Here is a 53,066-nt window from a genome sequence, read left to right on the forward strand (position 1 = left end):
GACCGTGAGGGTGCCGCCCCCGCCGGAGCCGTTGTTGCTTCCCGAGCAGCCGGCGAGGACCAGCGCCGCGGCCGCGAAGGCGGCGGAGACGGCGAGCAGGCGCCGACCGCCGTAGTGTGCGGATGTCATATCCGATTACCTCTTCCTGGTGTGGGATGCGGGGCCGTCGAGCACGCGTGCGCGATCGCCATCCGCGTGACAACTTTCCTAGCACGGAATGGCGCCCCAGCGCGCATTCGGGAGCGAAACCGTCCCTCATCCGTTACCCGTGCGCAACAAATCGTTGCTCATTCGCGCATCGAGGTGCGAAATCAGCGGTCGGACGGCGAGTTTGCGCTATCGGTGGAATCCGGCCGTCGGACGGTTCACTCGCCGCGCAAGCGGCGCCGCTCGGACTCGATAGCGACCATGGCGAGCGAGATCTGACGGCGGAGCTCCGGATCCTCGGTGCGGCCGAGCCGCGACGTCAGCTCGGCCTTCTCGCGGAGAAGGTCGCGGTCGATGAGGCCATCGACGATGGAGCGGGCATACCGGCCCGGCTCGCCCTCCTGCGGCAGCGCCGCCACGGCGAGGGCGTTGACGGTCGGAGCGTAGGCCTGCGGCACCTCGGCCACGATGCGGTCCACCCAGCCGGGCTGATTCATCGTGTCGAGCCGGCTGGCGATCGCGTCGCGTACCACCGCATGCGTCGGATTCGTGAACGGCACCTGCACGGCACGCGCGGCACGATCGGCTCCGACCTCGCCCGGCAGCTGCAGCAGGACCATGAGGCTCTCGCGCTCGGTGCGCTGGGTGGGGTCGGTGAGGTCGGCCTGCGGGAGCCGTTGCGGGCGCTCACCGGGCTGGAAGCCGCCGGAGTCCGGTCGCGCACGGCCGTCGTCCCGGGAGGCGTACCCTGCGGAGCTCCGCTGGTCGCCTGGGCCGGCGTTGCGCTGGTCGCCTGGGCCGGAGCTGCGCCCCGCCGGGCCGGAGCTGCGCTGCTCCCCGTGACTGGAGCCGCGCTGCGAACCCGTGGTGCGCTGCGCTGCGCGCACGGCGCGGGTCGCATCCTGCAGTTCGGCCCCGGAGAGCCGCGCCAGCTCGCGCGTGTAGCCGCTCTGCGCTGCGGGGTCGCGGATGTTAGCCACGATCGGGGCACCGGCGCGCACCGCCGCCGCGCGGCCCTCCACCGAGTCGAGATCGAAACGCTCGACCACCTGGCGGATCATGAACTCGTACATCGGCTTGCGGGCGTCGATCATCCGGCGCACCGCGTCGTCGCCCTTGGTCAACCGCAGGTCGCACGGGTCGAGACCGTCGGGACCGACCGCGACGTACGTCTGGGCCGAGAACCGCTGCTCCTCCTTGAACGCGCGGGTGGCCGCCTTCTGCCCGGCCGCATCCGGATCGAAGGTGAAGATCACGGAGCCCTGGCTGTTGTCATCGCCCATAACACGGCGGATCACCTTGATGTGGTCGACGCCGAAGGAGGTGCCGCACGTCGCGACCGCGGTGGTGACGCCCGCCAGATGGCAGGCCATGACGTCCGTGTAGCCCTCGACGACGACGACCTGGTCCTTCTGGGAGATGTCGCGCTTGGCGAGGTCGAGCCCGTAGAGCACCTGCGCCTTCTTGTACACCGGGGTCTCGGGCGTATTGAGGTACTTCGGGCCTTTGTCGTCCTCGAGCAGGCGTCGCGCCCCGAACCCGATGGTCTGGCCCGTGACGTCGCGGATGGGCCAGATCAGCCGGCCGCGGAACCGGTCGTAGACACCACGGTCGCCCTGGGTCACGAGGCCCGCGGCGAGCAGCTCGTCCTGGGTGTACCCCTTGCCGCGCAGGTGCTTGGTGAGCTCATCCCAGCTCTTCGGGGCGAAGCCGACGCCGAAGTGGGCCGCCGAGGCGGAGTCGAACCCGCGCTCGCCGAGGAAACGACGGCCCGGGTCTGCATCCGGCGCGGACAACCGGTCGCGGAAGAACTCCTCCGCGGCCGCGTTCGCGGCGAGGATCCGCGCCCTGTTGCCCGAGCCCTCCGAGGGGCCTCCCCCGCCCTCCTCGTAGTGGAGCTGGTACCCGATCCGACCGGCCAGGCGCTCGACGGCATCCGTGAAGGAGACGTGGTCCATCTTGAGCAGGAACTCGTAGACGTCGCCGCCCTCGCCGCAGCCGAAGCAGTGGTAGCGGCCGACGCCCGGACGCACGTAGAAGCTCGGGCTCTTCTCGTCGTGGAAAGGGCACAGACCCTTGAGCGCGCCGACGCCGCCGGTCTTCAGGCTGACGTAGTCGCCGATGACGTCGCCGATGTTCGTGCGGGCTTTGACCTCTTCGATGTCGCTTTGTCGAATCCGGCCGGCCATGCTCTCGATTCTAGTGAGCCGCACCGACTCTCGACGGCGGCCGCCAGAACCTGTGGATGAGGCGCTCGCCGGAGGCTGCCTGTGGACGGAGGGTGTGCGGTCACTCCGTCACTGGCCCACTCCCCGGCGCTCCCCGGTCACCTCGGTCACCTCGGTCACTCTCCGGGCGGCCGCCTCCGACGGGTGTTCTGGGCGATCTCGATGATGGCGCAGAACACTTCGATCCCGACGCGGAGGAGCAGGACGGCCAGCATGGCGCCGACCAGCGTGATGAGGACGCCGAAGAGGAACACGAACGCGCCGATCGGCGCATGGGTGGCGATCGCGGACGTCAGCGCGTTGGCGAAGCCGACGATGACGCCCAGCGCGATCAGGACGAGTCCCACGACGTACACCGGGCCGGCGAGCTTGCGCGTGACGTAGTTCGTGAAGGTGAAATCGAACAGCGAGGAGAAGAAGCGCGAATCGTCGAGCCGGTCGGCGAGGTCGGTCACCGTCCGGCCATGGGGCACCTGATGCGGTCCGGGCACCTCGGCGGCGGTGCCTCCCGCGGCCGCGCCGGTGGCGGGATCTGCGGCTGCGCCCTCTGTGATGGCTGTCCCGACGCCGACCGGGGTCTCGGCGACGAGGGTCTCGGCGGCGGGTGTGGCGGCGGCTGGGGTCTCGGCGGCGGGTGTGTCGGTGGCTGGGGTTTCGTCGGCGACGGTCTCAGCGGCGGCGGTCTCGTCGGCGACGGTCTCAGCGGCGGCGGTCTCGTCGGCGACGGTCTCAGCGGCGGCGGTCTCGGCGGCGGGGGTCTCGTCGGCGGCGGCGAGGGGCACAGTGGCTGCCGCTGCTCCGTCGGCTTCGTGGTCCTTCGTGGTGTCCACAGTGGTCTCCCCGGTGGTGTCGGATGTGGCGGCTGCAGGCTCGGCTGGCCCGGCCGCTGCCGGTCGGGTGACCGATCCTGCCCGATCGAGGGCCGCGTCAGGCGACTCGGGCTTCGCGCGGACGACGCGAGCACGTGCGGGTGCCGATCCGGCCGGAGGGCTCCGCCGCGCGAGCGGTTCACGCGCGGAGAGCGCCGCATCCATGATGTCCGGGGCTTCGCCCTCGGGTGCGATCGGGGCGGTCTTGGCGGTCGTTCGGCGGGTGCGGGCCGCGGGCCCCTGTGCCGCGGGGCGCTTCGCCGCAGCAGGCTTCGCTGCAGCGGGCTTCGCCCCAGCGGGCTTCGCCCCGGCCGTCTCAGCCGACTTTCCCCCGGCTGTCTCAGCCGACTTCGCCCCGGCCGTCTCAGCCGACTTTGCCCCGGCCGACTCAGCCGGCTTTGCACCGGCTGTCTTCGGCGCGGCCGGCTCTGCCGCATCCTGCTTCGTCGTCGCCGACTTCGCTCGGCTCGAGGGGCGCTTCGCCGGCGCATCCGCATCCGCTGCCCCGGCGGAGGCGCGCGGCGTGCGCCGTACGGCCCCGGGGCCGGCCGGTGCCGCGCTCGACGGTTCGCCCGCTGCGGGGCTTCCGTCGTCCGACGGTGGTTCTGCGGTGCTCATCCGTTTCCTCCTGAAGGCCTGACCCCAAGCATTCTGCACAGGGCTGCGGTATTCAACCCCGGCCGTGCGCATCCCCGTTTCGTGTCGCTCAATGCTGGACGAGCCGCTCGTACCAACTCAGCGCGGACTGGTCGGTGAGACTGGCGACCTGGTCGACCACGACGCGCCTGCGCTCGCCGTCGGTGGATGCCGCTCGCCAGTCCTCGGCGAATCCCGGGTCGAGCTCCGCCGGCCCCCGCTGGTAGAGCAGGTCGGCGAGGGTGGTGAGGATCTGGCGCTGCTGGGCGTAGATCGGCTGCCGTGTGTTCCGCGACATCACGAATGTCGCCACGATGCCCTTCAGCACCGCGATCTCGGCCTGGATGCCCGGCGGCACCACGACATCGGCGCCGAAGCGGATGAGATCGGTGCGCCCGGCGGACTCCTTCGTCGCGTGGACGGCCGCGTGCGCGAACCGTCCGATCAGCTGGCTCGTGAGGTTCTTCAGCCGCGCCTGGGACCGGCGCGAGCCATCCCATCCGTCGAGCCAGATGTCCATGCTGTCGAGCCGGTCGAACGCCTCGATCAGCTCGTGGTGGGTGACCTCGCCGCCGATCCACTCGTGCATCGACTGGACGAGATCCTCGTGGTCGACCCGGCTGCCGAGGGCAGCCACGTCGATGTAGCCGTTGACCACCGCGTCCTCGAAGTCGTGCACGGAGTAGGCGATGTCGTCGGAGAGGTCCATCACCTGGGCCTCGATGCAGCGCTGGCGGTCGGGCGCGCCTGCGCGCATCCACTCGAAGACGGCGCGGTCGTCGGCGTAGAACCCGAACTTGGCGCGCCCGCTCGGATCGGCGACCGACGAGGATGCGGGCCACGGATACTTGCAGCTGGCGTCGAGGCTCGCCCGGGTGAGATTGAGGCCGTAGGGGCGCCCGTCGTTGCCGAAGACTTTCGGCTCCAGCCGGCTGAGCAGTCGGAGTGTCTGCGCGTTGCCCTCGAAGCCGCCGATCTCCGCCGCCCAGGCATTGAGCGCCCGTTCGCCGTTGTGGCCGAAGGGAGGGTGCCCGATGTCGTGCGCGAGACAGGCGGTGTCGACGATGTCCGGGTCCAGGCCCAGACTGTTCGCGAGCTCGCGGCCGACCTGCGCCACCTCCAGCGAGTGCGTCAGGCGGTTGCGCGCGAAGTCGAGGCCGGCCGTCGGGCTGAGCACCTGCGTCTTCGCGGCGAGCCGGCGGAGGGCGCTCGAGTGCAGCAGGCGCGCGCGGTCGCGAGCGAAGTCGCTCCGGCGGCTGGAGTGGTGCTCGGGCATCCACCGTTCCCGGTCGTGCTCGGTGTACCCGGATGCGCCCTCGCGGGACTCATCGCGCGATCGTGCGCCGGAGCGCGGTGCCGCCAGCTCATCCACCACTGTTGTGCACCTCCGCGTCGGCGACCTCTGCGCGCGCCGCGCCGTCGAGATCGCGGCTCGCCAGCCACCCATCGGGAAGGGCGGGGCGCTTCGGCGACCCGGCGCGACCGCGCTGGCCCTCCGCGGCCTCGCCGGGGTACTCCTGGTCGGCGTCCAGGGTCGCGAGCAGCTCGTCCATATGCTCCAGCGTGTCGACGGTCGCGAGGCTCGCACGCAGGTCGCCGCCGACCGGGTAGCCCTTGAAGTACCACGCGACGTGCTTCCGGATGTCGCGGCAGCCGCGCTCCTCGCTCTCGAAGAACTCGGCCAACAGCTCCGCGTGGCGGCGGAACGCCTGCGCGACCTGGCCGAGTGTCGGGCGCGCCTGCGCCGCCTCCGCCTCCGAAGCGCTGAGCTCGCCGGCGCGTGCGCGAAAGGCCGCGGCCAGGTCTCCGAACAACCATGGACGGCCGAGGCAGCCCCGGCCGACGACCACGCCGTCGCACCCGGTCTCGTCGACCATCCGGAGGGCGTCGGCGGCCGACCAGATGTCGCCGTTGCCCAGCACCGGCGTCGAGGTCACGGTCTCTTTGAGCTTGGCGATCGCCGGCCAATCCGCCTGCCCCGAGTAGAACTCGGCAGCCGTCCGGGCATGCAGAGCCATGGAGGCGACACCCGCGCCCTCCGCGATGCGGCCGGCCTCGAGATAGGTGAGATGGTCGCTGTCGATGCCTTTGCGCATCTTGATGGTCAGCGGGATGTCGCCCGCCGCATCCACTGCGCCTTCGACGATCTCGCGGAACAGCCCCAGCTTCCAGGGCAGCGCGGCCCCGCCGCCCTTGCGAGTGACCTTCGGCACCGGACAGCCGAAGTTGAGGTCGATGTGGTCGGCGCGATCCTCTGCCACCAGCATCGTGACGGCTTCACGGACGGTCTTCGGATCGACCCCGTACAGCTGGATGGAGCGCGGCGTCTCCGACTCGTGGTGCGTGATCAGGCGCAGCGACTCGGGCGTCCGCTCGACCAGCGCTCGGGACGTGATCATCTCGCTGACGTAGAGCCCGGCGCCGAACTCACGGCACAGCCGGCGGAACGCCGTGTTGGTGATCCCGGCCATCGGAGCGAGGACCACAGGCACGTCGAGCCGCAGCGGACCGATGGTCAGCTGGGGCGCGTGGCTTATCGTTGCAGTGGTAGACATCTCACTCGATTCTCCCAGAAGGCGTGCTGAGCTATGACCGAGAGACCGGAATCTGTGGAAGACTCCCCCGGCGTCGAAGCTGTGGACACCGGCCGGGAGCGTGTGCTCGCCGATGCCACAGCTCGCGGTGTGGACATCCGGATCATCGAACGGCCGGCCGCCCGGAGCCTCGCCGAGGCGGCGGCACAGCTCGGCATCCAGCCCTCCGACATCGTGAAGACGCTCGTCGTGAAGCGCAGCGACGACACCTTCCTCTTCGCGCTCGTGCCCGGCGGACGCAAGATCGCCTGGCCGAAGCTGCGCTCCGTGCTCCAGGTGAACAAGCTGCAGCTGCCCGACGCCTCGGTCGCGCTCGCGGCGACCGGCTACGAACGCGGCACGATCACCCCGTTCGGGAGCACCACCGCGTGGCCGGTCGTCGCCGACGCCACGATCCTCGGCCGGACCGTCTCGATTGGGGCCGGCGAGCACGGCTACTCCCTCTTCGTCGACGCGGACGCGCTCACAGCCGCCTTCGGCGCCACCGTCGCCGACATCACCGACCCCGAGTAGCCCATCCACTGGTCCCAACATGCCGTAAAGGCGCGGCGGCTTACGGCGTGTCGGGACCAGCAGTTTCCCGCCTGTGGAGAACGCACGACGCCCGCGCGCTGGATGATGCAGAGTGGCGTCATGAAGCAGCCGGGACCGCTCCCACCGATCCTCCGATCTCCCGCGTTCTCCGTCCGCGTCGCGGTGCAGGCCGGGGTGCCGGTCCAGCGTCTTCGCCGCACAGACCTCGACGCGCCATTTCACGGCGCCCGGCTGGTGCACGCGTCCAGCGGAGCCGATCTGCTTGCACGCTGCGCCGCGTACCGGACAGTGATGACTCCGGGCAGTTTCTTCAGCCACACCACCGCGGCATCGATTTACGGTCTCCCCGTGCCACGACGTCACTCGGAGAACGATCGGCTTCATGTCTCGGCAGTGCTGCCTGTCCGAGCGCCGAAAGGGCGAGGTGTGCGTGGACACGCGCTTTCGAGCCGGCCCTCAGTGCGACTGGTTCGCGGGATGCGGGTGCCGGAGCCCGCGGAGGTATGGTGCCAACTCGCTTCTCTCCTGACACTGGATGAACTGGTCATCGTCGGCGATGCCCTGGTGCGTCGGATAGATCCGTATTGCGAAGTGTCCGAGCTGATTCGGGCGGCCAGTGAGATCTCCGCTCGACCAGGGGCCCGTAGGATCCGCGAAGCGATCCGTTTGGTGCGGGCTCGGACGGATTCGCCGATGGAGACGGTGCTCCGCCTGGCCATCGTGCGCGCCGGCCTGCCTGAGCCTCAGGTGAACCACCCCATCGCCGACGGCTCCGGGAGGATCGTCGCCTCGGGTGATCTCGTGTTTCCCGCGGCGCGGCTGGTCGTCGAGTACGACGGGGACCATCACCGCACGGACGCGGTGCAGTATCAGACGGACATCGATCGTGTGTATCGGATCGAGTCTCTCGGGTGGACGGTCGTCCGCATCAGCAAGATGCACATGCGTGACGGCGCGAACGAGGCGCTCGCACGTATCCGGCAGGCTCTGAAAACGAATGGTCCCAACATGCCGTAACGCTCGGCGCTGACACGGCGTGTTGGGACCAATAGTTACGGGAGGGCGCAGGTGTCGCCGTCGCAGACGGCGCCGGCGGCGCCGAGCGGGACGAGCGGGAGGCGCGCGGCCGGCTGCGGCGCCGGAGGTGCCGCAGCGGCGGGCGCAGGCGCGGCCGGCGCAGCCGGCGCGCCCGGCGCGCCCGGCGTCACGCGGTCACCGCGGCGCGCTCGGACCAGACCTGCTCGAGGACCTGCGCGAACGTCTGCGCGTCCTGCGCACCCGAGACGCCGTACCGGCCGTCGATCACGAAGAAGGGGACGCCGTTGATGCCGAACTCGGTAGCAGTGGCCTGGTCGGCGCGCACGTCCGCCAGATACTGCCCGGACTCGAGGGCCGCCAGCGCCTCGGCGCGGTCCAGCCCGACCTCGGCTGCCAGGTCCGCCAAGTCGGCGACGCGGCCGACATGACGCCCCTCGATGAAGTAGGCGCGGAACAGACGCTCCGCCAACTCCAGCTGCGCACCCCGTGCCTTCGCGAAGTGCAGCAGCTCGTGCGCCTTCACGGTGTTGGTGTGCCGCAGGCTGTCGAAGTCGTAGTCCAGTCCGACGGACGAGGCGATTCCGGTGACGCGCTCGAGCATCTGCTCGACCTGCGACGCCGGCAGGCCCTTGTGGCCCGCGAGGAAGTCGACCTCGCTGCCCTCGAAATCGACCGGAGTGTCGGGTGAGAGCTCGAACGAGTGGTACTCGACCTCCACGCCGCGGCCGTCGCCGGCGCCGGCGAAGAGGCCGCTTCCCGCCTCGAACTTGCGCTTTCCGATGTAGCACCACGGGCACGCGATGTCGGACCAGATGTCGATCTTGATGGGTTCGCTCACGTCAGGCGCAACATCCTGAAGCGGTCCGGCTATTCCGCGACCGGCGCATCCACTGCGCCCCCGAACCGGCGATTGCGGCGCAGGTAGAGGTCCACCGCCTCCCAGAGGTCCGTCCTGCTGAAGTCGGGCCAGAGCGTGTCCAGGAACACCATCTCGGCGTAGGCGCTCTGCCAGAGCAGGAAATTGCTGGTCCGCTGTTCGCCCGAGCTTCGCACGAAGAGGTCCACATCCGGCATGTCCGGGAGGTAGAGGTGGCGCTGGATGGTCTTCTCACTCACCGCGGACGGCCGCAGCCGGCCGGCGGCCACCTCCTCGGCGATCGCCCGAACGGCGTCGGCCACCTCGGTGCGACCGCCGTAGTTCACGCACATCGTCAGGGTGAGGACGTCGTTCCCGGCCGTCAGCTGCTCGGCGTACTGCAGCTCCTTGATGACCGACGACCAGAGCCGCGGCCGCCGTCCGGCCCAGCGCACCCGCACGCCCCACTCGTTGAGCTGGTCGCGGCGCCGGTGCAGCACCTCCCGGTTGAAGCCCATCAGGAACCGGACCTCATCGGGCGACCGCTTCCAGTTCTCGGTGGAGAACGCGTAGACGCTCAGATGCTTGATGCCGGCCTGGATGGCGCCGGCCACCACATCCAGAAGCGACGCCTCCCCTGCACGGTGTCCTTCGATGCGGGTGAGGCCGCGGCGGTTCGCCCACCGGCCGTTCCCGTCCATCACGATCGCCACGTGCGAGGGAACACCGCCCGCGGGGAATGCGGGTGGATGGACGCCGGTCCAGTCGAGCGGGCGGTACTCCACCGCATCCTTGTGCGTGTAGGGCTTCGGACTCATCCACTCGCCTTCTGCTCATGCGTGTCGTGCTCGCGCGTGTCGTGCTCGCGCGTGTCGTCTTCGGGCGTGTCGTGCTCACGCCGGGTGGGCGCGTCGCGCTGTTCGTTCCGCTCCGGCGGAATGTGCTGCAGGGAGCGCAGCCCACGCTCCAGATGCCACTGGGTGTATGCGGCGACCACTCCGTTGGCACGGCTGCGGGTGGTGTCCGATGCCGCATCCGCAGCATCCCAGTCGCCGGACAGCAGCGCCCCGAGCAGCGCGATGGTGGGAGCATCCACCTTGGGGGCACCCGGGGGCGCACAGTTGTCGCACACCACGCCGCCCAGCTGGACGACCACCGCCGTGTGCGGACCGGGCGCGCCGCAGCGCGAGCAGTCCTGGAAGCTCGGCGCCCAGCCGGCGAGCGACAGCGCCCGCAGGAGGTAGGAGTCGAGCGTGAGGCCGGCACCGTGCTCCCGGCGCGAGAGGGAGCGCAAGGCACCCACGAGCAGGAGGTACTGCTGGAGGGATGCTTCGGCGTCGGTCAGCCGGTCGGCTGCCTCCACCATGGCGTTCGCTGCCGTGTAGCTGGCGTAATCGTCCGCGATGAGGGCTCCATAGGCTCCCAGCGTCTCGGCCTGGGTGACGATGTCGAGGCTGCGCCCCTCGTAGAGCTGCACGTCGGCGACCATGAACGGCTCCAGCCGCGAACCGAACCGGGACGCGGTGCGCCGCACACCCTTCGCGACCGCCCGGATCTTGCCGTGCTGACGGCTCAGCATCGTGACGATGCGGTCGGCTTCCCCCAGCTTGTGGGTGCGGAGCACGACGGCTTCATCACGGTAGACAGGCACACTCCAGTATCGCGCGGCGGGCTGACAGTACGGCGGAGGCGGTGGTCCGGCGCGCGGACGGTCGCGTGAAACGACTGGTCCCGACATGCCGTGTGGCGGGCGGGCGCTGCGGCGTGTCGGGACCAGCAGATCGCGAGAAGCCGAGCGGCTCCGCCGCGCGTGATACATATGACGGATGAGCACGCCCGCCCTCGCCATCGGCGCCCTGTCGATCCCACTGTGGGGCGACCTGATCGCCGTCGGGGTCGGCAGCCTCCAGGGAGCCATGTTCGCGGCGGGATTCCGCGACCGCCGGCTCGATCTGCTCGGCGTCGCGATCATCGGTGTGGCCACGGGCGTCGGCGGCGGCCTCCTCCGCGACCTGCTGCTGAACGTCACGCCGCTGGCACTCCAGTCCAACTGGTACCTGCCGATCACCGTCGTGGCTGCGCTGCTCGGGATGCTGCTGATCCGGCTGTTCCGGCGGCTGGATCCGCTGATCACCCTCCTGGATGCGCTCACGATCGGCCTGTTCGGAGCGATCGGCGCGAGCAAGGCGCTGGCCCTCGGCCTGCCGGAGGTACCCGCGGTGTTCGTGGGGGTGGTCTCCGCGGTGGGCGGATCCATCCTCCGCGACATGCTGCTCAACCTCCCGATCGCGCTCATGCACGTCGGCTCGCTGTACGCCGTCGCGGCCGGCGCGGGCACCATCGTCCTCGTCGTGATGATCGACTTCGGTGCGCCGCTGACCGCCGCGGCGATCGTGTGCGTCCTGGTGACCCTGGTGATCAGGCTGCTCGCCGTGCGCTTCGGCTGGAGCCTGCCGGAGCAGCGGGAGCTGGGACGCATCCCGCGTCCGCGCTGGCCTCGCCTGATCCGTGCGCCGGGCCGGACCGCGGATCGCGCTGCCGAACGGACCGCGGACCGTACCGACACCGGCGCGCTCCCCCGCTATCGCATCGACAAGGGCGAGTAGGGCCGTCGGAAACGGAGGACTTCCGTCCCGGATGACGCGGAAACGCGGGGAACGGAGGCGATCGCGTCCCGTTCGGGACACGATCACCTCCGTTTGCTACGCGGAGACGCGAGACCGGAGCGCGAGACGCGAGAGCGGAGGGCGGAGTGCGGGAGAGCGGCGTCAGGCCGTCAGCGGGAGCCTCAGGCGCTGACCAGCTGGTCGGCCGAACGGCCGGCCGCGGCGCGCACGGCGCGGTTCACCGCCGAGACGACCGCCTTGAACGATGCCGTCGTGGTGTCCGCATCGATGCCGACGCCCCAGCGGCGCTGGCCGTCCACATCCAGCTCGACGTAGGCGGCGGCCAGTGCCGACTCGCTCGCCGACAGCGTGTGCTGCGAGTAGTCGTACAGGTGGGCCTCGACGCCGTGCTGCTTCAGGATGTCGAAGAGCGCGGCGATCGGACCGTTGCCCTCTCCGGTGGCCTTGGAGACGGTGTCGCCGTCGCGCAGCGTCACGGTGAGGACCACGTGGTCGCCCGTCTCGTTCGTGGTCGACGTGCTGCCCAGCTCGAACCGGCCCCACTTCGCCTCCGGGTCGGAGGTCGGAGCGGGCAGGTACTCGTCCTGGAAGATCTCCCAGATCTGGTCGCTGGTGACCTCGCCGCCTTCGGCGTCCGTCTTCGCCTGGACGACCCCGGAGAACTCGATCTGCAGCTTGCGCGGCAGATCGAGCGAGTGGTCGGTCTTCAGCAGGTAGGCGACGCCGCCCTTGCCCGACTGCGAGTTGACCCGGATGACCGCCTCGTAGCTGCGGCCCAGGTCCTTCGGGTCGACCGGCAGATAGGGCACGGCCCAGACCAGGTCGTCGACCGGCACGCCCTGCTCCGCAGCCCGCGCCTGCATGGACTCGAAGCCCTTCTTGATGGCGTCCTGGTGGGATCCGCTGAACGCCGTGAAGACCAGGTCTCCGCCCCAGGGGCTGCGCTCGCCGACGGGCAGCTGGTTGCAGTGCTCCACCGTGCGCTTGATCTGGTCGATGTCGCTGAAGTCGATCTGCGGGTCGATCCCCTGCGTGAACAGGTTGACGCCCAGAGTGACCAGGTCGACGTTGCCCGTGCGCTCGCCGTTGCCGAACAGGCAGCCCTCGATCCGGTCCGCTCCGGCCATGTAGCCGAGCTCGGCGGCGGCGACGGCCGTTCCGCGATCGTTGTGCGGGTGCAGCGACAGGATGACGTTCTCGCGGTGCGCGAGGTGGCGCGACATCCACTCGATGGAGTCGGCGTAGACGTTCGGCGTCGCCATCTCGACGGTCGCGGGCAGGTTGATGATGACCTTGCGCTCCGGCGTCGGCTCGAACACCTCCAGCACCTGGTTGCAGATCTCGGCCGCGAACTCCAGCTCGGTGCCGGTGTAGCTCTCGGGCGAGTACTCGTAGTAGATCGCCGTGCCCGGTACGAGCGACTCGAACTGCCGGCACAGGCGGGCGCCGTTCAGCGCGATGTCGATGATCCCCTGCTGGTCGGTCCGGAAGACGACCTCGCGCTGCAGGATGCTCGTGGAGTTGTAGAGGTGGACGATGGCCTGCTTGGCGCCGACCAGCGACTCGTACGTGCGCTTGATGAGGTGCTCACGCGACTGGGTCAGGACCTGGATGGTGACGTCGTCCGGGATGGCGCCCTCTTCGATGAGGCTGCGGACGAAATCGAAGTCGGTCTGGCTCGCCGACGGGAAGCCGACCTCGATCTCCTTGTAGCCCAGCCGCACCAGCAGGTCGAACATGATGCGCTTGCGCTCGGGGCTCATCGGGTCGATCAGCGCCTGGTTTCCGTCGCGCAGGTCGACGGCGCACCAGCGCGGGGCCTGGGTGATGCGCTTCGTCGGCCACGTGCGATCCGGCAGCTCGACGCGGATCTGCTCGTGGAAGGGACGGTACTTGTGAATGGGCATGGCGCTCGGCGCCTGCGTGTTCTTCATGGTCTGTTTGCTCCTCGCGGTGTGGTGTGGAGAGCCGACGACGAACTCCGCGACGAGGGAGGCCCAGAACTAGGACTCGTCGCGGCAGCTAAGAAGGAGCAGACCGTACACAGTGGCGAGAATACCACGGAGCGCCAGAGCGTCGGCCGGGAACATCCTCACAAGTGAGTCACGCCCGTCCGCGCGCGACGGTGGCGGCCTGCCGCACGGAGAGTCCCGGCAGGTAGGCGCGCACGAGGGCGATGCCGATCGCCGGGAGTGCCACGGGGTCCGGGTAGGCCATGATCAGCGGGTGCAGCTCCGGCTGGAACTTCTGCTTGAACTTCAGCAGCGAGCGGAAGCCGTACACCGGTTCCAGCGACGAGCTGAGGTAGCCGAGCAGCCGAGCCATGGCGGCCTTGTCGCCCTCGGGCGTGGCCGCGGTGTGGGCGAGGGGCGCGGCGGAGAGCGACATGAACTCGATGCCGTCCTCCTTCATCCGGGTCGCCGCCTCGGCGATGAGGAACTCCATCACGCCGTTGATGCTGTCCGGACGGCGGCGCATGAAGTCCAGCGTCCAGCCGACGACGATGCCGTTGCGGAAGGTCGGGAGCCAGCTGGTGACCGCCTCGATCCGGCCGTGCTCGTCGACCGCGAGCATGAGGCGCACGTCCGGGTCGCGGAGCTCGTCGAGGCCGCCGAGCGTGAAGCCCATCTCGGGCAGGTCCTTCTCGGCCACCCACTGCTCCGAGATGTCGGACAGCTGGACCGTCGCACTGAGCGGCAGGGCGGCGAAGCTCGTCCACTCGGCGCGGACGCCGGCCCGCTGCGCGCGGTTGATGGAGGAGCGCACATCCTGCCACTTCTTGCCGGTCGTCGCCCACAGCTGCGGCCGGATCACGGTCTCCTCGGCGACGGTCATGCTCGACCAGCCGAGGCGCTCGAAGAGCGAAGCGTACCGCGCCTCCACGCTGTAGAACACCGGGATCCACCCGTTGTCGTCGCAGAAGCGCGCGAATCCCTGGATGGCGCCGTCGTGCGGACCGACCGCCCCGAACGGCCCACCGGTGGTCAGTGCGACGCGTCCCTCCACCCGGTAGGCGATCGCCCCTCCCCCGATGGGATCGAACCAGTAGGAGTTGCCCGGCCAGGTGGCCATGAAGGAGATCGCGTCGCCTCCGCCCCGGTGCAGCAGCTCCCGGACGTGCCCGATGTCGCCGGTGCCCCGCCTGCGCAGTCCACGCCCCAGCATCACGGGGATGGCGGCCACGATCGCGACGAGCCAGAACACCGTTCCGATGTTGTGGTAGACGACCGTCGCGAGCGGTGTCGTCGGGAGGTACTGCGCGGGCTCCCGTCGCAGGAAGCTGACCGGGATGAACCGCTCGAGCACGTCGTTCAGCAGGTCCTCGACGTCGATCGGGCGCGTGAACCCGGTGTCCTTCTGCAGCCAGCCGACCAGAACGTACACGCCGACCAGACCGAACCCGGTCGCCAGCAGCAGGATCACGTACCGGCGCACTGCCTGCGTCGTCGGCATCACGATGAAGTGCCGGCGGAAGACGACCAGGAGGATCGCCATGGCCAGGGGCACCAGGGCCGACAGGGCCAGGATGACCGTGATCTCCCAGTACCGCGCCGATACCGTCGGCCGGGCCGAGGCGACGGGCAGGATGCCGTAGTAGAGCGCCGAGAGCAGCGCGAGCAGGGCGTTCACCGTGACGCCGAGCCAGACCGCGAAGCGCCGTCCGCGGAGCAGTCCGTACGCCGCGACGAGAAGGAGGAGGAGCGGCAGCACGGACACCAGCACCGGCCCCAGTCCGTGGATGCGCTCCAGCGTCAGCGAGCGGAAGCACTGCCGGGTCACGGCGAACGCCTGGCACCGCTGGATGACGGCGGTGGCGCTGGGCGTCTCATTGCTGAACAGCAGGCCCACCGGCGACAGCATCCCGTATCGCGTCGATCCGAGCAGGCCGATGACCGGGCCGAGCGCGGTGATCGTCAGTGCGGACGACAGCAGCACCCGGACTTCGTGGTGGGAGCTGCGCAGCCAGTCGCCCGCCACCCGAGTCTGCCGGAGCAGCGGTCCGAGCGCGAGACCCGTCAGCACCGCCAGGAGCCGGTACAGGTCCGACGGCATCCCCGAGTAGAGCAGGTACATGATCGCGATCAGCAGCGTGATGACGCGGATGCGGCGGCGCCAGAGGGTTCCGGCGAATGCGCTCGCGGTCATCACGGTGCCGCCGATGGCGGTGAACGCGTCGAGCACCAGCAGTCCGTGCACGTTCCGCGCCCACAGCTCTCCGATGTCGTTGGCGATCACCTGGACGAGGACGCCGACCACGATTCCGACGGCCGCCGTGCCGAAGAAGGCGAGAACCGCCCGCCAGGTGCCCATGAGCCGCTCGGAGACGCCCACGAGCACGACGGCCAGGACGAGCACGACGATCAGCTCGAGCAGGTTGTCGGTGAACAGCACCGCCGTGAACGGGGACCACCAGTGCCCGTCCATCAGCTGGACGGCGCCGGTTCCGAGCCAGCCGCGCAGAGGCCGGTGCGGCCCGCGGAGCGGTCCGGTGGCGAGCGCGAGCCCCAGGATGAGCAGGGTGAGCGCTGTCGTGAACGGATGCTGCGCGACGAGCCTCGCCGCCCGCGCGAGGACGGCGTTGCGCGCGAGCAGAGCGGCCGGCTTCACGATCCCAGCCCCAGCTGCACGGCGATCGCCGGGAAGCCGTGGGCGAGGACGTACCGCACGGTCTTCCAGTCGTGCGCCGTACCCGGCGAGCTCAGGATCTGCGCCCGCACGCCCGCGCGGACGGCATCGGCATAGAGCTCCTGGGCGAACTTCGTGTACTTCGCATCCAGCTGACCGGTGCCGAAGATCATGACGGAGTCGCGGTAGGGCGCGTTCGCCTTCATCGCCGACGCCGGCTGGGCCTTCTCATAGGCCGCCGTCGATCCCCCGAATCCCGTGCGGATGGTGAGCTCCTTGTTCCCCAGCGTCGGCCCCAGCTCGCTCGAGGACGCGAGCGCCGAACCGAACAGGTCGGGACGGGCGCTCGCGAACTGCACGGCGCAGGTCGCGCCCTGCGAGTAGCCGAACACGCCCCATCCTGACGGGTCTGCGCTCACACGGAGGTGGGAACGCACCCATTGGCGCACATCCGTCAGCAAATAGGTCGCGGAGTCGCCGTACGCAGGCGAATCGACGCACATGGGATTGCGCCCGGGGCCGCCGAGCTGGTCGGGAGCCACCACGATCGGTGCGTAACCGCCGTGCTTGGCCGCGAACGCATCCATCACTGCGGCGACGTTGCCCGCCGTGAACATGTCCGCCGGGGCGCCCGGCTGGCCGGAGAGCGCGTAGAGCACGGGAAGAGCAGGCGGATGGGCGGTCAGGGCGATCGGCGGGAGGTAGACGACCGCCTCTCGGGCGGGGAACCGCGACACGGTCGAGGGGATGGTGACCTTGCCGACCTCGCCCTTCGCCGGGACGGCGACGGAGGCGGAGGCAGAGGCCGGCGGGTCGGCCACCGTCGCGCGCCAGTCGGTCCCGGTCACGACTTCGCCATGCTCGGAGTGCAGCTCGAGTGCCGTGTACGGAATGACGCCGAGCACGTCGTTCAGGTTGCGGTAGGCGCCGAAGTCGGAATTGATGCCGCAGAACGCTGCCGCCAGGACGACCGGGATGCTGAGTGCAGCGACGACTTTTCGCCACCACCGGGAGCGGAACAGATTGGCGATCGCAAGGCTCACACCCGCGAATCCCAGCGCCGTCCACAGGGTCGTCACCTGCGTCAACGTGACACCGAACACGTCGTACACATCCGTCACGAGCCAGACGACGAGCCAACCCAGCAGTCCGCCCGCGACGGCAGCGGTCAGCCCGGCGAGGGTCCGTCGCCAGGTGGGGCGGGCCAGCAGGTACAGCACGAGGACCGCGGCTACGACGTTCAGCGTGAGGAGGAACGGCGCTTTGTCGATCCTCAGCGTCATCAGCCAGTTCAGGGGTGGATCCTCTCGGGGGCGGGCAGAGCGGTGCCGTTGTAGCGGCGACGTCCCATTATGGTCGGCTCACTTCATCGATAGCTGAGGCTCTGTGAGAGTTCAGCCAACATTCAGCGGCGTCACTCGACGGCCAGCGCCTCCATCGGCGAGATCCGCGTGGCCCGGCGGGTCGGAGCGATCGCGGCGAGGACGGCCAGCGCTGCGGCCGCGGCGGCGATCGCACCGAGGAACGGCCACGGGAGGGCCGGGGCGAGGAGGCCGCCGCCGGGGATCAGGCCGAGCAGCGACTGTGCGCCGATCCAGCCGTACAGGGTGCCGAGCACCAGGCCCGTGAGCACCGAGGCGATGGTCAGTTGAGCGCTCTCGGCGAGGATCATCCGGCGTACCTGGGCCGCGCTGAAACCGAGCGCGCGGAGCAGCCCGAGCTCGCGGCCGCGCTGCAGCACGCTCAGGGAGAGCGTGTTGACGACGCCGCACGCAGCGATGACGGCGGAGAAGCCGACCAGCACGGTGAAGACGGCGAGCGTCCCTCCGATGACTCCTTCGGCTCCCACGTACGAGCCCGGCTCCGTGGCGGCGGCGGCTCTCAGCTGCTGGAGCCAGGTGGACGCTGCCACGACGAACATCGTGATGAGGGTCACACCGATGACCAGGCCGATCGCCGTGCGCGAGCTGCGCTCCGGGTTCCGCACGGCGTTCGCGGCCGCCAGCCTCCCGGCCGCGCCCCTCCCGAACAGCAGACCCACGCCGCGGAGGACGGCCGGCAGGAAGAACGGCGCCGCCAGCACCGTCCCGGTGAACGAGAGGATGCCGCCGAGCATCGCGACGAGCACTCCGGCATGCGTGAGGTCGGCAAGCACCCCGCCTGCGGAGATGAACACGCCGAGCCCGAGCAGAAGCCCGAGAACGAGCAGCCCGGCCCCCGAGACGAGGAGGACGAGTGTCACCGCGAGGCGTCCCCGGGTGCGCACCACCGCGGCCGGCCGCTCCTGGGCGGCGCCGAGCGCCTGCATCGGCGTGACGGCCAGGACCCGGCGGCTGCCGACCCACGAAGCCAGCCAGGTGGTGACCACCACGACGACCGCCGGAGGAATCATCGTGAAGGTCAGCACCGGATAGAGGGCCTCGGGCAGGATGCCCGTCAGGACGAAGACACGGACGGCGACCAGGGCGAGCACGGCGGCAGCCGCTCCGCCCGCCGTCGCGCCGATGAGGCCGACGACCAAGCCCTCGCCCGCGACCGAGCGGCGCTGGGCGCCGGCGCTGGACCCGATCAGCCGCAGGAGCGCGATCGTGCGGGTGCGGCCGGCGATGACGGTCGAAAAGGTGTTCGTCGTGACGATGGCGCCGACATACACGGCGACGACGAAGAAGATGCCGGCCACGATGGCCAGGGCGACCTGCACGCTGCCGTGCCCGCCCATCCGGGAGCTGCCGATGTACGCACCCAGCACGTTGACCCCGCCGACCAGGGCCACGCCGAATGCGGAGCTGAGCGCGGCGACCAGGATGCCGGCGCGGTGGTCGCGCGCGTTCGCCCGGAACGCGGAGAACGGCCGGCTCACGCCGGCGTCTCCATGCCGAGCATGAACGACGAGATCTCCTCGGGAGTGGACCGGGTCCGCTCGGCGGCGATGCGCCCGTCCGCGAGGAAGACGATGTGGTCGGCGAAGCCGGCGGCCACGGGATCATGGGTGACCATGGCGATGCTCTGGCCGAAGGTGCGTGCCGCCTCCTGCAGGACGCCGAGCACCTCGCGACCCGTGCGCGAATCCAGGTTGCCCGTCGGCTCGTCGGCGAACACGAGGTCCGGGCGGGTCGCCAGCGCACGGGCGATCGCTGCGCGCTGCTGCTGCCCGCCGGACAGTTCGTGCGGCCGGTGCGTGAGCCGGTCGCCCAGACCGAGGGTGTCGATGAGGTGGTCGATCCACTCGCTCTGCCCGGGCGTCGGGCGGTGCCCGTCCAGCTCGAACGGGAGGAGGATGTTGCCGCGCACATCCAGCGTCGGCACCAGGTTGAACGACTGGAACACGAAGCCGACACGGCGGCGGCGCAGGAGCGTCAGCTCCGCATCCCGCAGGTGGGTGATCTCGGTGTCGCCGAGGAAGACGCGACCGCCGGTCACCGAGTCGAGGCCGGCCATCACGTGCATCAGCGTCGACTTGCCCGAGCCGCTCGGGCCCATGATCGCCGTGAACCGCCCGGCCGGGATGCCGAGGGTGACGCCGTCGAGCGCGTTGACGCGCCCGGCCCCTGTGCCGTAGGTCTTCGTGGCGGCCTCGACGCGCGCCACCGTGTCGGTGAGAGTCAGCTCCATGCCTTCACGCTAAGGACGCGGGGTTGCCGGGCGGATCGGGCGGCCGGCCGATCGTGGGTCCTCCCTGAGGATGATCCTGCGCGGTTATTCGGGGACCGTGAGGCCGTGCTCGAACGCGTAGACGACCATCTGGACACGGTCGCGCAAGCCCAGCTTGGCGAGGATGCGCGAGATGTGGGTCTTCACGGTCGCCTCGCTGAGGAACTCCGAGCCCGCGATCTCGGCGTTGCTGAGGCCGCGGGCGGCGAGCACGAAGATCTCGCGCTCCCGCGAGGTGAGGGAGGCGAACTCCGGTGGTGCGGGACGCGCCGGCTGAGCGGAGGAGAAGTACTCGAACAGCTCCCGGGTGGCCCCCGCCGCGATCACCGCGCTGCCCGCGTGGACCGTGCGGATGGCGGCGAGCAGGAACTCGGGCTCCGCATCCTTCAGCACGAACCCGCTCGCACCGCCGCGGATCGCCCGGGCGGCCGCTTCGTCCAGGTCGAAGGTGGTGAGGACGACGATGCGCGGCGGTGTGCGGCCCGCGCGCTCGGCGTCCGCGAGGATCGCGCTCGTCGCGGCGATCCCATCCATGACGGGCATGCGGATGTCCATCAGCACGACATCCGGGCGGGTCTCAGCGGCCAGCCGCACACCCTCCTGGCCGTTGCCAGCCTCCCCGGCGAACTCGAGGTCGTGCTGGGAGCTCAGCAGCATCCGCACCCCGGCCCGGAACAACGGCTGGTCGTCGACCAGGAGCACCCGGATCCGGGGCGCGTCGACGCTCGCGGCCGTCACGCGGCGGTCCCCGGCAAGAAGGCGGACACCACGAACTCGCTGCCCTGCGGCGCCGCGGTGAGCGCACCGCCGGCGAGGGAGGCGCGCTCGCGCATCCCGGGGAGCCCATGCCCGATACGGGGCAGGGAGCCGGTGGTGATCGGTTCGAGCGTGGTGTCTCTCATGGTGTTCCTCACGGTGATGACGAGCCCGGGCCCGCGGTCGGCGGGTCCCTCGGCGAGGACGACACTGGCCGGCCGGCTGGTGTCGCCGTGGCGCAGGGCGTTGGTGAGCGCCTCCTGCACGATACGGAAAGCGGCGAGCTGCGTTGCCGGGCCGAGGCGGGTCATCTCGCCACGGCGCTCCAGGACGACCGCGAGACCAGCGGAACGGATGTGCTCGATGGTCTGGTCGAGGTCGGCGAGCGACGGCTGGGGCGCGTCGTGCGCACCCGGACCGGCGGGATCGGAGGGGTGCGCGGGGTCGTTCGAGTCCACCGTGCCGGTCGACGGAGACTGACGCAGCTCGGCGAGCAGCACCCGCACGTCTCCGAGCGCCGACCGGGCGGTCGACGCGATCGTCGCGAGCGCCTCATCCACCGCACCCGGGTCGGACTGCCGGGCGTAGCGGGCGCCGTCCGCCTGCGCGATGACGACGGCGAGCGAGTGCGCGACGACGTCGTGCATGTCGCGCGCGATCCGCGTCCGTTCCTGCTCGACGACCACATCCTCCACGGCTCGGTTGCGGTCGAACTCCGCCTCGGCACGCGCGCGCCGGGCCACCCGCGCGTTCCGCCAGGTGCGCACGAGCAGCCCGAGCACCCAGGACAGCCCCAGCACGGTCACGCTGACGACGAACAGGAACGCGAACCGCAGCGCGACACTGGCGATCGCGCTCGACAGCAGGTCGTAGTACCCCTGCGAGACGGCGGCGGTGACCGTCAGATACAGCGCGGCGACGACCGCACCCACGCCCGCGGAGATGAGGCCGGCCCCGCGGACGATCCGGTCGCCGTACGCACCTGTCGCGTACAGCACGACGAGCACACCGATGTCGGCGACCAGGATGCTGTGCCCGGTCGTCATCTGCAGCACCGCCGCCAGCCAGGCTATCGAGAGGGCGACGGCCGGCGACATCCGCCGGAGGGCGATCGCGACGGCGAAGGCGGTCATCACCAGGAACGAGGACCGGTCGGCGGCGCCCCCGGCCACCAGGCAGATCGCCGTGAAGGCCACCGCCCCGCCGATGTCGAAGGTCAGCTGCGGCCGGGTCAGCCGGCGCACGAGTTCCGGCCGGGACGGGTCGTCCTCGTCGATCGGGGCTCCCCCGCTGGAGGCCAGCCAGACCAGGAACGAGCGGCTGTGCGCTCGGTCGGGCGTGCTCTCCGCGCCGAGCGCATCCTCCGCCGCGGCCGCGCTCTGGGCCGCGCGCTGCCGCGCCACCAGGAAACCGAGCAGCCAGGCGGCCACGAAGATCACCGCGAGCAGCAGGCTCATCAGCGCGAACCCCAGCCCCTGACTGGTGTAGTAGCCGCCGATCACCGGCCCGAACTGCGGGAACTTCAGGTCGCCGAGCACCGTGAACAGGAACGCGGACGCCGGCGCGAGCAGAATCGCGGATACGAAGTCCAGCCAGCGCAGCGCGCGTCCGCCGTGCGCCGACACCCCGACGAGCGTCACGACGACCGCGATGGCCGAGATCACTCGGAACGTCCCGTGAAGGGGCTCTCGCTCCGTCAGCTCCAGCAGGACGGCGACCCACACGAGCCCGAGCGCCACCCCGGGGAGGATGCGCGAGAGCGCCACCGCAGCGCAGTAGAACACGAGAGCGAGGGCGGCCGCCACGTCGAACGGCAGCCCCGTCACCAGCCACGCCGCGAACAGCGCGACGGCAAGCGCCGGCTCCAGCACCCAGCGGTGCGGCGCGAGCGCGCTCAGCAGTCGGCGGCGGTCGGGCATGGTTCTACCGTACGGTCCGGTGCAATGAGGAGGGGCATCCGGTCACCGGAATCATCCTCGGGATGTACGGGATGCTGAGACCGTTCCGGGAACCCTGGAACGCGAAGCGATGGGACGTTGTGACGTTGTCCTTACCGCTGGCGGCCCAGGAATTCTTCCCGCTCCGCCTCATGTCGCGCGCTCATGGCGGTGAGGTCTTCTTCCAGCCGGTTGATCGCCTGCGATCCGCCTCGGCTGTTCTCGTCGATATCGTCGGACACTCGCCGAAGCAGGGTGCGGATGCCGGGGTGGTAGGCAATCCCCTGCTGCGCGGCGAGTTGGTATACCGTCTCGCCCACCCGATTGAGTTCCGTGCGGTAGTAGTCGAGGTGTTGCTCGGCTTGCTCAATGCGCTCTCTCGCCGCTGCGATGGCGTCGTCGTGCGCCTCTTCGAGGGCTTTGAGGGCTTTGAGGGCTTTGAGGGCAGTGTGATCCATCAGGCAATGCTCGCAATTCCGCGGGTGTAGTCGTTGTGGGTCGTCAGCGCGGCGATGCCTTCCTTCACCTTGTCGGCGACTGCTCCGGCGAGGACGCCATCGATCTTCGCCTCGATCAGGATGACGTAGATGATCCGGGCCGCATCCGCGATCTCGGCCAGCCGGCGCTCCTTGACAGCGGAATAGCGGCTGTGGACATCCAGGGGCAGGGCGCCGTTCAGGGCGTCGAGGGTGCTCCGGTGGATCTCGGCGTTGATCGCGGCAAGCAGATCGTCAGGGTCGGAGTGCTCGGTCAGGATGTCGTCGAGGGGGTTGCTCAGGCTCATTGTCGCTACTTTCTGGGCTGTTGCGCCGTGAAGCCGGCGGCCGCGCGCCCGTCTTGGACGAGGGCGTTGACCACGGACCTGTGGATGCCGTCGTGGAGGGCCGAAATCAGTGCGGTGTCCCGACGCACCTGAGAGGTGACCGCCGACACCTTGTCCAGGTCGATGTTCTGTTCGACATGCAATCGGTGAGTGTCGACACAGGTTTCGATATCGGTTCCGGTCAGCGAGTGGTGAAGCATCAGGTAGGCGCTTTTCGCGTTGCGTAGTTCCGCCTCCATCTCTTCCTCCACAGCGGTGTTCGCTGTCGTGATCGTCCGCAGTGGCTCGGCTAACCCGCCGATCGTGTTCGCCAGCTCGACCGCCGACTCCATCGCGACGAGAACCTTCCCGTAGCGGGAATTGCCCTCAGCCGCCCAGTACGCCTGCGCAGCCCCCGTCTGACCCAGGTTGTAGAGGATCACCCCGTAATCGATGGAGCCGACACCGGCGCCGACGATCCCACCGTCGACGAAACTGAACGAATTGCCCTTGCCCAGGTTGTGATACTGCCACATGTCCCTGCCCGCCTCATCGGCCACGGGAATACGGGCGCCCGTACCGTCCGGCTTGAGATTACCGATGGTGTCGAACTCGTTCACGAAGTTGCGCAACCACTTGTCCGAGCCCGTCTGCTTCTGCTTCACCCACTTCTTCGCTTCCGGTGAGAGGGCGTCCCACGCGTCCGGGGCGTTGAACGCGGTCGCCCGCAACTTCTTCTCCGCCGCCACGTACGACGCCAGAAGCCCGCCCAGCGAGTGCCCGTCCGTCTCCAATATCGCGCCGGGATTATCCACCGCCACCTTCGCGGCGAACGTCATCGCATCCGCAGCCTGCGACCCCTCCCGCGTGTTCCCGAATCCCACCAGCGACAGATCCGCCCCGACATCGTTGATGTCGTCGAAGTTGGTGCCCGCGTACGCAATGATGATGTGCGAATAGTCGGGGACTTTGTTCACCACCGGGACGACCGCCATGCCCTGAAAGCCATTCTGCGCATTCGCGGCTGTATCGATGACCTTCCACATCTGCTTGGAGGAATCGTCTCCCGTGTAAAAAGTGGCGTCCCTATCCGCATGCGCGCCTGGCCACAGCGGGTCCAAACGATAGACAAAGGCCGCAATCGATTCGTAGTCCTCAGTAGTGGTCATCGGAGCACCTCAGACGTCCCATCGCTGTAGTTCACCGTTACTGGGCCAGGGGTGAACGACGGCGGAGTCACGGGCAACTCGTCCCCACCAAAGACAATCGTGCCGAGCCCCTCCCGGTACTTCTTACCCCCGATAGTCACTACGGCGTCTGCAGCCCACTCACCAGATCCCAGCCGTCCACCTGCACTCGTGTAGGTGATGACCTCGACATCCGGCTGGAATTTGATGAACTCCAGCGCCACTTCCCTCTGGTACTTCAAACTCTGTTCCGGTGTCACGTTTTGCTGCTCCACAAACTCTCCAATCAACGAGCATCCGCTCGATGCGGTCACGAGCGCGGTCGCAACGGCCAGGCCGACGATGAGTCGTCGCGCCTTCCGCAAGCCGCTACGAACTCTCGAATCTTCAAGAACGGTCATGTGAACCCCTCCGGTCCTCCGCCCGAAAATCCGGCTGGGCGCAACCTACGACCCCTCGAAGGCGCAGAACTCAAAGATATTGCGGATCAATGCCTACCGCTTTGCGATGACCGCAATTCGACCCGAGGGCAGCCGAGCAGCAACGTGACTCGACCACTAGAACCTGGTTTCGCGAGCTGTCAGCTTGAGCTGCCTCAGGTTCTCGTCCCGTGTTGTCTGCGGTTGCACGAGTTCTCTCGGCGGGCAGCATCGGCGCATCGCGTCGCAAGCTCAGCGATGAGCGCTGCGACACGCGCCGTCGGGCATCGTGTCAGAAGCCGAGGCGGCCCAGCTGCTTCGGGTCGCGCTGCCAATCCTTCGCGACCTTCACCCGGATCGACAGGAACACGTGTCGTCCGAGTAGCCGCTCGATCGGCTCGCGCGCCGCGGCGCCCACATCGCGGATGCGGCTGCCGCCCTTGCCGATCACGATGGCCTTCTGGCTGTCCCGCTCGACGAACAGGTTGGCGTAGACCTCCACCAGGTCCTTGTCGTCCCGTTCCACGATGTCGTCGATGGTGACGGCGAGCGAATGCGGCAGCTCGTCGTCCACGCCCTCCAGCACCGCCTCGCGGATGTACTCGGAGATCCGGTCCTCCAGGCCCTCGTCCGTGATCGCCTCGTCCGGATACAGGGGGCTGGGCGAGGTCGGCAGCAGCTTCATCAGCTCGGACGTGAGCGTGTCCAGCTGGATGCCGCTCGTCGCGGACACCGGGATGATCGCCTCCCACTCGCGCAACGCCGACACCGCGAGCAGCTGCTCGGCGACCTGGGTCTTGCCCACCGCATCCACTTTGGTCACGATGGCCACCTTCTTGGCGCGCGGATACTCGTCCAGCTGCTCGTTGATGAAGCGGTCGCCGGGGCCGATCTTCTCGTCGGCCGGGACGCAGAAGCCGACCACGTCGACATCGCCGAGCGTCGACTGCACGAGGCTGTTGAGCCGCTCGCCGAGAAGCGTGCGCGGCCGGTGGATGCCCGGCGTGTCCACCAGGATGAGCTGGCCGTCCGGCCGGTGCACGATCCCGCGGATGGCCCGCCTGGTCGTCTGCGGCTTCGAGCTCGTGATCGCGACCTTCTCGCCGACGAGGGCGTTGGTCAGCGTCGACTTGCCGACATTCGGGCGCCCGACGAACGAGACGAATCCTGCGTGGTAATCGGTCACGATCGGGTCTCCTGGGTGGTCGTGTGGCGGGTCTCGGTGCGGCGGTCGGGCCGGGCGGACGTGTCGTGCCGATCGGGCTTGTCGCGCCGATCGGGCTTGTCGCGCCGATCGGGCTTGTCGCGCCGGTCGGGCTTGTCGCGCCGGTCGGGCTTCTCCGGCCCGTTCGGCCGGTCGATGCGCTCCGGCCGGTCGGTGCGCTCCTGGCGGTCGGCGCGCCGCTCCTCGTCGCGGCTGGAGCGCGTACGCTCGCCCGGCTCGGGCAGCAGCGCGACATCCCGTTCCGCGAGGACCGTCGCGACGTGCTTGTGCCGCCCTTCGATGCGCTCGACCGTGAAACGGAGTCCGTGGACGCTCACGGTCGACCCGACCTCCGGCAACCGGCCCAGCGCCTTGGTCACGAGTCCGCCGACGCTGTCGACGTCGTCCTCCTCGATCTCGATGTCGAACAGCTCGCCGAGGTCGTCGATGGGGAGGCGGGTGGCGACGCGGTAGCGGCCGTCGCCGAGCAGCTCAACGAGCTCCACCTCATGGTCGTACTCGTCGGAGATGTCGCCGACCAGCTCCTCGATGAGGTCCTCGAGCGTCACCAGTCCCGCGATGCCGCCGTACTCGTCCACGACCATCGCCAGGTGGTTCGACTCGCGCTGCATCTCGGCGAGCAGGGCGTCCGCCTTCTGCGACTCCGGCACGAACAGTGCGGGACGGGCCAGGTCACGGACCGTGATCTCATCCGCGCCGAGCGGTCGCTCGTAGCTCAGCTTGGCCGCATCCCTCAGGTAGAGGATGCCGGCCACCTCGTCGGGATCGCCGCCCTCGATGACCGGCATGCGCGACACCCCGGTGCTGAAGAAGAGGCCCATCGCGGTGCCGAGGCCGGCCGTCGCATCCACGGTGATCATGTCGGTCCGCGGGATCATGACCTCGCGGACGACGGTCGCGTTGAACTCGAAGATCGAGTGGATGAGCTCTCGGTCGTCCTCCTCGAGCACCTCGAACTCGGTCGCCTCGTCGACGATCGAGAGCAGCTGCTCCTCGCTGGTCACCGGTGCGGATCGGGCGCGGGACGGCGTCACCCGGTTGCCGAGGCCCACCAGCCCGTTCGGGATGGGGCCGAGGACGACCCGGACGAAGCGGATCAGCGGGCCGGTCAGCTGCAACAGCAGCGTCGAGTTCGCGCGGCCGACGCTGCGCGGGCTCACCCCGACCAGCACGAACGAGGCCGCGGTCATGATCAGCGCGGCGAGGATGAGGGAGAGCCACCACTGCTCGAAGATCTGCTCGAAGGCGAGGGTGACCAGCACGGCGGCGGTCGTCTCGGCCAGGAGGCGCGCGAAACTGACGGCGTTGAGGTAGGCGCCGGGGTCGTCTGCGATGGCGCGCAGCGACGTCTTCGCGCGGGACGTCTCCGCCAGGTCGGCGATATCGCCGCGGGACTGGACGCCGAGGGCGGAGTCGACCGCGGCCATCAGACCGCCGAAGGCCACCAGCAGGAACGCGACGACGAAGAAGAGCGCCTGCAGCATCCCGCCTCCTATCGCTGTCGGTCGTAGCGCGCGAATCCGACGAGGATGTCGCGCTGGATCGCGAACATCTCGCGCTCCTCGGCCGGCTCGGCGTGATCGAACCCGAGAAGGTGCAGGATGCCGTGCGTCGTCAGCAGCAGAAGCTCATCCATCAGGGAATGGCCGGCGGTCTCAGCCTGCACCTGCGCGACCTGCGGGCACAGCACGACGTCGCCGAGCAGTCCGGCGGGCGACGGCTCCTCCTCGGTGCCGGGGCGCAGCTCGTCCATCGGGAAGCTGAGCACGTCGGTCGGGCCGGGCTCGTCCATCCACTGCACGTGCAGCTGCTCCATCGCCGCCTCGTCGACGAGGACGATCGCCAGCTCGGCGTCCGGGTGGACGTGCAGGATGTCGAAGGCGTACGACGCCAGCCGCTGAAGCGCGGCCTCATCCACCGGGATGGTCGACTCGTTGTTGATCTCGATGCTCATTGCGGCCCTCTCGTCTGGCTATCGGCGCTTCGGGAGGTGGTCGCGCGGGAAGGCGCCGCGGCGCTCTGCGCGATTGGCGAACTCGGCCGCCTGCTCGCGCTCGTAGTGGCGTGCCTGCTGGCGCGCGTCGTACTCGGTGTAGGCGTCCACGATGCGCCCCACCAGATTGTGCCGCACCACGTCCTCGCTGGTCAGGCGGGTGAAGTGGATGTCGTCGATGTCGTTCAGCACGCGGGTGACCAGCCGGAGGCCGCTCGCCGCGTTGGGCAGGTCGACCTGCGTGATATCGCCGGTCACGACCATCTTCGAGTTGAAGCCCAGCCGCGTCAGGAACATTTTCATCTGCTCGGGCGTGGTGTTCTGCGCCTCGTCGAGGATGATGAACGAGTCGTTCAGGGTCCGCCCGCGCATGTAGGCGAGCGGCGCGACCTCGATCGTGCCCGCTGCCAGCAGCTTGGGCACGAGGTCCGGGTCCATCATCTCGTTGAGTGCGTCGTAGAGCGGCCGCAGATAGGGGTCGATCTTGTCCGTCAGCGTGCCGGGCAGGTAGCCCAGTCGCTCCCCCGCCTCCACCGCCGGACGGGTCAGGATGATGCGGGTGACCTCTTTGCGCTGCAGCGCCTGGACGGCCTTCGCCATCGCGAGGTAGGTCTTGCCGGTTCCGGCCGGCCCGATGCCGAAGACGATGGTGTTGTGATCGATCGCGTCGACGTACTGGCTCTGCCCGAGCGTCTTGGGGCGGATGCTCTTGCCGCGCGCGGTGAGGATGGCCTGGCCCAGCACGTCCGACGGGCTCAGCTTGAGGTCGGTGCCCAGCATCCGGGCGGAGCTGGTGACCTCGGCCGGGGACAGCTCTTGCCCGTTGCGGACCATCTGCAGCAGTTCCTCCACGAGGCGCTGCGCCGCGGCGACCTGCGTCGGGTCGCCGGTCAGGGTGATCTCGTTGCCGCGCACATGAACGTTCACGAGCGGATACTGACGCTCCAGAGTGGTGAGCAGGCGGTCCTGCGGGCCCAGGAGCCGGACCATCTGGACGCCGTCGACGCTCAGGTGAGCTTCGGCGGCCGGTTCCCCTGCGCTCGACGGTCCGGGGGTGAATTCAGAGCTGGGCAAGGGATCCTTCCTCGAGGCTGCTGCCTCGATCGTTGGCGCTCAAGAGGTGGGCGTGGACATGGAACACGGTCTGACCCGCGCCTGCGCCCGTGTTGAAGATGAGACGGAAGTCGCCGTCCGAATGCTCTTCGGCCAGCTTCTTCGCCGTGGCGACGAGCTCCGCGAGCAGCGCCGGGTCGCCGGCGGCGAGCTCCACGACGTCGCGGTAGCGCTCCGTCTTCGGCACCACCAGCAGGTGCACCGGCGCCTGCGGCGCGATGTCACGGAACGCGATCAGCCGATCGCTGTCGTACACCACGTCGGCCGGGATCTCACCCGCGATGATGCGGGAGAAGATCGTGCGCTCCGTCTGTTCCTCCATGCCTCCATCCTATTCGCCCCCTCCGACCCTCCATCGAGTCCGCAGAGATTGCACGGTCTCGGGGTCGCGGCGTGCAATCTGTGCGGACTCGACGGTGGGGCGGGAGTGATTCGCGGGAGCGGCTACCAGCGCCGAAGGGCGCCGTTCAGGACGGCGAGGGCGGCGGGGCCGGCCGTGGAGGTGCGGAGCACCGTGTCACCCAGGCGGACGAGCTCGGCGCCGGCGTCGCGGAAGGCCGCCAGCTCCTGCGGGGCGATCCCGCCCTCAGGACCGACGACGAGCACCAGGTCACGGCCGTCCGGGACGACGCCCGTCAGCGGCGCCGGCGCGTCCGGTTCCAGGACGAGCACGCGTGCGCCGGCGGTGAGCGCGGCGACCTGCTTCGTCGTCGCCAGTTCACCGACGACCGGCGTCCAGGCACGGATCGACTGCTTCGCGGCCTCCCGCACGATCACCGTCCACCGCTCGCGGCCCTTCGCGACCTTGGGACCCTCCCAGCGGGAGACCGAGCGGGATGCCGCCCACGGCACCACCGCATCCACCCCGAGCTCCGTGGCCGCCTGGATGGCGAGCTCGTCGCGGTCCCCCTTGGCGAGCGCCTGGACGAGGGTGATCGACGGCGCCGGGCGCTCGACGCGCGAAACCGCCTCCACGTCGATGGTCAGCTCGCCCGTGGTCGCGACGAGCACCTCGCCGGAGGCGACGAGACCCCGGCCGTTGCCGATCAGCACCGACTCCCCCGGTCGCGTCCGGTTCACGGTGGCCGCGTGCTTCGCCTCGGCGCCGGTCAGCGACAGCCGGGCGCCGACCTCGACATCGTCGAGATCCTCCCGCAGGTAGAGGGACGCCACGACGGCTACAGGTTCAGGAACCGGTCGCGCAGCTTCGCGAACAGCCCCTGCTGGAAGTGCGCGAGCGCCGGCTCCGCAGCCGTGTGAGCGGCCGCGAACTTCTTGATCAGCTCCTTCTCTTTGTGGTCGAGCTTCGTCGGAGTGACCACCTGGATGCCGACCCGCAGATCTCCGCGCCCGGTTCCCCGCAGGTGCGTGATGCCGCGATCCTTCACCGTCACGATGTCCGCGGACTGCGTCCCGGGCTTCAGTTCGAGCCGGATGTCGCCGTCGAGCGCCTTCACCGTCGCGGTGGTGCCGAGGATGGCATCCGTCATCGACATCTCGAGCGTGCAGAGCAGGTCGTCGCCGTCGCGGCTGAACACCTCGTGGTGCTTGACCTTGATCTCCAGGTACAGGTCGCCGTTCGGTCCGCCGGCCGGTCCGGCCTCACCGCTGCCCGGCATCTGCAGCCGGAGCCCGGTGTCCACCCCGGCGGGGATGTCGACCGGGACCGTACGGCGCGCGCGCACGCGTCCCTGACCCTGGCAGGTCACGCACGGCGTCGCGATGACGGTGCCGTAGCCGCGGCACGTGCCGCAGGGGCTCGAGGTCATCACATTGCCCAGCAGTGAGCGCACCGATCGCTGGATGCTGCCCGTCCCGTGACAGATGTCGCAGGTCACCGGGCGGGTGCCCGGCTGGCAGCAGGAGCCGTTGCAGGTCTCGCAGACGACGGCCGTATCCACCTCGAGATCGCGGTGGGTTCCGAAGATGACCTCGTCGAGGTCGATCTCGACGCGCAGCAGCGCATCCTGTCCGCGCTCGCGCCGGGACCGCGGACCGCGCGACGCTCCCCCGCCCCCGCCGAAGAACGTTTCGAAGATGTCGCTGAAGCCGGCGAAATCGCCACCGCCCGCCCCGCCGAAGCCGCGCGAGTCCCCCAGGTCGTACTGCTGCCGCTGCTGCGGGTCGCTCAGCACGTCATACGCGTGGGTGACGAGCTTGAACCGCTCCTGGGCCTCCGAACTGGGATTCACATCCGGATGCAGTTCGCGCGCCAGGCGGCGGTACGCCTTCTTGATCTCGTCGGGACTGGCGTCGCGCTCGACGCCCAGGACTTCGTAGTGGTCGGCCACGTGGGGCTGTTCCTTCTTCTTATCGATTTCGTGTGGTGTTCGCCGGCGGCGTGCGGCCTACTGGTCGCCGAGCAGCCGCGAGAGGTAGCGGGCGACCGCACGGACGGCCGCCATGTTTCCGGAGTAGTCCATGCGGAGCGGACCGAGCAGGCCCACCCGGGCCACATCCGATCCCGCCGCACTGTAACCGCTGGAGAGGACGGAGGCTTCCGTCAGGCCGAAACCCGTGTTCTCGCGGCCGATGCTCACGGCGACGCCGTGCTGGTCGGTGGCCATCTCGTCGAAGAGGCGCAGCAGGACCACCTGCTCCTCGATCGCCTCGAGCACCGGCGTGATGGTTCCCGGGAAGTCGAGCTCGGTGCGCACCAGGTTCGCGGCGCCCGCCATGACCAGCTTCTCCTGGCGGTTGGCCGCGATCTGGTCGAGCAGGGCGCTTGCCACCGGCTCCACCAGCGGACGCGTGCGATCGGTGAGCGCTGCGGGCAGCTCGCGCAGGCGCGCTGCCGCCTCGGCGAGAGTGAGTCCCGCCGCCGCTCCGTTGATCGCGCCGCGGATCTCCGCGACCTCCTCGTCGCCGAGATCGAAGCCCAGGTCGATGACCCGCTGCTCGACGGCGCCCGAATCGGTGATCAGAACGCTGAGCAGGCGGTGGGGCGACATCGCGACGAGCTCGATGTGGCGGATGCGCGAGCGCGCCACCGAGGGATACTGCACGAGCGCGACCTGGTTGGTGAGCTGGGACAGCAGCCGCACGGTTCGCGAGAGCACATCATCCAGATCGGCCGACTGCCCGAGGAAGGTCTCGATGGCCGCGCGCTGCGCGGAGGTGAGCGGGCGCATCTCGGCCAGGTGGTCGACGAACAGGCGGTAGCCCTTGTCCGTGGGGACGCGGCCCGAGGACGTGTGCGGGGCCGCGATCAGGTCCTCCTCCTCCAGCAGCGCCATGTCGTTGCGGATGGTCGCGGCCGAGACTCCGAAGGAGTGCCGCTCCACGATGCTCTTGGACCCGACCGGCTCGCGAGACGCCACGTAATCCTGAACGATGACGCGCAGCACTTCGAGGCTGCGTTCTGAGACCATCTCCGCCTCCCGTCGACCGATTAGCACTCGCTGTTCCTGAGTGCCAATGCTACCGCGCAGAAACACCCGCCAGGTGATTGCTGCCTGAGACACGGCGGCAGTACCGTATGTGCACCGGTTCGACAGTGTTGTAACCGATCACGAAAGGGTTCCGCCGATGACAGACCCGAACCAGCCCTCCGACCCCATCGGAGGCGTCCCTCCGCAGCAGCCCGGCGGCGTGCCGCCGCAGCAGCCGACCGGCAACGTGCCACCCCAGCAGCCGTACTCCAACGTCCCGCCCCAGCAGCCGTACGCGCAGCCGGCAGCCGGGCCGCAGCAGCCCTACGCCGCGGCAGCACCACTCGACCCGGCACAGGACAAGCAGTGGGCGTCGTTCGCGCACCTGGGCGGCATCCTGTGGTTCCTTCCGTCCCTGATCATCTGGCTCGTGTTCAAGGACCGCGGACGCCTGACCGACCAGGAGGCCAAGGAAGCCCTCAACTGGCAGATCACGTGGATCATCGCGTGGGTGGCGTCGCAGATCATCGGGATCATCGTCGGCAGCTTCACGTTCGGTATCGGCTATCTGATCTTCGGCCTGCTGATCCCGTGGGCTCTGTACATCCTGAACCTGGTGTTCTCGATCCTGGGCTTCGTCCGCGTGAACAGCGGAGGGACGTATCGCTACCCGATGAACTTCCGGTTCATCAAGTAGGGCGAACCCGCCCGGGGTCTTCTCGCGCCGTGGACCAGCGCCTTAGGCTGGTGCGGACGAACACGCCTGCCCCCGCACGGCGCTGCCAGCAGAGTTGCCAGTCCAGAGGAGAACCCCCGCATGTCCGCGACACCCCCGCCTCCGCCGCCGCAGCAGCCGTACGGCGGCGGCCAGCCTCAGCTGAGCCCGGCCGACGAGAAGCTCTGGGCGACGCTGATCCATGCAGGCGGCATCCTGTTCAGCTGGATACCGGCGCTGATCGGCTACCTCGTGCTGAAGGACCGGGGGCCCTTCGTGCGCGCGCACAGCGCGACGGCGCTCAACTTCCAGATCACCATCTTCATCGCCTACGTGGTGGGAGTCATCCTGTCGCTCGTCTTCGTCGGATTCTTCGTGATCCTCGCCGCGTGGGTGATCGACATCGTCTTCAGCATTATCGCCGCCGTGAAGGCGAACCAGGGCGAGTACTACACGTACCCGATCGCGATCCGGTTCGTGAGCTAGTGGTGCAGGCGGCTCAGGCCGCCTCGTCCGCCAGCAGGCGCCGCACCACGGCGTCGGCGAGGAGCCGCCCCCGCAGAGTCAGCAGGATCGACCCGCGGAGGGCGGCTCTTCCGTCGATCAGGCCGTCCGCGATCAGGGCGGGGACCGCGCGACGGCCGGCGTCGACCAGCTCGCTCGTGCGCAAACCGTCGCGGATGCGGCTGAGGAGCAGCACCCGCTCCACCCGGCGCGTCTCGACGTCGAGCGTCTCGCGGCCGGCGGCGGGCGACTCCCCCACGAGCACCCGCTGGGCGTAGGCGGCGGGATGCTTCACGTTCCACCAGCGGACGCCGCCGACATGGCTGTGCGCACCCGGACCGATGCCCCACCAGTCGTGGCCCAGCCAGTAGGCGAGGTTGTGGCGGGAGCGGTGTGCCGCATCCCTCGCCCAGTTGCTCACCTCGTACCAGTCGTAGCCGGCCTGGGCGAGCCGCACGTCCGCCGACTCGTACATGTCCGCCTCGAGGTCGTCGTCCGGCTCGGCGACCTCCCCGGAGCGTATCTGGCGGGCGAGCTTGGTTCCGGGTTCGACGATGAGCGCGTAGGCCGACAGGTGGTCGGGCTCGCAGGCGAGCGCCGTGTCGAGGCTCCGGGACCAGTCGTCGAGCGACTCCCCCGGCGTGCCGTAGATGAGGTCCAGGCTCACCTGCAGGCCGGCGTCCCGCGCCCAGCCGACGACGAGGGGGATGCGCGCCGGATCGTGGGTGCGCTCCAGCGTGGCCAGCACGTGCGGGACAGCGGACTGCATCCCGAACGACACGCGGGTGAATCCGGCAGCTGCGAGGCGGCGGAGATCGTCCGCATCCACCGAGTCCGGGTTCGCCTCGGTCGTCACCTCGGCGCCGTCGGCGAGCCCCCACGCGTCACGGACCGCACCGAGCATCGCCGCGAGGTCGCCGGGCGGGAGCAGGGTCGGCGTGCCGCCGCCGAAAAACACCGTGGACACCGGCCGCTCGGGGATGCCGCTGTCGCGGAGGACGCCGGAGGCGAACTCCACCTCGCGGACCGCGTGACCGGCGTAGTCCGACTGCGAGACGCCGCGCAGCTCCGTCGCGGTGTAGGTGTTGAAGTCGCAGTACCCGCAGCGCACCCGGCAGAACGGGACGTGCAGGTACACACCGAAGTCGCGCGCCGACGCTCCGTCGGCGGCGGTCGCGGGCAGCAGGCCGTCGGAGGGCGCCGGATCGCCGAGCGGGAGAATGCTGGGCATCAGGCGGAGCTCGCGGGATGCAGCGCCCGCAGGTACTTCGCGGTGTACCGGCGCTGCACTATCGCAAGCACCGGCGAGCCGAGCCGGTAGAACGCATTGGAGGGCCGGGACAGCGCCCGCACGACGAACCACACCGTCCCGTCGTCGTGCTGCTCGACCAGGAACAGCTCCTCGCCGCTCTCGGGATGCCCTTTCAGCGTCCCGTACGCGAACCCGCGCCGGTGCGGTTCGTCGATGACGTACACGACCCGGATCGGCGCGGAGACGCGGAACGGGCCGAACGGGACCTTCAGCACCGCCGTCATCCCGTTGCGAACGAAGGGCGTGCCGTCATCCGAGAACACGTCCTCCTCGGGCCGGTTCTCGCGCATGCGGACCGGGGTGCCGTCCGCGCCGAACTCGATGCCCTCGTACTGGACCCCGGTGCCCTCGTTCACGTTCGTGACCTGGATGCCGCTGCCCTTCTGCACTCCCCAGGCCATCAGGGCGGTCGCCGCCGTCTCGAAGCGCTCGTCCCCGCTGCCGAGCCGGATGCTGCGCTCGAGCGGCTTGTATCCCTTGGGCGGGTAGTAGAGCAGGTCGGCCGCCTGGGTGCCTCCGACCGCCCCGTACGTGACGGGTTGGTCGGTGAACGTCGCGCGGCGCATGTATTCATCTTCCGTCATCTCGGGAGCGTTAGCGAAACGGGTCTCCCGTCCGGCCGCCGCGGGTGGTCTACTCGTAGAGAAGGAAGGACCAGGATGGGCACGATCGTGGTGCAGGCGTTCATCACCCTCGACGGCGTCGTGCAGGGCGGCGGAGGTCCGGACGAGGACCGTGAGCGCGGCTTCGATCTCGGCGGCTGGGCGATGGACTACGACGCTCAGCACGACACCGGCGAGGGCGGCGAGCTGATTCTGGAGTGGGAGCGGCGGACGCAGGCGCTCCTGCTCGGCCGCAAGACGTACGACATCTTCGCCGGTTCCTGGGGTGTCTGGGACGAGGCGGCACCGGGGCTCGAGGGAGAGCTGACGAAGCGGTACAACCGCATCCCGAAGTACGTCGCGTCCCGCACCCGCGGCGAGCTGGCCTGGAAGAACTCCTACCTGCTCGGTCCGGACGTCGCCGGCGCGGTCTCGCGCGTGCGCACCGAGGTGAGCGGCGAGATCCGGATCTGGGGCAGCACCGAGCTGGTGCGCACTCTCGCGGAGCACGACCTCATCGACGAGTACCGGCTCTGCGTCTATCCGCTGGTGCTCGGGACGGGCAAGAAGCTGTTCGGGAACGGCTTCCCCCGGTCTCGGCTCACGCTCCGCGACTCGCGGCGGCTGGCGTCGGGCGTCGTGGTGAACGCCTACCGACGCGGTTAGTCGCCTCTCTCGCCTACTTCTTCTCCGTGTCCTCAGAGCGAACACCTAGCGGCCTCCCAATTGGTGGAACGCTAGTGGCGGACCAGTACGTACACGATCGCTAGGACGACAATGGTCCCGATCAGCGCGGTCCAGAAGACTCTTCTTCGTCTGTTCACGGAGCACGCATTTCCCTAGGGTGCCCAAACGGATGCTGCATAACGAAGTAAAAGGAGAAAGCGATGACTAGAACCAACAGAACGATCAGCACTACCCGCTGAAATCCCTTGGGACGTTCCACTCTCACCACTCAAGCACCGAACGTGCCGCATTGCGAGGTCCTCCGCTCGCGGTCCCGAGCACCTGATCGTGCGCCCAGTACGCCACACGCGCCGCGCCGGGCGCCCGAACCGGCATGGCTTCGCCGTGTCCGCGTGGGTCTGAGGTTTTCAACAAATGGCGAAGCACTGGCGAGGCTGCACGCGCCAGCACAGCGCGGCGCACAACGGCCTGCGGCGGAAAAAGCCCACAAATCTAGCGGATCCGCGACTCCGGAACCGGTATTGGTTCTCGGCGTGTCGCGCTTGGAATGTCAGCGATAGCCGCGAAGATGGTCCTGGTAGCACGAGACCCCGAAGGCACACCGCTCAGGGAACGAGTCAGGGCTTCCGGGGTCTGGGCTGATCTTCTTGCCGGTCGATCTTCTCCAGACTAACCCTTCGACGGCGTCGTGAGGTGGAGATTCCACACGCGGCACGCCGGAGGGGGAAGCCTGAGTGCACCAGAGAGAAAACACTCATGGCCAGCAAGAACAATGGCTTCAAGCCAGGACAGACGGTGCCCACAAGCGGCCAGTGGGGGCTCGTCGGCCCCCGAGGCGGCAACACGGGCCAGGAAGTCACGTCGGTGAAGGGCGAGCCCTTCCCGCCGACGCCAAAGCCGCACATGACCTACAAGTTGAACGACAAGACGAAGTAGGTCACTGACGCAGAAGGCCCCCGATCGAGCGAGAAGCTCGGCGGGGGCCCTTTGTCGTACGAGACCCATTCCGTTCTAGCCCCCAAGCAGCGTCGTCAGGGCTGCATATATGTGCGTGTAGCCCAGAGCGACGTTCGCAGGTACTAGGACGGCAGTTCCCACGACAGTGATGAACTTGGCGATCGCCTTGACCCTGTCTCGAATTCCCGGGTTATTCCGCATCGCCTCGTACAGTTCCGGATCGCGTATCAGGCCGCCGAGGAAGCGCTCATACTCGCGCGTAACTCCCTCAGGACCTGTCAAGTGGAAAAGGTCAACGGACCGGATGATCGCGTGCGCGTACTCTGCGAAAGCCGCTGCAACGGGACCAGGCAAATTCGCCGCGAACGCCTCGTCGAGTATCTCTTGTGCTAGGCGGCGGACAGCCTCCAGCGGAGTCTCCGCTCCCGGCTCTGCCGTGTCGCCCTCGCCGGACACGCGATCGAAGCGGGACTCGTCATCGGCTTCCTCAACGCCCGCCGCGTGATTCAGCACCTGACTGCATGTTTCAAGGTCCGTAAGGTGTCCTCGGTCGAAAAGGTGCCGAGTCTGTCCGACCTGCATACCCGCGGCCCTCCAGGCGTGCGAAAGCACTTGCTCCGCCGGGGCGACCCCTCGAACGAGCTGGGCCTTGCCCGGGATCGGACGCCCTGGAAGCGCATCGACTCTGTCGCGCACCTGGCTGGGCAACGACAAAAGGGCGCCCATTCCCGCGAGGAAACGCGAGGGCTCTCCCTCGGCAGAGGAGCCCACGTAGCTGCCCCATGCGTCCACGAGCTGCATTTGATCCGGCGCGGCGAGTGTTGCCGACATGAACTCGTACAGGCGTCCGGCCGGATTAAGGAAATGCGGATTCGTCCCCATACCCACATCCTACGAACGCCCATGACAACTTCTCGACGCCCCGCTCACGCGCGAAAGGCCCCCCGGCCGAGCTTCTCGCTCAGTCGGGGGCCTTCGTCGTTATGCACAGCGCACAGTCCTCACTGCGGTTCCAGGACCCGCTCGATTCCGGAGCCGTCGCGCCCACGAGCGGCCAAGTGGGGCGACGACAGCGTGAAAGACGTGCGCTCAATGCAGGACGGATCCCCATCTCACATCGCCGTGCGCGAAGACAACCCTTCGGTTCCCTCCTGCCCACAGGTCGATCCATGTCGGCGACCCGTGCAGGTTGACGAAGACCGGTTCGCCGATCCCTGCCGAGTCGACGACCTCTTTCGACTCGAACCATTCGATCTCACATCCTGCGACTCCGTCACCGCCGCACCCGCACGCCTCGAAAGCCAGCAAGGCACCTGCCTTAACCGCCACTAGGGCCCGAGCAGGCGATATCTCGGTTTCGCGCAGGTCAAGACGAGAGCCGATCGGGTCGAAAAACTCTCCGGCTAGGTTGAACCTTCCCGGCCGGACCCCATGCGCGCCTCGAACTTCAGAACCTTGAGGGCGAAGGCGCGCGTCTGCGGCAATCTCACTGAATGTCGGCCTGAACTTTCGAACCACACGGCGATTCTCGCATCAGCGACGACGTACCATCGAGGAGGGCGTGTGTCGCTCACCCTCGGCTCGGAAGATGAGACTATTTTTTGCTGTCTTTGGACTTCTCCGTGTCGCCGGAGAGGGCGGCGATGAACGCTTCCTGGGGGACCTCGACGCGGCCGACCATCTTCATGCGCTTCTTGCCCTCCTTCTGCTTCTCGAGCAGCTTGCGCTTTCGCGTGATGTCGCCGCCGTAGCACTTGGCGAGGACGTCCTTGCGCATCGCGCGGATGTTCTCGCGAGCGATGATGCGCGCTCCGATGGCCGCCTGGATGGGGACCTCGAACTGCTGGCGCGGGATGAGCTCCCGCAGACGCGACGCCATCATCGTGCCGTAGGCGTAGGCCTTGTCGCGGTGGACGATCGCGCTGAACGCATCCACCGTCTCGCCCTGCAGCAGGATGTCGACCTTCACGAGGTCTGCGGCCTGCTCGCCGAACGGCTCGTAGTCGAGGGAGGCGTAGCCCGCGGTCTTGGACTTGAGCTGGTCGAAGAAGTCGAACACGATCTCGCCGAGGGGCATGGTGTAGCGGATCTCGACGCGGTCCTCACCGAGGTAGTCCATGCCGAGCAGCGAACCTCGGCGGCTCTGGCACAGTTCCATGATGACGCCGACGTAGTCCTTGGGCGCGAGGATGGCGGCCTTGACCACCGGCTCCTCGACCTTCTCGATCTTGCCGCCCGGGAACTCGCTCGGATTGGTCACCGTGACGGTCTTCTTGTCTTCGGTCGTGACCTCGTAGATCACGCTCGGCGCCGTGGTGATCAGGTCGAGGCCGAACTCGCGGGACAGGCGCTCGGTGATGATCTCGAGGTGCAGGAGGCCGAGGAAGCCGCAGCGGAAGCCGAACCCCAGCGCGACCGACGTCTCGGGCTCGTAGACGAGCGCGGCGTCCGAGAGCTTCAGCTTGTCGAGGGCCTCGCGCAACTCGGGGTAGTCGCTGCCGTCGATCGGGTACAGGCCCGAGAAGACCATCGGCTTCGGTTCCGTGTAGCCGGCCAGTGCCTGGGTCGCGGGCTTCGACGCCGTCGTGATGGTGTCGCCGACCTTGGACTGGCGGACGTCCTTCACCCCGGTGATCAGGTAGCCGACCTCACCGACGCTCAACCCCTGGGAGGGAGTCGGCTCCGGCGAGGACACGCCGATCTCCAGGATCTCGTGCGTGGCCCTGGTGGACATCATCTGGATGCGCTCGCGCGGCTTCAGGCTTCCGTCGACCATGCGCACGTAGGTGACCACGCCGCGATAGCTGTCGTAGACGGAGTCGAAGATCATCGCGCGGGCCGGCGCGTCGGCGACGCCGACCGGCGCCGGGATCTCGGCGACGACCCGGTCGAGGAGCGCTTCGACGCCCATCCCCGTCTTGCCGGACACGCGCAGCACGTCCTCCGGGCGGCCGCCGATGAGGCTGGCGAGCTCCTGCGAGTACTTCTCGGGGTCTGCGGCGGGCAGGTCGATCTTGTTCAGGACCGGGATGACGGTGAGGTCGTTCTCGAGGGCAAGGTAGAGGTTGGCGAGGGTCTGCGCCTCGATGCCCTGTGCCGCATCCACGAGCAGGATGGCGCCCTCGCAGGCTGCGAGCGAACGTGAGACCTCGTACGTGAAGTCGACGTGGCCGGGGGTGTCGATCATGTTGAGGGCGAACGGCCGGCCGTCGACCTCCCAGGGCATGCGGACGGCCTGGCTCTTGATCGTGATGCCGCGCTCGCGCTCGATGTCCATCCGGTCCAGGTACTGGGCACGCATGTCCCGGTCGGAGACCACACCGGTGATCTGCAGCATGCGGTCGGCCAGGGTCGACTTGCCGTGGTCGATGTGGGCGATGATGCAGAAATTGCGGAGGGAGGCCGGGTCGGTCGCGGCGGGCTCGAGGGCCTGGAGAGCTCGTGGTGACATCGTCCGGCCATTCTCCCATGAACCCCGGCGGCTGGGCGTCGCCCGCTCAGGCGAACCGCTCGGCGCGCTCCACGACCCGGCCCCGGCCGTCCTCCCAGCGGAAGACCTCGGCGCCCCGGATGTAGACGTGCTCGGCCCGGGAGGTGACATCCAGCGGATCGCCCGACCAGATCACCACGTCGCCGTCGAGGCCCGGGGTCAACGAGCCGACCCGGTCGTCGAGGCGGAGGAACGCAGCCGGGTTCACGGTCAGCGCCTCCAGCGCCGTCTCGCGCGGCAGTCCGTCCTTCACGGCGAGGGCGGCCTGGTACACGAGGAAGTTGATCGGGACGACCGGGTGATCCGTCGTGATGGCGACCCGGACGCCCGCCTTCGCCAAGGTCGCGAGGTTCGCGATGGCGCGGTCGCGCAGCTCGACCTTCGAGCGCGAGGTGAACATGGGGCCGAAGATGACGGGGATGTCGCGCTCGGCCAGAACGTCCGCGATCTTGTGCGCCTCGGTCCCGTGGTTGACCACGAGACGGTAGCCGAACTCGTCCGCCAATCGCAGAGCTGTGGCGATGTCGTCGTGGCGGTGCGTGTGCTGATCCCACGCCAGCTCGCCGTCCAGCACGCGCACGAGGGTCTCCAGCGCCAGGTCGCGGTCGAACGGCTTGCCCTCCAGCAGGGCGTCATCGCGCTTCGCCCGGTAGTTCTGGGCGGCCACGAACGCCTCGCGGATGACCATCGCAACACCCAGCCGGGTGCTCGGCGTGACGTTCTTGGCTCCGTACACCCTCTTCGGGTTCTCGCCGAGCGCCGACTTGACGCTCACCGCCTCGTGGATCACCTGCTCGTCGATGGTCCGACCGCCCCAGGTCTTGATGGCCACCGTCTGCCCGCCGATCGGATTGCCCGACCCCGGCTTGACGACGACCGACGTGACGCCTCCGGAGAGCGCATCCCGGAATCCCTCGTCGTCGATGTTGATCGCGTCGATCGCCCGGACCGCTGCCGTGTTCGGTGTCGTCATCTCATTGGTGTCGTCGCCAGCGGGCCCGTTCGCCTCCTCGTGGATGCCGACGTGGCCGTGCGCCTCGATGAAGCCGGGGAGCACCCAGCGGCCCGCCGCATCCACCACGGTCACACCGTCGGGAACCGCGACATCGCTCGCCGGGCCGACCGCTTGGATGACACCGTCCTGGATGAGGACGACGCCGTTCTCGATGGGCTCCTGGGCCACGGGGACGACATAACCGTTGACGATGGCGATGCTGGTGCTGGTCATGGATCGAGCCTACGCGGGACATGACCGCAGCCCACCGGAGCGGGAGATCTGGGGAATGTCCGCGGCGTCGTCGCGTTGTGGACGATATGAACGTTCTCCTCACCGGCGCGACCGGCTTCATCGGAACCTCCGTCCTGCCCCGGCTCCTCGACGAGGGCCACACCGTCACCGCTCTCGTCCGCGACCAGGACAAGGCGAACGCCGTCCAGGCGGCGGGCGCCACCCCGCTGGTGGGAGACGCCGGCGACGCAGCCTTCGTCCAGCACGCTGCACAGGAAGCGGACGGCGTCATCCACCTGGCGTCCTCCCGGGAGGTGGATGCTGTGCTCGTCCCCGCCGTCCTGGCGGCCCTCGCGGGCTCGGACAAGCCGTTCGTCCACACCGGCGGCATCTGGACGTACGGCTCGAACGACGACATCACCGAGGACGCGCCGGCCGACCCGCCGGCGATCACCGCCTGGCGTACCAGCGGTGAGGGCGCGGTCCTCGGCGCCGCCGACGTCCGCGGCATGGTGGTCGTTCCGTCGATCGTCTACGGGCACGGAAAGGGACTGCCGAACCTGATCGTGGACGCGCCCCGCGCCGATGGTGCGATGCCGGCCCTGCGGTTGATCGGCGACGGCACGCAGCACTGGGCGACCGTGCACGTCGACGATCTCGCGGCGCTGTACGTGCTCGCGTTGGAGCACGGGAGCGCCGGGGAGAGGTACATCGGCGCCGGCGGTCAGAACCCGACCGTGCGCGAGCTGGGCGAGGTCGCCGCTCAAGCCGCCGATGTGGCCGGCGGCGTGCTGCCCGAGCCGGTGGAGGAGACCCGGTCCCGTCTCGGCGCACTGCTCGCCGATGCGCTGCTGCTCGACCAGCAGGCGCGCGGCATCAAGCCACGGATCGACCTCGGCTGGGAGCCGAACGGTCCCGCTTTGCTGGAAGAGCTGCTCGTCGGCTCGTACGCGCCGGCCCGCGTATAGCAGCCGAAGCCCCGGAGATATGCATCGTTTTGCCGGGACCGGGTCGTCGCTGGTAATGTTGTTTGTTGGCTTGCGTGTGGATGTGTCCGCACGAAACGCCGCAAGGCGCCCTCTCCGCTGAGCGGCACATCCCTAACTCATCCACAACGAAAGTGACCACTCGTGGCAAACATCAAGTCGCAGATCAAGCGCAACGGCACCAACAAGAAGGCGCAGGAGCGCAACAAGGCCGTCAAGAGCCAGCTCAAGACCGCCATCCGCGCGACCCGTGAGGCCGTCGTCGCCGGCGACAAGGAGAAGGCGACCGCGGCGCTGCGTCTCGCCGCCAAGAAGATCGACAAGGCGGCCAGCAAGGGCGTCATCCACAAGAACCAGGCGGCGAACCGCAAGTCGGCCATCGCCAAGCAGGTCGCCGCGCTCTAAGCAGCGACCGCCCGCGGGCCCTGTCCCGCGCCGCTAGCGAGCCCCCGTTCCGGACCATCGGTCCGAGCGGGGGCTCGCTGCATGTGCGCCCGGGCCTCGGGCGGGCCTGCGCTCAAGCGCGGCCCCACGCCGGCTCCGTCGCCGCCGGGGGCGGACGGACCGGCCCCTCGGTCGCGGCCGCGGGCAGCCGGACCGACCCCTCAGTCGCGGCCGCGGGCACTGATGATGCGGATCATGCGCTCCAGTGCGAAGACGGGGTCGCGGCCGCCGCCTTTGACATTGGCGTCGGTCTCGGCGAGCAGTTCGATGCAACGGCCGAGGCCGTCCTCGGTCCAGCCCTGGAGGTCACGGCGTGCACGGTCCACCTGCCAGGGGGCGAGGCCGAACTGCTGAGCCAGCTGTCCGGAGCCGCCGCGAGAGCCGGAGACCTTGGCCATGGTGCGGAGTTTGCTCGCGAATGCGGCTACCATCGGCACCGGGTCGGCTCCGGATGCGAGGGCGTGACGCATCGTGACGAGCGCCTCGCCGTGGCGCCCCGCGATGGCAGCGTCGGCCACCTGGAACGCGTTCGTCTCGACCCGTCCGCGGTAGTACTTGTCGACGGTGGCCTCGCTGATCTGCTCGGCCGAATCGGACAGCAGTTGCTGGCACGCCGCCGCGAGCTCGGCCAGATCGTCGGAGAACGCCGAGGTGATCGCGCGGAGCGCGCCCGGTGTGACCTTGCGCCCGGCCGCGGCGAACTCCGCCTGTGCGAAGTCGTACTTCTCCGCGTCCTTCTTCAGTTCGGCGCACACCACCTCGATCCCGCCGCCAGAGCCGGCCCGGATCGCGTCGAGCAGCTTCTTGCCGCGCACACCGCCGCCATGCCGGAGGGTCACGACGGTGCCGTCGGCCGGTTCGTCCAGGTAGCGGAGCATGTCGGCGAGGAACGCGTCGTTGCACTTCTCGACCGCCTCCACGCGGATGAGCCGCGGCTCGTCGAACAGGGAGGGGCTCGCGAGGGTGAGCAGTTCTCCGGGTGCGTAGTCGCCCGCGTGCAGGTCGCTGATCTCGAGGCTGGGATCAGCAGCCTTGAGCGTGTCCCGCAGCGTCCGGATCGCCCGCTCGGCGAGGAACGATTCCGCTCCGCTGACGAGAACCACCGGTGCCGCGCGCACCTGGTTCCACGGAACCTGCGGAATCGCGCTTGCGGCGGCGCGGGTCTTGGACGCACCGCTTCTGCTGCTGCCTCTGGTCGCCACGTTCCTCCTCGTTCGTATCCAGGATAGAGGCGACCACCGGCAGTGTCCGCGGCCTGCCGTTCGCTCCAGACACTCATGCCCGGCGACCCCGGCGAGCCCGGCGACACGAGCAGCAGCCCCTGCTCGTCGGTGCGGGCCATCGCGGTGCCGTCGTCCCTGAGGATCTGCAGAGCACGCCGGGTCGGATGGCCGTAGCCGTTGTCCACACCGACGGAGATCAGCCCGAGGCGCGCGCCGAGCGCTCGATAGAACGCCGGGCTCTGGTCCGCCGAGCCGTGGTGAGCAACTTTCACCAGATCGACCGGACGGACCGCGCCGGTGGCGAGAAGTGCGTCCTGCGCCTCCTCTCCGAGGTCGCCGAGAAAGATCGAGCGGATTCCCCTCCCCTCCGCCTCGATCGTGAGGCTGCCCGCGTTGCCGGTGTCCGTTCCGGCGGGTGTCTCGCCGGGCCCCGGCGGCCAGAGGAGCCGCCAGCTGAGTTCTCCGAGATGGCCGGAGAGTCCCGCGTGGCCCTGCTCGATCGGAACGCCGGCCGAGCGAAGGATGGCGAGGGTCCGCTCGTCGGCGTCGCGCACCGGGCGTTGGACGATGGCGCGCTGCGCCCGGGACGCGACACCGGCCACTCCCCCGACGTGGTCCGCATCGAAGTGGGTGAGGAGCAGGAAGTCCAGCCGGGTGATGCCGAGGCGGTCGAGGCAGGCGGCCGCCGGCTCCGGCTTCCGCCCGACGTCGATCATGCCGACCGCATCCCCGTCGCGCAGCAGGAGTCCGTCACCCTGACCGACATCGCAGGCCGCAATCTGCCAATCGGCAGGGATCGCGAGGGCGCGGCCAGCGACGCCTCCGCCCAGGGCGCCGACATAGACGACGGCACCTGCGCACAGCGCCACGATCGCTGTCGCCGACACCGCGCGCGGTGCGCCCCTGGCCAGGACGAGCACGGCCACCGCGACGAGGATGCCGGCGCTTGACAGGACGCCGAGCAGTCCGGGCGCCCAGGGAAGCGCCGCACCGGGCAGGCTGCTGGCGAACGAGGCCACCTGTGCGATCCAGGCCGACGGAATCCACGCGAGCCGGACGAGCGCATCGCCGAGGCCGGGCGCCCACGGAAGCACGGCGCAGGCGAGGCACCCGAGGACCGTCGCCACGGGTGCGGCGGGCTCCGCCAGCAGGTTCGCCGGTATCCCGAGGAGGGGGATGGTCGGCGTCAGGAGGATGAGGACCGGTTGGCACGCCAGTTGAGCCGCGGTGGGAACGGCCACGGCCAGCGCGAGCGAGCGTGGCATCCAGCGGGCGAACATCCTGCCGAGCGGGCCGGCCAGCACGAGCAGGCCGGCGGTCGCCAGGGCGGAGAGAGCGAAACCGTAGTCCCGGGCGAGCCACGGATCGTGGATGACGAGCACGATCAGTGCGAGAGAGAGGGCCGGCACGCCGTCGGCCGGACGCCCGCGCGCCAGTCCGATGAGGAGCACCGCCGCCATCGCGGCGGCCCGGATGACGCTCGCGCCCGGTCCGACGAGCGCCACGAAGCCCAGCAGAGCAAGCGCCGCGGCGACGACCCGTGCGCGACGGCCGAACCCGACGAGGCGCGCCAGGGCGAAGACCAGAGCGATCACCAGGGCGCAGTTCGCGCCGGACACGGCCGTGAGATGACTGAGCGATGAAGCCTTCATCGCCGCGTCGAGCTCGGCGGAGACAGCGGTCTCGTCGCCGATGGCGAGACCAGGCAGGAGCGCTCCGCCATCGCCGGCGGTGGTGGCCGCAGCTGCTGCGAAGTCGGTTCGCACCGCCCCGGCCCAGGACAGCCACGGCGGCGGAGCCTCGACGAGTGCGACGGCGTTCCGGCCGACGGCACGGATCGTGTAGCTGGTCGCCTCTCCTGGTTCGTTCCGCTGCACCGCACCGTTGACCCGGAGGACGGCGCCCAGGGCGTCCCTGCGCGCCTCCTGCTCGCTCCCGCCGAATCGGACGGACACCGGGATCGAAGCCGAGCCTCCCACCGTTCGGCCGCGGAGTGCCCACTGCGCGTCTCCCCCGAAGCCGGTGCCCCTGGGCTGCGGCGCCCTGTCCACGCGAACGAGCACCTGCACCTGCTCGGAGTGGTCGGCCAGGGCGTCCAGTTCGGCGGAGAGGCGGCCCGGAGCCTGCGCCGCCACGATCGCCGACCCGACGGCGACGGCTGCCAGCAGCGTTGCGATCAGCGGCAGGAAGGCGCCGCGGAGACGACGCCGCGTCGCGATGGACACGATGCCGAGGCCGGCGAGCGTACCCGCGGCGGCGACCGCGGTGAGAATCGCGACCACGGCTGCGAACTGCGGTATGCCGATCAGCACGCCGCATGCGATCCACAGTGCCACCGCAGGAAGCGCGAGCCGGAGGTCCGGCATCAGACCACCAGCCGATCCTTGAGGCCGTCGAACAGCTTCTGACCGATGCCCGAGACCTTCAACAGGTCGGACGCCTGCGCGAAGCGGCCGTTGGCCTGCCGCCAGTCGAGGATCCGCTGCGCAAGCGCGGGGCCGATGCGCGGCAGCGTCTCCAGCTCGGCTGCGCTCGCCGTGTTGAGATTCACGGGTCCGGCGACCGGCGCCGCGTCGGGGCCCGCGCCGCCCGTCACCGCGGTGCCGCCCACGAGCGGCGGCTCCCCCACGCGGCGGACCACCAGCTGCTCTCCGTCGGCCACCGGTCGCGCGAGGTTGATCGCCGCGGGATCCGCATCGTCGGCCATGCCGCCCGCCGCGGCCACCGCATCCACGACCCGCGCCCCCGGGCCGAGCGAGACCAGACCGGGCTTGCGAACGGCGCCCGTGACATGCACGAGGATGGTGGCCCGGGGCGAGCCGCTCGGCACCGGAACGCCCAACGGAGGCGCGGACGACGAGAACGAACCGCCGAACCCCGTCGGAACCCCGACCGATGTGCCGCGCTGCGCGGTCGCGGAGACGAGGACGGCCACCACTGCGGCGACGATGAGCAGCACCACCGCCGCACCGACGCCCACGCGCAGACCCCGGGATGCGCGTCCGTCGGGAGCCGCGTCCTGCGGGTCTACGGCGGGGAGGTCGGCGTGGTGTGGCATCCCTCCACGGTAGGAATCACGGCGATCCGACGGCCGGATACGAACGAATCAGTGGAGAAACAGCGAGAGCGCCGGGCTGTGGACGACATCCCGGCGCTCGCGCACGACCTCAGCCGCGCGGCTTGGTCGCGATGTTGACCAGGCGCGGCGCGCGGACGATCACGTTCACGATCTCGCGGTCGCCGACCGACCGGCGCACCGCATCCAATCCCCGGGCGATCCCTTCGAGCTCGTCGGACGAGATCTTCGGCGACACGTCGAGCCGGTCGCGGACCTTGCCGTCGACCTGCACCACTGCCGTGACGGACTCCTCGATCAGCAGGGTCGGGTCGGGCTTCCGCCACTGCGCCAGCGCGACGGACGGCTCATAGCCGAGCTTGCTCCACATGTCCTCGGCGGTGTACGGCGCGAACAGGTTCAGCGCCATCGTGACCACCTCGGCGGCCTCGCGCACGGCAGCGTCGGCCGGGCCCACGCCGGTGTCGATCGCCTTGCGCGTCGCGTTGACCAGCTCCATCAGGCGTGCGACGACGACATTGAACTTGAACGACTCCACCAGACCCGGCGCATCCGCCAGGAAACGGTGCGTGATCCGGCGCAGGGCCGGGTCGCCGGTCTTCCACACGACGTCCGGAGCGCTCGTCACGTCATCCGCGATGCGCCACGCGCGTGCCAGGAACTTCGCGCTGCCCGACGGCGACACGTCCGCCCAGTCGATGTCGTCCTCCGGCGGACCCGCGAACGCCATCGTGAGGCGCACCGCGTCCACGCCGTGCTCGTCCAGCTGCTCGGACAGTTTCACCAGGTTGCCCCGCGACTTGGACATCGCGGACCCGTCCATCAGCACCAGGCCCTGGTTCAGCAGCGCCGTGAACGGCTCCGTGAAGCTGATGTACCCCAGATCGAACAGCACCTTGGTCACGAAGCGCGCATACAGCAGGTGCAGGATGGCGTGCGACACGCCGCCCACGTACTGGTCGACCGGGGCCCACTTCTCGGCCTCGCGCGGGTCGAACGCCTGCGTGTCGTCCTGCGGCGAGAGGAAGCGCAGGAAGTACCAGGAGCTGTCGACGAAGGTGTCCATCGTGTCCGTGTCGCGCTTCGCCGGACCGCCGCAGCTCGGGCAGGCGACATTGACCCAGTCGGTCGCCGCCCCCAGCGGGCTGGTGCCCTTCGGCTGCAGGTCCAGGCCTTCCGCGGGCGGCAGCTCCACGGGCAGCTCCGACTCCGGCACCGGGACCTCGCCGCACTCCTCGCAGTGGATGATCGGGATGGGCGTGCCCCAGTACCGCTGGCGCGAGATCAGCCAGTCACGCAGCCGGAAGTTCTTCGCGGGCGCCCCCAGCTTCGATGCCTGCAGCGCCTCCGTCACGCGACGAATCGCGTTCGACTTGCTCAGACCGTCGAACGGCCCCGAGTTGATCAGGCGCCCCTCGCCCGTCAGCGCCACACCGGTCTCGGCGGGGCTCTCGAGCGCCGCCTCCTCGGGCAGGATCGGCTCGCCGGTCTTCGGGTCCGTGTGGATCACCGGGATCGCTCCCGTCACGGGTTGCGTGGTGTCCACGACGATCCGGACCGGCAGGTCGAAGGCGCGCGCGAAGTCGAGGTCGCGCTGGTCGTGTGCCGGCACGGCCATGATCGCGCCGTGGCCGTAGTCGCTCAGGACGTAGTCGGCCGCCCAGATCGGGATGCGCTCCCCCGTCAGCGGGTTCACCGCGTGCCGCTCCAGGAAGACGCCCGTCTTCTCGCGCTCGGTGTTGAGGCGGTCCATCTCGGTGGTGCCGCGCACCACATCCAGATAGTCGTCGAAGCGCTTGCGGACCTCGGGACGCGCGCCCTCGATGAGCTCGGCGGCCAGGTCGGAGTCGGGGGCGACCACCATGAACGTCACGCCGTACAGCGTGTCCGGACGGGTCGTGTAGACGGTGACGGGCTCGTCCCGGTCCTCGATTCTGAAGGTCACATCCGCGCCGGTGGAGCGTCCGATCCAGTTGCGCTGCATCGAGATGACCTTCGAGGGCCAGGCGCCCTCCAGCTGGTTCAGGTCGTCCAGCAGGCGGTCCGCGTAGTCGGTGATGCGGAAGTACCACTGCGTCAGCTTCTTCTTCGTGACCAGGTTGTCGCAACGCTCGCAGCGTCCGTTCACGACCTGCTCGTTCGCCAGCACGGTCTGGTCGAACGGGCACCAGTTGACCTGGCTCGCCTTGCGGTACGCCAGGCCCTTCTCGTACAGCTTCAGGAACAGCCACTGGTTCCAGCGGTAGTACGCCGGGTCGCAGGTCTGCAGGACGCGGTCCCAGTCGAAGCTGGGCGCGTAGCGGCGCATGCTCGCCTTCTGCTGCGCGATGTTGTCGTACGTCCAGCCGCGCGGGTCGAGGCCCCGCTTGATCGCGGCGTTCTCTGCGGGCAGGCCGAAAGCGTCCCATCCGATCGGATGCAGCACGTTGAAGCCCTGCTGCCGCCAGTAGCGCGCGACGACGTCGCCCAGCGCATACGCCTCGGCGTGGCCCATGTGCAGGTCGCCGGACGGGTACGGGAACATGTCGAGGATGTACTTGCGTGGCCGCTTGTCCGCAGGGTCATCGGTCGCGAAGGGGCGCAGTTCATCCCAGATCGGAAGCCACTTGTCCTGAATGGCGCCGAAGTCGTACTGCTCGCCCGGCGCCTGCTCTGCGGTCGCTCGGGTGCTCGTCGGCTGGGGGATGCTCGCTGTCGTGCTGCCGGCTGCGTCGTGCTCGTGTGCCACGTGACTCTCAATCTCGGTTGCCTCGCGCCGCGGCTGGGATTTCGGCGGCACGGAAGAGTGTCGGGCGACGAGACGCCCGGACTCCCAGCGTACTAAACCTCGGCACGGTCCCGTCCGTTCCCGCCCCGGTTCGCCGGAGCCCCTCAGCTAGCAAGGCCGGCCGCAGCGAACAGCGCCCGGGCCTTCACGCGCACCTCCTCCAGCTCTTCCGAAGGAACGGAGAGCGCCGTGATGCCGCCACCGGCGCCGATCGTGGCGACGCCGTCGGCGAAATGGATGCTGCGGATCACCATCGCGAGGTCGGCCGTGCCGTCGAGTGCGAGGTAGCCGAAGCATCCGGCGAAGGCGCCCCGCGGGCCGTTCTCGAGCCGATGCAGGATGCGCATGGCGCTCAGCTTCGGCGCTCCGGTCATCGAGCCGGCCGGGAAGCACGCGGCCACCGCATCCATCGCCGTGAGTCCCGCCCGGAGCCGTCCTTCGACGGTCGACACCAGCTGGTGCACCTGCGCATAGCTCTCCACCGCCAGCAGGTGGCTCACCTCGACGGATCCCACCTCGCAGACCCGCCCCAGGTCGTTGCGCATGAGATCGACGATCATGACGTTCTCCGCGCGCTCCTTCTCGCTCGCCTCGAGTTCGGCGCGGAGCTCGAGATCGGCGGCGACCGTCGCGCCACGTGGCCGCGTGCCCTTGATCGGCCGGGTGCGCACTCGTCTGTGCGCGTCCATCCGGAGGAACTCCTCGGGCGACGAGCTCACCAGCGACTCCCCAGCGATCCGGACGAACCCGCCGTACGGCGCCGGACTCGCCCTCCGCAGGCGCAGGTGCACGGCGAGCGGATCGGCGCCGGTGTGAGCCGAGGCCTGGTTGGTGAGACAGAGCTGGTACGCGTCGCCGGCGCGGATGGCGGCCCGGCAGGCGTCGATGGCGGCGAGGTAGGCGGTGTCGTCGTGGCGCCAGCGGGCCGTCGCTGCGGGGACGGGGCGGGCCGACTCGTAGAGGCGAGCCGAGTCGCGGATGGCAGGGCTACCGAGGGTGCGGACGACCTCGTCCGACCAGGCGCGGCCGGCCGCGTCGTCGGGGGCCACGATGACGACGGACCGGGACGCGTGCTCGAAAGCGAGGAGACGGTCCACCAGGAGGAAGGCGGCATCGACGGGCGGCTTCGTCCCCGGGGAGGCGGCTGCCGGGAGCGCGACGGGCGCTCCGGCCGCCGCGGCGCCGGCCTCGTACCCGAGCCGGCCCCACCATCCGATGGGATGACCGGACGGTTCGGGATGGCGCCGTGCGGTCAGATCCTCGCGCAGCGCATCCAGAATGTCGCCGGGCGAGGTCACTCCCGCGACCGTCACCGTCCCGCCGGCGACGGACGAGGTTGCGGAGAGGGTCCCGGTCCCGATGAAGGACCGGCCGTCCACCGCCTCCGGCCCGCTGTCCAGCCATGCCGCATCTACGTCGGAAGCACCGTAGAGCGCGACGAACGCGTCCGCCGGGTCGACCCAGGTGTCGAGGGGCTGCACGCGGAGCGGGAGGACCACCGGGCTAGCCTAGGCGAATGGACGCGCGCAGCACCGAACCGGTCAGCACCCTCGCCGATTGGGCCGGTGGCGAGTTGCGCGTCCGCGACGACTGCGAGCTGGTCGAGACGGAGCTGCTGGGGGCGGACTCGTTCCTCGTGCGGGACGGACGTGTGCTCGCGCTCGGCCTCCATCGGGGGCGGTTCCTGGAGACCGCGCGCGAGCAGGGCTTCCCCGACCGCCGTGAGCTGGAGGCGTTCTGGGAGGCGGGGACCGCATCCCTTCCGTCGGAGGGAGCCTGGTTTCCGCGGTTCGAACTGGTGCGCGCGAGAGGCGCACTGCGGCTGCGGTTCCGTCTCCGGACCGCGCCTCCGCTGACGAACACGCTCGTCGTGGCGACGGCCGAGACCGATCCGCGTCGCGCGCCGCAGCTGAAGGGCCCGGACATCGACCGGCTCAGCGCGCTCCGGCAGAAGGCGCAGCGGCACGGGGCGCAGGAGGCCGTGATCCTCGACGGCGGACGCGTCTCGGACGGCGCCACCACCGCGCTCCTCTGGTGGCGCGGCGAGACGCTCTTCGCGCCTCCACTGTCCCTGCCCCGGGTGGACAGCGTGGCCGCACGAACCGTCCGCGGGATCGCGGCGGCGCTCGGCGTACCGGTCGAGGAGGAGGCGGTGCGGCCGGCGGAGTTGGCTGGCGCGGTGCTCTGGGCGGTCAACGCACTGCACGGCATCCGGGCGGTCACCGCCTGGGTGGACGGTCCGGCGCTCGCGCTCGACCCCGCGCGGACGGACGCGTGGCGTGCGCGCTTCGCGGCCCTCGCGCGCCCGGTGCGCTAGCGCGCGTCCCGGGAGTCCGCCCGGCCGGCGTCGGGCGCCGCACGCGCGCGAGACCTGCCGAAGTGCTCGTTGTTGCAGGCGACACGCCGCCCAGGGGTGCAACTACGAGCACCTCGGCACCGAAGGCGCCGAACACCGGAGTGTGCGAG

The 53,066-nt window shown here is 69.5% G+C and carries 46 protein-coding genes and 1 pseudogene (1 of these 47 only partly in view); 10 read left to right on the forward strand and 37 right to left on the reverse strand.

Annotated features, from left to right (window positions below):
• The 5 genes from BM287_RS06480 to dusB form a co-directional block, all read right to left on the reverse strand.
• Positions 1 to 129, reverse strand: the 5' portion of a protein-coding gene (locus BM287_RS06480) for an ABC transporter substrate-binding protein (RefSeq protein ID WP_090037118.1). It extends 1,497 nt beyond the left edge of the window; 129 of the gene's 1,626 nt are visible here — the first part of the coding sequence; it begins with the start codon at positions 127 to 129; its stop codon lies beyond the left edge, outside the window.
• A gap of 236 nt (positions 130 to 365) precedes the next feature.
• Positions 366 to 2,336, reverse strand: a complete 1,971-nt coding sequence (dnaG, locus tag BM287_RS06485; protein WP_090037121.1) for a DNA primase — start codon at positions 2,334 to 2,336, stop codon at positions 366 to 368.
• 155 nt (positions 2,337 to 2,491) lie between these two features.
• Positions 2,492 to 3,862 carry a DUF4282 domain-containing protein gene (locus BM287_RS17800; RefSeq protein ID WP_170857457.1) on the reverse strand — a complete coding sequence of 457 codons (1,371 nt, stop codon included), beginning with the start codon at positions 3,860 to 3,862 and terminating at the stop codon, positions 2,492 to 2,494.
• 88 nt (positions 3,863 to 3,950) lie between these two features.
• Complete coding sequence (locus BM287_RS06500) at positions 3,951 to 5,243, reverse strand: deoxyguanosinetriphosphate triphosphohydrolase (RefSeq protein WP_170857462.1); 1,293 nt, start codon at positions 5,241 to 5,243, stop codon at positions 3,951 to 3,953.
• Position 5,244: 1 nt separating this feature from the next.
• Positions 5,245 to 6,435, reverse strand: coding sequence for a tRNA dihydrouridine synthase DusB (gene dusB / locus BM287_RS06505; RefSeq protein ID WP_090037130.1), 1,191 nt, complete (start codon positions 6,433 to 6,435; stop codon positions 5,245 to 5,247).
• 33 nt (positions 6,436 to 6,468) lie between these two features.
• On the opposite strand from dusB, the gene BM287_RS06510 reads away from it, so the two are divergent.
• Both BM287_RS06510 and BM287_RS06515 read left to right on the forward strand, forming a co-directional pair.
• The gene (locus tag BM287_RS06510; protein WP_170857458.1) at positions 6,469 to 6,987 is read left to right on the forward strand and encodes an aminoacyl-tRNA deacylase; all 519 of its coding nucleotides are present in this window, start codon (positions 6,469 to 6,471) and stop codon (positions 6,985 to 6,987) included.
• A 120-nt stretch (positions 6,988 to 7,107) separates the two neighbouring features.
• A complete protein-coding gene (locus tag BM287_RS06515) occupies positions 7,108 to 8,025 on the forward strand; it encodes an endonuclease domain-containing protein (RefSeq protein ID WP_139230625.1) in 918 nt (305 codons plus the stop codon).
• A 187-nt stretch (positions 8,026 to 8,212) separates the two neighbouring features.
• Here the strand turns inward: BM287_RS06515 and BM287_RS06520 are convergent, their stop codons facing one another.
• From BM287_RS06520 to recO, 3 genes are read right to left on the reverse strand one after another with little or no spacing between them, the layout of a single operon-like run.
• Positions 8,213 to 8,884, reverse strand: coding sequence for a DsbA family oxidoreductase (locus BM287_RS06520; RefSeq protein ID WP_090037136.1), 672 nt, complete (start codon positions 8,882 to 8,884; stop codon positions 8,213 to 8,215).
• 29 nt (positions 8,885 to 8,913) lie between these two features.
• The gene (locus BM287_RS06525; protein ID WP_090037138.1) at positions 8,914 to 9,720 is read right to left on the reverse strand and encodes an isoprenyl transferase; all 807 of its coding nucleotides are present in this window, start codon (positions 9,718 to 9,720) and stop codon (positions 8,914 to 8,916) included.
• Positions 9,717 to 10,553 (reverse strand): DNA repair protein RecO, encoded by an 837-nt coding sequence (gene recO / locus BM287_RS06530; RefSeq protein WP_090037140.1) that lies wholly within the window; start codon positions 10,551 to 10,553, stop codon positions 9,717 to 9,719. Before recO ends, BM287_RS06525 begins: the two co-directional genes overlap by 4 nt.
• Before the next feature lie 175 nt (positions 10,554 to 10,728).
• Here recO and BM287_RS06535 point away from each other — a divergent pair, with 175 nt between their 5' ends.
• Positions 10,729 to 11,508, forward strand: a complete 780-nt coding sequence (locus tag BM287_RS06535; protein WP_090037142.1) for a trimeric intracellular cation channel family protein — start codon at positions 10,729 to 10,731, stop codon at positions 11,506 to 11,508.
• 182 nt (positions 11,509 to 11,690) lie between these two features.
• On the opposite strand, the gene leuA is transcribed toward BM287_RS06535, so the two are convergent.
• The 19 genes from leuA to hrcA all read right to left on the reverse strand — a co-directional run bounded on the left by leuA (position 11,691) and on the right by hrcA (position 32,609).
• On the reverse strand, positions 11,691 to 13,463 hold the full coding sequence (gene leuA / locus BM287_RS06540) for a 2-isopropylmalate synthase (RefSeq protein WP_090037143.1): 1,773 nt from the start codon (positions 13,461 to 13,463) through the stop codon (positions 11,691 to 11,693).
• Between the two features lie 169 nt (positions 13,464 to 13,632).
• Positions 13,633 to 16,137 carry a bifunctional lysylphosphatidylglycerol flippase/synthetase MprF gene (locus tag BM287_RS06545; protein ID WP_244527959.1) on the reverse strand — a complete coding sequence of 835 codons (2,505 nt, stop codon included), beginning with the start codon at positions 16,135 to 16,137 and terminating at the stop codon, positions 13,633 to 13,635.
• Positions 16,134 to 17,438 carry an alpha/beta hydrolase gene (locus BM287_RS06550; protein ID WP_090037145.1) on the reverse strand — a complete coding sequence of 435 codons (1,305 nt, stop codon included), beginning with the start codon at positions 17,436 to 17,438 and terminating at the stop codon, positions 16,134 to 16,136. Before BM287_RS06550 ends, BM287_RS06545 begins: the two co-directional genes overlap by 4 nt.
• A gap of 131 nt (positions 17,439 to 17,569) precedes the next feature.
• Entirely contained in the window at positions 17,570 to 19,015 is a 1,446-nt protein-coding gene (locus tag BM287_RS06555) for an ABC transporter permease (protein ID WP_090037147.1), read from the reverse strand.
• Complete coding sequence (locus BM287_RS06560; RefSeq protein ID WP_090037149.1) at positions 19,012 to 19,767, reverse strand: ABC transporter ATP-binding protein; 756 nt, start codon at positions 19,765 to 19,767, stop codon at positions 19,012 to 19,014. Before BM287_RS06560 ends, BM287_RS06555 begins: the two co-directional genes overlap by 4 nt.
• Positions 19,768 to 19,851: 84 nt before the next feature.
• Positions 19,852 to 20,544 (reverse strand): response regulator, encoded by a 693-nt coding sequence (locus BM287_RS06565; protein ID WP_090037151.1) that lies wholly within the window; start codon positions 20,542 to 20,544, stop codon positions 19,852 to 19,854.
• Positions 20,541 to 22,481, reverse strand: a complete 1,941-nt coding sequence (locus BM287_RS06570; RefSeq protein ID WP_090037153.1) for a sensor histidine kinase — start codon at positions 22,479 to 22,481, stop codon at positions 20,541 to 20,543. Before BM287_RS06570 ends, BM287_RS06565 begins: the two co-directional genes overlap by 4 nt.
• Positions 22,482 to 22,612: 131 nt before the next feature.
• Positions 22,613 to 22,957, reverse strand: a complete 345-nt coding sequence (locus BM287_RS06575; RefSeq protein WP_090037155.1) for a hypothetical protein — start codon at positions 22,955 to 22,957, stop codon at positions 22,613 to 22,615.
• Positions 22,957 to 23,283 (reverse strand): hypothetical protein, encoded by a 327-nt coding sequence (locus BM287_RS06580; RefSeq protein WP_090037157.1) that lies wholly within the window; start codon positions 23,281 to 23,283, stop codon positions 22,957 to 22,959. Before BM287_RS06580 ends, BM287_RS06575 begins: the two co-directional genes overlap by 1 nt.
• A gap of 5 nt (positions 23,284 to 23,288) precedes the next feature.
• Entirely contained in the window at positions 23,289 to 24,470 is a 1,182-nt protein-coding gene (locus BM287_RS06585) for a Tle-like phospholipase domain-containing protein (RefSeq protein ID WP_244527967.1), read from the reverse strand.
• Positions 24,467 to 24,889 (reverse strand): hypothetical protein, encoded by a 423-nt coding sequence (locus tag BM287_RS06590; protein ID WP_244527969.1) that lies wholly within the window; start codon positions 24,887 to 24,889, stop codon positions 24,467 to 24,469. Before BM287_RS06590 ends, BM287_RS06585 begins: the two co-directional genes overlap by 4 nt.
• A 310-nt stretch (positions 24,890 to 25,199) precedes the next feature.
• A complete protein-coding gene (gene era, locus BM287_RS06595) occupies positions 25,200 to 26,093 on the reverse strand; it encodes a GTPase Era (protein ID WP_090037161.1) in 894 nt (297 codons plus the stop codon).
• The gene (locus BM287_RS06605) at positions 26,090 to 27,616 is read right to left on the reverse strand and encodes a hemolysin family protein (RefSeq protein ID WP_244527971.1); all 1,527 of its coding nucleotides are present in this window, start codon (positions 27,614 to 27,616) and stop codon (positions 26,090 to 26,092) included. Before BM287_RS06605 ends, era begins: the two co-directional genes overlap by 4 nt.
• A gap of 8 nt (positions 27,617 to 27,624) precedes the next feature.
• Positions 27,625 to 28,086 (reverse strand): rRNA maturation RNase YbeY, encoded by a 462-nt coding sequence (gene ybeY / locus BM287_RS06610; protein ID WP_090037163.1) that lies wholly within the window; start codon positions 28,084 to 28,086, stop codon positions 27,625 to 27,627.
• A gap of 18 nt (positions 28,087 to 28,104) precedes the next feature.
• The gene (locus BM287_RS06615) at positions 28,105 to 29,199 is read right to left on the reverse strand and encodes a PhoH family protein (RefSeq protein WP_090037165.1); all 1,095 of its coding nucleotides are present in this window, start codon (positions 29,197 to 29,199) and stop codon (positions 28,105 to 28,107) included.
• On the reverse strand, positions 29,186 to 29,560 hold the full coding sequence (locus tag BM287_RS06620) for a histidine triad nucleotide-binding protein (protein ID WP_090037167.1): 375 nt from the start codon (positions 29,558 to 29,560) through the stop codon (positions 29,186 to 29,188). Before BM287_RS06620 ends, BM287_RS06615 begins: the two co-directional genes overlap by 14 nt.
• Before the next feature lie 122 nt (positions 29,561 to 29,682).
• Positions 29,683 to 30,411 carry a 16S rRNA (uracil(1498)-N(3))-methyltransferase gene (locus BM287_RS06625; RefSeq protein ID WP_090037169.1) on the reverse strand — a complete coding sequence of 243 codons (729 nt, stop codon included), beginning with the start codon at positions 30,409 to 30,411 and terminating at the stop codon, positions 29,683 to 29,685.
• A 5-nt stretch (positions 30,412 to 30,416) separates the two neighbouring features.
• The gene (gene dnaJ / locus BM287_RS06630) at positions 30,417 to 31,529 is read right to left on the reverse strand and encodes a molecular chaperone DnaJ (RefSeq protein WP_090037171.1); all 1,113 of its coding nucleotides are present in this window, start codon (positions 31,527 to 31,529) and stop codon (positions 30,417 to 30,419) included.
• A 57-nt stretch (positions 31,530 to 31,586) separates the two neighbouring features.
• Complete coding sequence (hrcA, locus tag BM287_RS06635; protein ID WP_090037173.1) at positions 31,587 to 32,609, reverse strand: heat-inducible transcriptional repressor HrcA; 1,023 nt, start codon at positions 32,607 to 32,609, stop codon at positions 31,587 to 31,589.
• 157 nt (positions 32,610 to 32,766) lie between these two features.
• Here hrcA and BM287_RS06640 point away from each other — a divergent pair, with 157 nt between their 5' ends.
• Complete coding sequence (locus tag BM287_RS06640; RefSeq protein ID WP_090037175.1) at positions 32,767 to 33,306, forward strand: DUF4870 domain-containing protein; 540 nt, start codon at positions 32,767 to 32,769, stop codon at positions 33,304 to 33,306.
• 120 nt (positions 33,307 to 33,426) lie between these two features.
• Positions 33,427 to 33,810: a DUF4870 domain-containing protein gene (locus BM287_RS06645; RefSeq protein WP_090037177.1), complete on the forward strand. Its 384-nt coding sequence runs from the start codon at positions 33,427 to 33,429 to the stop codon at positions 33,808 to 33,810.
• Between the two features lie 13 nt (positions 33,811 to 33,823).
• Here BM287_RS06645 and hemW read toward each other — a convergent pair whose 3' ends face one another.
• Positions 33,824 to 35,059, reverse strand: coding sequence for a radical SAM family heme chaperone HemW (hemW, locus tag BM287_RS06650; RefSeq protein WP_090037178.1), 1,236 nt, complete (start codon positions 35,057 to 35,059; stop codon positions 33,824 to 33,826).
• Positions 35,059 to 35,724, reverse strand: a complete 666-nt coding sequence (locus BM287_RS06655; RefSeq protein ID WP_244527973.1) for a DUF1990 family protein — start codon at positions 35,722 to 35,724, stop codon at positions 35,059 to 35,061. Before BM287_RS06655 ends, hemW begins: the two co-directional genes overlap by 1 nt.
• Positions 35,725 to 35,799: 75 nt before the next feature.
• On the opposite strand from BM287_RS06655, the gene BM287_RS06660 reads away from it, so the two are divergent.
• Positions 35,800 to 36,408 carry a dihydrofolate reductase family protein gene (locus BM287_RS06660; RefSeq protein ID WP_090037182.1) on the forward strand — a complete coding sequence of 203 codons (609 nt, stop codon included), beginning with the start codon at positions 35,800 to 35,802 and terminating at the stop codon, positions 36,406 to 36,408.
• Positions 36,409 to 37,185: 777 nt separating this feature from the next.
• Positions 37,186 to 37,365 carry a hypothetical protein gene (locus BM287_RS06665; RefSeq protein WP_090037184.1) on the forward strand — a complete coding sequence of 60 codons (180 nt, stop codon included), beginning with the start codon at positions 37,186 to 37,188 and terminating at the stop codon, positions 37,363 to 37,365.
• A gap of 75 nt (positions 37,366 to 37,440) precedes the next feature.
• On the opposite strand, the gene BM287_RS06670 is transcribed toward BM287_RS06665, so the two are convergent.
• The 3 genes from BM287_RS06670 to BM287_RS06685 form a co-directional block, all read right to left on the reverse strand.
• Complete coding sequence (locus BM287_RS06670; protein ID WP_090037185.1) at positions 37,441 to 38,268, reverse strand: hypothetical protein; 828 nt, start codon at positions 38,266 to 38,268, stop codon at positions 37,441 to 37,443.
• Positions 38,269 to 38,980: 712 nt separating this feature from the next.
• Positions 38,981 to 40,837 carry a translation elongation factor 4 gene (gene lepA / locus BM287_RS06680; protein WP_090037189.1) on the reverse strand — a complete coding sequence of 619 codons (1,857 nt, stop codon included), beginning with the start codon at positions 40,835 to 40,837 and terminating at the stop codon, positions 38,981 to 38,983.
• 46 nt (positions 40,838 to 40,883) lie between these two features.
• Positions 40,884 to 42,104, reverse strand: a complete 1,221-nt coding sequence (locus BM287_RS06685; protein ID WP_090037191.1) for an amidohydrolase — start codon at positions 42,102 to 42,104, stop codon at positions 40,884 to 40,886.
• An 86-nt stretch (positions 42,105 to 42,190) separates the two neighbouring features.
• On the opposite strand from BM287_RS06685, the gene BM287_RS06690 reads away from it, so the two are divergent.
• Positions 42,191 to 43,072: an NAD-dependent epimerase/dehydratase family protein gene (locus BM287_RS06690; protein WP_090037193.1), complete on the forward strand. Its 882-nt coding sequence runs from the start codon at positions 42,191 to 42,193 to the stop codon at positions 43,070 to 43,072.
• A 162-nt stretch (positions 43,073 to 43,234) separates the two neighbouring features.
• Positions 43,235 to 43,495, forward strand: coding sequence for a 30S ribosomal protein S20 (gene rpsT / locus BM287_RS06695; RefSeq protein ID WP_090037195.1), 261 nt, complete (start codon positions 43,235 to 43,237; stop codon positions 43,493 to 43,495).
• Between the two features lie 200 nt (positions 43,496 to 43,695).
• On the opposite strand, the gene holA is transcribed toward rpsT, so the two are convergent.
• From holA to BM287_RS06720, 5 genes and pseudogenes are all read right to left on the reverse strand, one after another.
• Positions 43,696 to 44,736, reverse strand: a complete 1,041-nt coding sequence (holA, locus tag BM287_RS06700; RefSeq protein ID WP_244527975.1) for a DNA polymerase III subunit delta — start codon at positions 44,734 to 44,736, stop codon at positions 43,696 to 43,698.
• Between the two features lie 449 nt (positions 44,737 to 45,185).
• Positions 45,186 to 47,123, reverse strand: a pseudogene (locus BM287_RS18215) (ComEC/Rec2 family competence protein); the annotation flags it as partial.
• Positions 47,123 to 47,815 (reverse strand): ComEA family DNA-binding protein, encoded by a 693-nt coding sequence (locus tag BM287_RS06710; protein ID WP_090037201.1) that lies wholly within the window; start codon positions 47,813 to 47,815, stop codon positions 47,123 to 47,125. The pseudogene BM287_RS18215 and the gene BM287_RS06710, both read right to left, overlap by 1 nt.
• A gap of 109 nt (positions 47,816 to 47,924) precedes the next feature.
• The gene (leuS, locus tag BM287_RS06715; protein WP_170857463.1) at positions 47,925 to 50,519 is read right to left on the reverse strand and encodes a leucine--tRNA ligase; all 2,595 of its coding nucleotides are present in this window, start codon (positions 50,517 to 50,519) and stop codon (positions 47,925 to 47,927) included.
• A gap of 185 nt (positions 50,520 to 50,704) precedes the next feature.
• Positions 50,705 to 52,099 carry an anthranilate synthase component I family protein gene (locus tag BM287_RS06720; protein WP_090037205.1) on the reverse strand — a complete coding sequence of 465 codons (1,395 nt, stop codon included), beginning with the start codon at positions 52,097 to 52,099 and terminating at the stop codon, positions 50,705 to 50,707.
• Between the two features lie 17 nt (positions 52,100 to 52,116).
• Between BM287_RS06720 and BM287_RS06725 the strand changes: the two genes are divergently transcribed.
• The gene (locus BM287_RS06725; protein WP_090037207.1) at positions 52,117 to 52,917 is read left to right on the forward strand and encodes an aminotransferase class IV; all 801 of its coding nucleotides are present in this window, start codon (positions 52,117 to 52,119) and stop codon (positions 52,915 to 52,917) included.
• Positions 52,918 to 53,066: the final 149 nt, after the last annotated feature.

Origin of the sequence: Leifsonia sp. CL147 (assembly GCF_900114565.1) — a bacterium.
Lineage (GTDB): Bacteria > Actinomycetota > Actinomycetes > Actinomycetales > Microbacteriaceae > Leifsonia.

Bases quoted from the DNA above. Each gene is read 5' to 3' on its own strand.
- dnaG (WP_090037121.1), bottom strand. From the start codon at position 2,336: ATGGCCGGCCGGATTCGACAAAGCGACATCGAAGAGGTCAAAGCCCGC.
- BM287_RS17800 (WP_170857457.1), bottom strand. From the start codon at position 3,862: ATGAGCACCGCAGAACCACCGTCGGACGACGGAAGCCCCGCAGCGGGC.
- dusB (WP_090037130.1), bottom strand. From the start codon at position 6,435: ATGTCTACCACTGCAACGATAAGCCACGCGCCCCAGCTGACCATCGGT.
- BM287_RS06510 (WP_170857458.1), top strand. From the start codon at position 6,469: ATGACCGAGAGACCGGAATCTGTGGAAGACTCCCCCGGCGTCGAAGCT.
- BM287_RS06515 (WP_139230625.1), top strand. From the start codon at position 7,108: ATGAAGCAGCCGGGACCGCTCCCACCGATCCTCCGATCTCCCGCGTTC.
- BM287_RS06525 (WP_090037138.1), bottom strand. From the start codon at position 9,720: ATGAGTCCGAAGCCCTACACGCACAAGGATGCGGTGGAGTACCGCCCG.
- BM287_RS06535 (WP_090037142.1), top strand. From the start codon at position 10,729: ATGAGCACGCCCGCCCTCGCCATCGGCGCCCTGTCGATCCCACTGTGG.
- leuA (WP_090037143.1), bottom strand. From the start codon at position 13,463: ATGAAGAACACGCAGGCGCCGAGCGCCATGCCCATTCACAAGTACCGT.
- BM287_RS06550 (WP_090037145.1), bottom strand. From the start codon at position 17,438: ATGACGCTGAGGATCGACAAAGCGCCGTTCCTCCTCACGCTGAACGTC.
- BM287_RS06560 (WP_090037149.1), bottom strand. From the start codon at position 19,767: ATGGAGCTGACTCTCACCGACACGGTGGCGCGCGTCGAGGCCGCCACG.
- BM287_RS06570 (WP_090037153.1), bottom strand. From the start codon at position 22,481: ATGCCCGACCGCCGCCGACTGCTGAGCGCGCTCGCGCCGCACCGCTGG.
- BM287_RS06575 (WP_090037155.1), bottom strand. From the start codon at position 22,957: ATGGATCACACTGCCCTCAAAGCCCTCAAAGCCCTCAAAGCCCTCGAA.
- BM287_RS06580 (WP_090037157.1), bottom strand. From the start codon at position 23,283: ATGAGCCTGAGCAACCCCCTCGACGACATCCTGACCGAGCACTCCGAC.
- BM287_RS06585 (WP_244527967.1), bottom strand. From the start codon at position 24,470: ATGACCACTACTGAGGACTACGAATCGATTGCGGCCTTTGTCTATCGT.
- BM287_RS06590 (WP_244527969.1), bottom strand. From the start codon at position 24,889: ATGACCGTTCTTGAAGATTCGAGAGTTCGTAGCGGCTTGCGGAAGGCG.
- BM287_RS06605 (WP_244527971.1), bottom strand. From the start codon at position 27,616: ATGCTGCAGGCGCTCTTCTTCGTCGTCGCGTTCCTGCTGGTGGCCTTC.
- ybeY (WP_090037163.1), bottom strand. From the start codon at position 28,086: ATGAGCATCGAGATCAACAACGAGTCGACCATCCCGGTGGATGAGGCC.
- BM287_RS06620 (WP_090037167.1), bottom strand. From the start codon at position 29,560: ATGGAGGAACAGACGGAGCGCACGATCTTCTCCCGCATCATCGCGGGT.
- hrcA (WP_090037173.1), bottom strand. From the start codon at position 32,609: ATGGTCTCAGAACGCAGCCTCGAAGTGCTGCGCGTCATCGTTCAGGAT.
- BM287_RS06640 (WP_090037175.1), top strand. From the start codon at position 32,767: ATGACAGACCCGAACCAGCCCTCCGACCCCATCGGAGGCGTCCCTCCG.
- BM287_RS06645 (WP_090037177.1), top strand. From the start codon at position 33,427: ATGTCCGCGACACCCCCGCCTCCGCCGCCGCAGCAGCCGTACGGCGGC.
- hemW (WP_090037178.1), bottom strand. From the start codon at position 35,059: ATGCCCAGCATTCTCCCGCTCGGCGATCCGGCGCCCTCCGACGGCCTG.
- BM287_RS06655 (WP_244527973.1), bottom strand. From the start codon at position 35,724: ATGACGGAAGATGAATACATGCGCCGCGCGACGTTCACCGACCAACCC.
- BM287_RS06660 (WP_090037182.1), top strand. From the start codon at position 35,800: ATGGGCACGATCGTGGTGCAGGCGTTCATCACCCTCGACGGCGTCGTG.
- BM287_RS06665 (WP_090037184.1), top strand. From the start codon at position 37,186: ATGGCCAGCAAGAACAATGGCTTCAAGCCAGGACAGACGGTGCCCACA.
- BM287_RS06670 (WP_090037185.1), bottom strand. From the start codon at position 38,268: ATGGGGACGAATCCGCATTTCCTTAATCCGGCCGGACGCCTGTACGAG.
- lepA (WP_090037189.1), bottom strand. From the start codon at position 40,837: ATGTCACCACGAGCTCTCCAGGCCCTCGAGCCCGCCGCGACCGACCCG.
- BM287_RS06685 (WP_090037191.1), bottom strand. From the start codon at position 42,104: ATGACCAGCACCAGCATCGCCATCGTCAACGGTTATGTCGTCCCCGTG.
- BM287_RS06690 (WP_090037193.1), top strand. From the start codon at position 42,191: ATGAACGTTCTCCTCACCGGCGCGACCGGCTTCATCGGAACCTCCGTC.
- BM287_RS06710 (WP_090037201.1), bottom strand. From the start codon at position 47,815: ATGCCACACCACGCCGACCTCCCCGCCGTAGACCCGCAGGACGCGGCT.
- BM287_RS06725 (WP_090037207.1), top strand. From the start codon at position 52,117: ATGGACGCGCGCAGCACCGAACCGGTCAGCACCCTCGCCGATTGGGCC.